The sequence below is a fragment of the Curtobacterium sp. PhB142 genome (assembly GCF_004341255.1).
Lineage (GTDB): Bacteria > Actinomycetota > Actinomycetes > Actinomycetales > Microbacteriaceae > Curtobacterium.
The window spans coordinates 1-56,353 of sequence record NZ_SLUT01000011.1; the positions used below are offsets into that span (position 1 = coordinate 1).

57 protein-coding genes and 1 pseudogene (1 of these 58 cut by a window edge) are annotated in these 56,353 nt (G+C 68.1%); 28 read left to right on the plus strand and 30 right to left on the minus strand.

All coding sequences use genetic code 11. The annotated features are described in order from the left end of the window. Positions 1–1,234: 1,234 nt before the first annotated feature. Both EDF31_RS17575 and EDF31_RS17580 read right to left on the minus strand, forming a co-directional pair. Entirely contained in the window at positions 1,235–1,915 is a 681-nt protein-coding gene (locus EDF31_RS17575; protein ID WP_131847090.1) for a hypothetical protein, read from the minus strand. A gap of 339 nt (positions 1,916–2,254) precedes the next feature. Next, complete coding sequence (locus EDF31_RS17580) at positions 2,255–2,860, minus strand: TetR/AcrR family transcriptional regulator (protein WP_131847092.1); 606 nt, start codon at positions 2,858–2,860, stop codon at positions 2,255–2,257. 80 nt (positions 2,861–2,940) lie between these two features. Here EDF31_RS17580 and EDF31_RS17585 point away from each other — a divergent pair, with 80 nt between their 5' ends. The 3 genes from EDF31_RS17585 to EDF31_RS17595 all read left to right on the plus strand — a co-directional run bounded on the left by EDF31_RS17585 (position 2,941) and on the right by EDF31_RS17595 (position 4,475). Next, positions 2,941–3,882, plus strand: a complete 942-nt coding sequence (locus EDF31_RS17585; protein ID WP_131847094.1) for a 2-dehydropantoate 2-reductase N-terminal domain-containing protein — start codon at positions 2,941–2,943, stop codon at positions 3,880–3,882. A gap of 61 nt (positions 3,883–3,943) precedes the next feature. Beyond that, positions 3,944–4,165: a hypothetical protein gene (locus tag EDF31_RS17590; protein WP_131847096.1), complete on the plus strand. Its 222-nt coding sequence runs from the start codon at positions 3,944–3,946 to the stop codon at positions 4,163–4,165. An 88-nt stretch (positions 4,166–4,253) separates the two neighbouring features. Then, positions 4,254–4,475 carry a hypothetical protein gene (locus EDF31_RS17595; RefSeq protein ID WP_131847098.1) on the plus strand — a complete coding sequence of 74 codons (222 nt, stop codon included), beginning with the start codon at positions 4,254–4,256 and terminating at the stop codon, positions 4,473–4,475. A gap of 128 nt (positions 4,476–4,603) precedes the next feature. On the opposite strand, the gene EDF31_RS17600 is transcribed toward EDF31_RS17595, so the two are convergent. The 3 genes from EDF31_RS17600 to EDF31_RS17615 form a co-directional block, all read right to left on the minus strand. Next, positions 4,604–4,951, minus strand: coding sequence for a hypothetical protein (locus tag EDF31_RS17600; protein WP_131847100.1), 348 nt, complete (start codon positions 4,949–4,951; stop codon positions 4,604–4,606). A gap of 614 nt (positions 4,952–5,565) precedes the next feature. Then, positions 5,566–6,207: a GNAT family N-acetyltransferase gene (locus EDF31_RS17610; RefSeq protein ID WP_131847104.1), complete on the minus strand. Its 642-nt coding sequence runs from the start codon at positions 6,205–6,207 to the stop codon at positions 5,566–5,568. 653 nt (positions 6,208–6,860) lie between these two features. Continuing rightward, complete coding sequence (locus EDF31_RS17615; RefSeq protein WP_131847106.1) at positions 6,861–7,337, minus strand: hypothetical protein; 477 nt, start codon at positions 7,335–7,337, stop codon at positions 6,861–6,863. A gap of 179 nt (positions 7,338–7,516) precedes the next feature. Here EDF31_RS17615 and EDF31_RS17620 point away from each other — a divergent pair, with 179 nt between their 5' ends. Next, a complete protein-coding gene (locus tag EDF31_RS17620; protein WP_131847108.1) occupies positions 7,517–8,386 on the plus strand; it encodes an AraC family transcriptional regulator in 870 nt (289 codons plus the stop codon). A 189-nt stretch (positions 8,387–8,575) separates the two neighbouring features. On the opposite strand, the gene EDF31_RS17625 is transcribed toward EDF31_RS17620, so the two are convergent. The 3 genes from EDF31_RS17625 to EDF31_RS17635 are packed head-to-tail and all read right to left on the minus strand — an operon-like array spanning position 8,576 to position 11,392. Further along, a complete protein-coding gene (locus EDF31_RS17625) occupies positions 8,576–9,631 on the minus strand; it encodes a DUF2891 family protein (RefSeq protein ID WP_243650125.1) in 1,056 nt (351 codons plus the stop codon). Next, entirely contained in the window at positions 9,618–10,688 is a 1,071-nt protein-coding gene (locus tag EDF31_RS17630) for a DUF979 domain-containing protein (protein ID WP_123291729.1), read from the minus strand. The genes EDF31_RS17625 and EDF31_RS17630 overlap by 14 nt, the downstream gene beginning before the upstream one ends. After that, positions 10,685–11,392 carry a DUF969 domain-containing protein gene (locus EDF31_RS17635; protein ID WP_131847110.1) on the minus strand — a complete coding sequence of 236 codons (708 nt, stop codon included), beginning with the start codon at positions 11,390–11,392 and terminating at the stop codon, positions 10,685–10,687. The genes EDF31_RS17630 and EDF31_RS17635 overlap by 4 nt, the downstream gene beginning before the upstream one ends. Before the next feature lie 120 nt (positions 11,393–11,512). Here EDF31_RS17635 and EDF31_RS17640 point away from each other — a divergent pair, with 120 nt between their 5' ends. Next, entirely contained in the window at positions 11,513–12,157 is a 645-nt protein-coding gene (locus EDF31_RS17640; RefSeq protein ID WP_131847112.1) for a GntR family transcriptional regulator, read from the plus strand. 46 nt (positions 12,158–12,203) lie between these two features. On the opposite strand, the gene EDF31_RS17645 is transcribed toward EDF31_RS17640, so the two are convergent. Both EDF31_RS17645 and EDF31_RS17650 read right to left on the minus strand, forming a co-directional pair. After that, positions 12,204–12,425: a hypothetical protein gene (locus EDF31_RS17645; RefSeq protein ID WP_131847114.1), complete on the minus strand. Its 222-nt coding sequence runs from the start codon at positions 12,423–12,425 to the stop codon at positions 12,204–12,206. A gap of 32 nt (positions 12,426–12,457) precedes the next feature. After that, complete coding sequence (locus tag EDF31_RS17650; protein ID WP_131847116.1) at positions 12,458–13,033, minus strand: TetR family transcriptional regulator; 576 nt, start codon at positions 13,031–13,033, stop codon at positions 12,458–12,460. A 182-nt stretch (positions 13,034–13,215) separates the two neighbouring features. Here EDF31_RS17650 and EDF31_RS17655 point away from each other — a divergent pair, with 182 nt between their 5' ends. The 8 genes and pseudogenes from EDF31_RS17655 to EDF31_RS17690 all read left to right on the plus strand — a co-directional run. Further along, complete coding sequence (locus EDF31_RS17655) at positions 13,216–13,737, plus strand: hypothetical protein (protein ID WP_131847118.1); 522 nt, start codon at positions 13,216–13,218, stop codon at positions 13,735–13,737. After that, on the plus strand, positions 13,734–13,991 hold the full coding sequence (locus EDF31_RS17660) for a hypothetical protein (protein ID WP_131847120.1): 258 nt from the start codon (positions 13,734–13,736) through the stop codon (positions 13,989–13,991). Before EDF31_RS17655 ends, EDF31_RS17660 begins: the two co-directional genes overlap by 4 nt. A 256-nt stretch (positions 13,992–14,247) precedes the next feature. Further along, a complete protein-coding gene (locus EDF31_RS17665) occupies positions 14,248–15,729 on the plus strand; it encodes a DUF6421 family protein (protein ID WP_131847122.1) in 1,482 nt (493 codons plus the stop codon). Beyond that, entirely contained in the window at positions 15,726–16,415 is a 690-nt protein-coding gene (locus EDF31_RS17670) for an SDR family NAD(P)-dependent oxidoreductase (protein WP_243650127.1), read from the plus strand. The genes EDF31_RS17665 and EDF31_RS17670 overlap by 4 nt, the downstream gene beginning before the upstream one ends. A 4-nt stretch (positions 16,416–16,419) precedes the next feature. Beyond that, entirely contained in the window at positions 16,420–17,493 is a 1,074-nt protein-coding gene (locus tag EDF31_RS17675; protein ID WP_131847124.1) for a low specificity L-threonine aldolase, read from the plus strand. An 18-nt stretch (positions 17,494–17,511) separates the two neighbouring features. Then, entirely contained in the window at positions 17,512–18,978 is a 1,467-nt protein-coding gene (locus EDF31_RS17680) for an SDR family NAD(P)-dependent oxidoreductase (RefSeq protein ID WP_131847126.1), read from the plus strand. A gap of 83 nt (positions 18,979–19,061) precedes the next feature. Beyond that, the gene (locus EDF31_RS17685) at positions 19,062–19,568 is read left to right on the plus strand and encodes a hypothetical protein (protein WP_131847128.1); all 507 of its coding nucleotides are present in this window, start codon (positions 19,062–19,064) and stop codon (positions 19,566–19,568) included. Between the two features lie 64 nt (positions 19,569–19,632). Next, a pseudogene (locus EDF31_RS17690) lies at positions 19,633–20,058 on the plus strand (alpha/beta hydrolase); the annotation flags it as partial. A gap of 122 nt (positions 20,059–20,180) precedes the next feature. Here EDF31_RS17690 and EDF31_RS17695 read toward each other — a convergent pair. After that, the gene (locus EDF31_RS17695; protein ID WP_131847130.1) at positions 20,181–20,618 is read right to left on the minus strand and encodes a hypothetical protein; all 438 of its coding nucleotides are present in this window, start codon (positions 20,616–20,618) and stop codon (positions 20,181–20,183) included. A gap of 82 nt (positions 20,619–20,700) precedes the next feature. Further along, positions 20,701–21,879 carry an SGNH/GDSL hydrolase family protein gene (locus tag EDF31_RS17700; RefSeq protein WP_165901479.1) on the minus strand — a complete coding sequence of 393 codons (1,179 nt, stop codon included), beginning with the start codon at positions 21,877–21,879 and terminating at the stop codon, positions 20,701–20,703. A 90-nt stretch (positions 21,880–21,969) separates the two neighbouring features. On the opposite strand from EDF31_RS17700, the gene EDF31_RS17705 reads away from it, so the two are divergent. After that, positions 21,970–23,463 (plus strand): family 20 glycosylhydrolase, encoded by a 1,494-nt coding sequence (locus tag EDF31_RS17705; protein ID WP_131847134.1) that lies wholly within the window; start codon positions 21,970–21,972, stop codon positions 23,461–23,463. 74 nt (positions 23,464–23,537) lie between these two features. On the opposite strand, the gene EDF31_RS17710 is transcribed toward EDF31_RS17705, so the two are convergent. Further along, positions 23,538–24,479: a LysR family transcriptional regulator gene (locus EDF31_RS17710; RefSeq protein WP_131847136.1), complete on the minus strand. Its 942-nt coding sequence runs from the start codon at positions 24,477–24,479 to the stop codon at positions 23,538–23,540. Positions 24,480–24,599: 120 nt separating this feature from the next. Between EDF31_RS17710 and EDF31_RS17715 the strand changes: the two genes are divergently transcribed. Both EDF31_RS17715 and EDF31_RS17720 read left to right on the plus strand, forming a co-directional pair. Beyond that, entirely contained in the window at positions 24,600–25,559 is a 960-nt protein-coding gene (locus EDF31_RS17715; RefSeq protein ID WP_131847138.1) for a putative oxygenase MesX, read from the plus strand. Positions 25,560–25,591: 32 nt separating this feature from the next. Beyond that, on the plus strand, positions 25,592–26,641 hold the full coding sequence (locus EDF31_RS17720; RefSeq protein ID WP_131847140.1) for a methionine synthase: 1,050 nt from the start codon (positions 25,592–25,594) through the stop codon (positions 26,639–26,641). Positions 26,642–26,826: 185 nt separating this feature from the next. Here EDF31_RS17720 and EDF31_RS17725 read toward each other — a convergent pair whose 3' ends face one another. The 7 genes from EDF31_RS17725 to EDF31_RS17755 form a co-directional block, all read right to left on the minus strand. Beyond that, the gene (locus EDF31_RS17725) at positions 26,827–27,282 is read right to left on the minus strand and encodes a DUF1648 domain-containing protein (protein ID WP_131847142.1); all 456 of its coding nucleotides are present in this window, start codon (positions 27,280–27,282) and stop codon (positions 26,827–26,829) included. Then, on the minus strand, positions 27,270–28,160 hold the full coding sequence (locus EDF31_RS17730; protein WP_347812753.1) for a serine hydrolase domain-containing protein: 891 nt from the start codon (positions 28,158–28,160) through the stop codon (positions 27,270–27,272). Before EDF31_RS17730 ends, EDF31_RS17725 begins: the two co-directional genes overlap by 13 nt. Beyond that, on the minus strand, positions 28,099–29,070 hold the full coding sequence (locus tag EDF31_RS17735) for an HTTM domain-containing protein (protein ID WP_159572674.1): 972 nt from the start codon (positions 29,068–29,070) through the stop codon (positions 28,099–28,101). Before EDF31_RS17735 ends, EDF31_RS17730 begins: the two co-directional genes overlap by 62 nt. Further along, positions 29,067–29,666, minus strand: coding sequence for a DUF5819 family protein (locus EDF31_RS17740; protein ID WP_131847149.1), 600 nt, complete (start codon positions 29,664–29,666; stop codon positions 29,067–29,069). The genes EDF31_RS17735 and EDF31_RS17740 overlap by 4 nt, the downstream gene beginning before the upstream one ends. A 51-nt stretch (positions 29,667–29,717) precedes the next feature. Beyond that, positions 29,718–30,050, minus strand: coding sequence for a hypothetical protein (locus EDF31_RS17745; RefSeq protein WP_123341225.1), 333 nt, complete (start codon positions 30,048–30,050; stop codon positions 29,718–29,720). Between the two features lie 471 nt (positions 30,051–30,521). Continuing rightward, positions 30,522–31,019: a hypothetical protein gene (locus EDF31_RS17750; RefSeq protein ID WP_123341226.1), complete on the minus strand. Its 498-nt coding sequence runs from the start codon at positions 31,017–31,019 to the stop codon at positions 30,522–30,524. Between the two features lie 46 nt (positions 31,020–31,065). Beyond that, positions 31,066–31,437, minus strand: a complete 372-nt coding sequence (locus EDF31_RS17755; RefSeq protein ID WP_123341227.1) for a hypothetical protein — start codon at positions 31,435–31,437, stop codon at positions 31,066–31,068. 170 nt (positions 31,438–31,607) lie between these two features. On the opposite strand from EDF31_RS17755, the gene EDF31_RS17760 reads away from it, so the two are divergent. The 3 genes from EDF31_RS17760 (at position 31,608) to EDF31_RS17770 (ending at position 34,797) form a co-directional block, all read left to right on the plus strand. Then, positions 31,608–32,033, plus strand: coding sequence for a hypothetical protein (locus tag EDF31_RS17760; RefSeq protein WP_123341228.1), 426 nt, complete (start codon positions 31,608–31,610; stop codon positions 32,031–32,033). 416 nt (positions 32,034–32,449) lie between these two features. Next, positions 32,450–33,685 carry an acyl-CoA dehydrogenase family protein gene (locus tag EDF31_RS17765; protein WP_123341229.1) on the plus strand — a complete coding sequence of 412 codons (1,236 nt, stop codon included), beginning with the start codon at positions 32,450–32,452 and terminating at the stop codon, positions 33,683–33,685. A gap of 224 nt (positions 33,686–33,909) precedes the next feature. After that, positions 33,910–34,797 carry a carboxypeptidase-like regulatory domain-containing protein gene (locus EDF31_RS17770; RefSeq protein WP_159572678.1) on the plus strand — a complete coding sequence of 296 codons (888 nt, stop codon included), beginning with the start codon at positions 33,910–33,912 and terminating at the stop codon, positions 34,795–34,797. Here EDF31_RS17770 and EDF31_RS17775 read toward each other — a convergent pair. The 7 genes from EDF31_RS17775 to nrdH form a co-directional block, all read right to left on the minus strand. Beyond that, positions 34,743–35,267 carry a hypothetical protein gene (locus EDF31_RS17775; RefSeq protein ID WP_123341231.1) on the minus strand — a complete coding sequence of 175 codons (525 nt, stop codon included), beginning with the start codon at positions 35,265–35,267 and terminating at the stop codon, positions 34,743–34,745. The two genes, EDF31_RS17770 and EDF31_RS17775, sit on opposite strands and share 55 nt — an antisense overlap. Before the next feature lie 200 nt (positions 35,268–35,467). Then, entirely contained in the window at positions 35,468–35,905 is a 438-nt protein-coding gene (locus EDF31_RS17780) for a hypothetical protein (protein ID WP_131847151.1), read from the minus strand. Further along, a complete protein-coding gene (locus tag EDF31_RS17785; protein WP_131847153.1) occupies positions 35,902–41,082 on the minus strand; it encodes a DUF6531 domain-containing protein in 5,181 nt (1,726 codons plus the stop codon). Before EDF31_RS17785 ends, EDF31_RS17780 begins: the two co-directional genes overlap by 4 nt. Before the next feature lie 460 nt (positions 41,083–41,542). Continuing rightward, positions 41,543–42,544 carry a class 1b ribonucleoside-diphosphate reductase subunit beta gene (gene nrdF / locus EDF31_RS17790; protein WP_111086559.1) on the minus strand — a complete coding sequence of 334 codons (1,002 nt, stop codon included), beginning with the start codon at positions 42,542–42,544 and terminating at the stop codon, positions 41,543–41,545. Between the two features lie 94 nt (positions 42,545–42,638). Continuing rightward, positions 42,639–44,744, minus strand: a complete 2,106-nt coding sequence (gene nrdE / locus EDF31_RS17795) for a class 1b ribonucleoside-diphosphate reductase subunit alpha (RefSeq protein WP_131847155.1) — start codon at positions 44,742–44,744, stop codon at positions 42,639–42,641. A 17-nt stretch (positions 44,745–44,761) separates the two neighbouring features. Further along, the gene (gene nrdI, locus EDF31_RS17800; RefSeq protein WP_071291227.1) at positions 44,762–45,178 is read right to left on the minus strand and encodes a class Ib ribonucleoside-diphosphate reductase assembly flavoprotein NrdI; all 417 of its coding nucleotides are present in this window, start codon (positions 45,176–45,178) and stop codon (positions 44,762–44,764) included. A gap of 112 nt (positions 45,179–45,290) precedes the next feature. Further along, entirely contained in the window at positions 45,291–45,524 is a 234-nt protein-coding gene (gene nrdH, locus EDF31_RS17805) for a glutaredoxin-like protein NrdH (protein ID WP_017886897.1), read from the minus strand. Between the two features lie 334 nt (positions 45,525–45,858). On the opposite strand from nrdH, the gene EDF31_RS17810 reads away from it, so the two are divergent. From EDF31_RS17810 to EDF31_RS17820, 3 genes are all read left to right on the plus strand, one after another. Beyond that, the gene (locus tag EDF31_RS17810; protein ID WP_131847157.1) at positions 45,859–47,064 is read left to right on the plus strand and encodes an MFS transporter; all 1,206 of its coding nucleotides are present in this window, start codon (positions 45,859–45,861) and stop codon (positions 47,062–47,064) included. A gap of 198 nt (positions 47,065–47,262) precedes the next feature. Continuing rightward, positions 47,263–48,081 carry an aldo/keto reductase gene (locus EDF31_RS17815; protein ID WP_131847159.1) on the plus strand — a complete coding sequence of 273 codons (819 nt, stop codon included), beginning with the start codon at positions 47,263–47,265 and terminating at the stop codon, positions 48,079–48,081. Positions 48,082–48,149: 68 nt separating this feature from the next. After that, positions 48,150–48,722, plus strand: a complete 573-nt coding sequence (locus EDF31_RS17820; RefSeq protein WP_123341236.1) for a hypothetical protein — start codon at positions 48,150–48,152, stop codon at positions 48,720–48,722. Here the strand turns inward: EDF31_RS17820 and EDF31_RS17825 are convergent. Further along, positions 48,719–48,970: a hypothetical protein gene (locus tag EDF31_RS17825; protein ID WP_123341237.1), complete on the minus strand. Its 252-nt coding sequence runs from the start codon at positions 48,968–48,970 to the stop codon at positions 48,719–48,721. The genes EDF31_RS17820 and EDF31_RS17825 overlap by 4 nt on opposite strands. A 105-nt stretch (positions 48,971–49,075) precedes the next feature. Between EDF31_RS17825 and EDF31_RS17830 the strand changes: the two genes are divergently transcribed. The 5 genes from EDF31_RS17830 (at position 49,076) to EDF31_RS17850 (ending at position 52,276) form a co-directional block, all read left to right on the plus strand. Next, positions 49,076–49,906 carry a LysM peptidoglycan-binding domain-containing protein gene (locus tag EDF31_RS17830; protein ID WP_131847161.1) on the plus strand — a complete coding sequence of 277 codons (831 nt, stop codon included), beginning with the start codon at positions 49,076–49,078 and terminating at the stop codon, positions 49,904–49,906. 70 nt (positions 49,907–49,976) lie between these two features. Continuing rightward, positions 49,977–50,498, plus strand: a complete 522-nt coding sequence (locus EDF31_RS17835) for a ribonuclease H (protein ID WP_111086567.1) — start codon at positions 49,977–49,979, stop codon at positions 50,496–50,498. Between the two features lie 86 nt (positions 50,499–50,584). Continuing rightward, positions 50,585–51,646 (plus strand): NAD-dependent epimerase/dehydratase family protein, encoded by a 1,062-nt coding sequence (locus EDF31_RS17840; protein ID WP_131847163.1) that lies wholly within the window; start codon positions 50,585–50,587, stop codon positions 51,644–51,646. Between the two features lie 25 nt (positions 51,647–51,671). Further along, positions 51,672–51,872 (plus strand): type II toxin-antitoxin system VapB family antitoxin, encoded by a 201-nt coding sequence (locus tag EDF31_RS17845; RefSeq protein WP_123314341.1) that lies wholly within the window; start codon positions 51,672–51,674, stop codon positions 51,870–51,872. Continuing rightward, a complete protein-coding gene (locus tag EDF31_RS17850) occupies positions 51,872–52,276 on the plus strand; it encodes a PIN domain-containing protein (RefSeq protein ID WP_131847165.1) in 405 nt (134 codons plus the stop codon). The genes EDF31_RS17845 and EDF31_RS17850 overlap by 1 nt, the downstream gene beginning before the upstream one ends. Before the next feature lie 22 nt (positions 52,277–52,298). Here the strand turns inward: EDF31_RS17850 and EDF31_RS17855 are convergent, their stop codons facing one another. Together EDF31_RS17855 and EDF31_RS17860 are read right to left on the minus strand one after the other, a co-directional pair. Continuing rightward, on the minus strand, positions 52,299–52,811 hold the full coding sequence (locus tag EDF31_RS17855; protein ID WP_131847167.1) for a GNAT family N-acetyltransferase: 513 nt from the start codon (positions 52,809–52,811) through the stop codon (positions 52,299–52,301). Continuing rightward, on the minus strand, positions 52,811–55,420 hold the full coding sequence (locus tag EDF31_RS17860) for a DEAD/DEAH box helicase (protein WP_131847169.1): 2,610 nt from the start codon (positions 55,418–55,420) through the stop codon (positions 52,811–52,813). Before EDF31_RS17860 ends, EDF31_RS17855 begins: the two co-directional genes overlap by 1 nt. A gap of 87 nt (positions 55,421–55,507) precedes the next feature. Between EDF31_RS17860 and EDF31_RS17865 the strand changes: the two genes are divergently transcribed. Then, positions 55,508–56,353: the 5' portion of an LLM class flavin-dependent oxidoreductase gene (locus EDF31_RS17865; protein WP_131847171.1), read on the plus strand. 171 nt of this gene lie beyond the right edge of the window; the window shows 846 of its 1,017 coding nt (coding positions 1–846); it begins with the start codon at positions 55,508–55,510; its stop codon lies beyond the right edge, outside the window.

Genomic DNA, 56,353 nt, shown 5'->3' on the forward strand with positions numbered 1-56,353 from the left:
CGGGGTCGACGCCGAGTGAGTGGAGGCCGTCACGCTGCGCGGCGAGGTCCTGGCCAGAGGTCGAGACGCGGGCGTATCCGACGAGCATGCGACGACTGTAGCGTTTAAGGTACCTTCACCGGGCATTTATGCGGGACAGTCATACGGGAATCGCGGGCCCAGGTAACTGCTGGGTTCTGGCCCTCATCTCAAGGCGTTCAACTCTGCACCGGTGGACGACCGGCTATCGGGACATCGACACGACTGGCTTCGTATGCGTACGATCGGCGCAGCCGGTGCTTCCGTCGGCGCATGGGGAGTGTGTCTCCCGGGTGGGTGGGCTCCGTTTGTGGAGCTCACATGGCTGTCGTCTATCGGCGTCTCCTGGCTGACCGTCCCTTCGCGGCCGGCGTCGGATCGGTCGTCCTCTCAGCCGTCGCGCTCGGGATGATCCCCCTGTCGCTGATCCAGTCCTCCGGCGAGTCCTTACTTCCGGGGCCTTTGCCGCCGGCGTTTTCGCGCTGGCGAACGCGGTGGGCGTCCCGATCCAGGGGACGCTGATGACTCGGATTCCTGCGCGTTGGGTCGTGGGCACCAGCGCGGGTGTCAAGCTGCGTCTTCATGCTCGTGGTCGCAGCGGCGCCGTGGTCGGCGGCGCAGCCGGTCCTCCTTGCTGGAGCCGGGATGTGTTCCGCAGAACCAACCTCCGTCGTGGGTCGGTACAGTCGTCCGTCACCGCCACGGGACCACCGGCATCGTCGAACTGGCAACGCTCGTGCATCAGGACCGCTTCGGCATGCCAGTGCTGCTAGTCCGGCTGATCCTCATGGTGTTCGGCTGCGCCGCGCGGCGACTGGAGCGGCAGCGCGTTCACAATGTGCACGGGCGTTCCGGCGCTCGCTCGCGGTGTGGTGATCGGCGGCCCTGTGTCGGGGTGGATGCCGTGTCGGGATGCGAGGGCGCCTGCTGCTGGTTCGGGTTCCATGCAGACGCCCTCGCGCTACGACGCCGTCGGGTTCGACATTGGAGTCTTAACGATGCCAGCCCGGTAACAGGGTGTCGGGCATCCGCGGCTAGGGTCCGCGGAGTAGCTCCGATGACAGTACGTACCGACGGGACTCTGCACCGACAAGAGCACCGTATAGGGGATAACCCATCCAGCTGCCGGTGTCTCCACGCATGAGCAACGCCCCGTCGCGAGCGACGGGGCGTTGGCCGTTCCGGTCTGCCATGCACAGCCGGAGTACGTGGGGTGTTACTTGATCTGTGCGGTGATGGTGGCGGTGCCGACGAGGAGGCCGCGCTTGACGGCGTCGGTGCCGAAGGTCTTGTTCAGCAGGCCGGCGGCGTCTTCGGAGACGTGGACGGTGGTGCCGGTCAGGATGGCGTTGTCGCCCTCGAGCTGGAGGGGCTTGAGGGAACCGCCCCAGAGCTCGAACAGGAACGCGTTGGACGCGGCGACCTTGCCGTTGACCAGGACGTCACCGTAGAGCTTCGAGGAGCCCGGGTTCACGACGAAGTTCTCGAGCGTGACGGTGGTGTCGCCGGCCTTCAGGGTCAGGCCGGAGTCGTCGTGGTTGAGCAGGCCCTGCACGTAGGGCTTGTAGTTGCCGTCCGGCGACCAGTACGTGACCGACCCGGCGGTGATCGGGAACGACACCGACCCGTCAGCCAGGGTCGCGTCTCCCGAGACGCCGGGGGTGAGCTTGAGGGCGGTGAGGGCGTCGGTGAAGCCGGAGTCGAGCTTCACGGCGGTGGAACCACCCAGGACCTCGGGGACCGAGGCGACCGGTGCGGGGATCTTCGACGACGACGACGAGACCGTGTGGATGGTCGGGGTGGCGGCCTGTGCGGAGGAGATGCCGAACGCGGCACCGCCGAGCACGAGGGCGCCGGTCGTGGCGAGGGTGATGGAGGTCTTCAGGCTCTTGCGCATGGTGATCGTTTCCTTTGCTGAGGTGTCGCGCTCGGCGCGGCTGCTGTGTGCGCGCCGAACACACCCTGGTGCAGGGTGGAGAACCAGCAATGTGCGGCTGGTGAGCGCTCCGGGTGGTTCCCGGTCTGTGCAAGCTATTCGGCGCCCTCCGACGAGGAGATTGGAACCCCGTACCCCGTTACCGCATCGTAATATTTGTTGTGGGAAATGTAACCTGTTCGAGGGTCGTGTATTTGTCGGAGCCCGTCTCGATCCAAGATCGGCTACTGAGACGCTGCTGCGTCTGATTCAGGGCAAGGAGAAGGTGCAATCTGCTCGGCGGCGGCGGCGTGTTCCGCGTCAGTTGGCAACCGTGCCCGTGCCTGGGTCAACGACCTCTCCCGTCCGGTCGACCTGCGCGTGCAAGCCGAGGCCCCGCACGATGAGCCCGACGACAATCCCTGATTCCGTTGCCCACTGCGGACGGTTAATCGCGGACCCGATTCCGTGGAGCACGATGAGGACAGCTCCGGCGGTGACGTCACTGCGGATGGATCCTTCGGCGGCGGCGCTGGCCATCAAGTCCGTGAGCGTGCGTTCCAGTTGGCTCCCACCGTCGGCTTGCGCTGAGGAGTCGACGTCGGCGGCGAGGGCGCGCGCGAGTGCTGCGTGTTCGACGACGTAGTCCACAAACGCGCGGAGGAACACCTCGAGGCGTCGGCCAGGTGGCTGCGTGGAGTCGCTCGCCTGGTCACAGAGCGCGGTGATCTCGTTCCGGTACACCGCCGCGGCCAGCGCGGCGCGATTGGGGAAGTGTCGGTACAGCGTCCCGACCCCCACACCTGCGCGCGCCGCAAAGTCGTCGAAGCGAAGCAACTCGCCCTGATCGAACACTGATCGAGCTGCCGCGATGATGGCAGCCCGGTTGCGGCGTGCGTCAGCTCGCAACGGCTTCTGTTCGGCCATGTGTGCTCCCGTTGACAGGTGGAGACGGTCTCCGTATCGTCTGGAACGGAGATTGTCTCCATTTTAGCAGGGAGTGCGTGATGCGGGTACTGATGTTCGGCCGTGGTGTCATCGCGACGATCTACGGACAGGCGCTTGCGGACGCAGGGCACGACGTCGTGTTCGCTGTCCGGCCGGGCCGGATCGCGGAGTACGGCGGCGAGGTGCACATCGACCTCGTCGACGGGCGGCGATCGGCGTTGGGGCGACGGTCGTTCTCCATGTTCAACACCGAACTGCGCGACGTCTCGGACCCGGGCCAGGGGTTCGATCTCATCGTGGTGAGCGTCGGGCACCACCGTTTGCGCGAAGCTGTTGCGTCCGTTGCCCCGCACGTCGGTGATGCCACTGTGCTGATCTTTGGCAACGTGTGGGACGAACCATTGTCCGCGGTTGCTCCGCTCCCTGAAGACCAGGTTCGGTTCGGGTTCCCCGGTGCTGGCGGCGGTTTCGACAGCGACGGCGTCCTGCACGGTGCTGTCTTCCGCTCGGTCATCCTCGGTGTCGCGGGGACGTCGGCTGACCGACGGGACCGCGTCGTGCAGACGGTCTTCACACAGGCCGGCTTCGTCGTGAAGGAACAATGCGACATGCGTGGTTGGCTCTGGCTGCACTTCGCGATGGACGTCGGAATGTTCTCCCAGGCCCTGCGGAGCAATGGGCTGGCGAACATGATCGGGGACCGGGCCGCACTGCACGAGGCGTTCCGCACGAGCCGCGAATTGCTGCCCGTCCTCCAAGCCCGAGGGGTGGACCTCCGACGTCACCGCGGCGTGATGCTGCCCGCTCGGCTCCCTCGGTTGGCTGCCACCGCTTCGGCAGTGGCCACCGCGCTCGTCCCGATCGCGCGGGTGAGCCTCGCAGCGCACACCGACCCGAACGCAGCCGAGCCCACTGCAGTCATCGCAGACGCACTCGCCACGGCCCGTCAGCTCGACGTCCCCACGCCACGCCTCAACCGGGCGGTGCAGGCGGACCGGTAGGGAATCCCTTGTCGGAACGCCGAGCACTCAGCTTTGGCGGTCATTCGGTACGGTCAGGGACGTGGGTGTCCTCTTCCTTGCGGTTGGTGCGGTGATCTGCATCGCCTGGGGCTGTGCCCTCATGCTTTTCCCAGGCCCGATCGCACGCTCTGCGCGGAAGGTCGAAGGAGAGTTCTGGGGACGCCAGATCACTCCGGAGCTGACGCGGTTCATCGGATGCGGATTCTTCCTCGGAGGCCTCATCGCAGCAGTGACGCTGGTCGTCGGACTCCTCAGACACTGACTCGTCAGGTGCCCGCTCGAGGATCGGCCACCGGACAGCGGCCAACTACGCCTCACTGCCATCAAGTCGACCTGGTTGGGTGGAGTCCATGTGGATCCCCGGACTCATCGCTGGGCCGGCAATCGTTGCAGTAGCGGTCACCGCGTTCGTGTGGCCGGCGCCGATCGCGCAGTACTTCGTCGACGCCCAGCGGAGCGCCCGCGGTCCGCAGAGTGCGATGACTCCGGGGCTCGTCCGCGTGCTCGCGGTAGGGCTGGCACTGATCGGCATCGTCTGGACACTCCTATCCATCTTCGGTCACCCCGAGTGACCAGAGAGTCGCAGGCGCGACCAAATCGAGTCCGGTAGGCGATCCGCTACCGGACGCCGGAACGCATCTGGCTTCGTCGGCCCACCCATGTCGAGGGACCCCAGCATCATGTTGCGCGCTGGTAGGGGCTACGGACCGTATGAACCACTCACCGAAGTGAGCAGCTGCCCGCCGTTCAGGATCAACACGAACGTGATTCCAGTCGCGGAGGCAACAGCGACTGCAACCAGGGCCGCGATCATTCCAGTCCACCGGCGGTACCGCCCGCTGACGGCAACCGCGCCAAGGACGACTAGTCCCAGGACATGGGTGAGCACCAGCGGGATGCCGCCCATGAGCAGCGTCGTGCCAGCCATCGTGGTGCCCGCAGCAACAGCCTTCGGCTGTTCGGTAGCTTCCTCCAACGAGGCAAGACTGAGCCACAACCACGCGCCGGCCATGATGGGCAGCCCGAGCACCGCGAGAACCCAGAACAACACCGCACTTCGTGTCGACTTCCAGCCGCGCTCTACAGACGGACCCTTCAAGGCGCGATCCCCATGGTCAGTACACGCCGTCGGGGTAGGGCTGGTCGCACTGCTCCGCTGTATGACCCGGCCCGGCCATCCGGCGAATAGTGAGCTGTTGACCGACGGCCAGCTCGTGCCCGTATACCTCTGGCTCTTCATTGGCGAGGTAGATGTCGGCAGTACAGAGACTGAAACGCGCAGCGATTCCTGTCACGGCGTCCCCCGATGCCACGGTGTAAACGAAAGACAAGGGACCGCCGGTGACGCTTCCATTCGCCGTCACGGTCCTCCCGTGATCTTCCGGCGGAGCACTCTCGGAGACCGCAGACGTCGAAGCCGACGGCTGACCAGAGGACGGGACCGGAGTGGCGTCGGGTCCGGAACTGTCAGTGCAACCGACAGCGGTGAAAGCAAGAACGGCCATCATGGCAACCGACGCGATCGTGCGCATCGAGACCCCCATCTCGTCGACTTCGGCGTTCGCGCCGACTCTACCGGGGCCGCCGAGCAACGGCGTGTGCTGTCGGATCGTCTACCGATAGCGGATCGGCTACCGGACCGCCGAGCGCTCGCCTGTTGGACTACATCAAGAACTCGGTCGCTGCTTCGACCCCTTCAGTCATCAGGCTCCAGCTCGGCCGGGCGAAGTCCTCCCGTCTCAAGCGCACCCTGACCTCGTCAACGACCTCACCGGCGCGGGTCTGGGCGCGAGTGACACCGTTGAGCTCGTAACCGAGCTTCGCGGACACCCGAAGGGATGGCTCGTTCCAAGCGACTGCGCTCGACTCCGCCCACTCAGCTCCCAAATGGTCGAACGAGAACAGCAGTAGCGCCGCCCGCATTTCGGTCCCGAGCCCGTGGCCCTGATGTTCGAGGGCGAGCCATGAGCCGCTCTCGACGGTCTTGCGGGCGTTGAAGCGGCGAGCGTGCAGCTCTTGGACCCCGACCGGTGTCCCCTGGTGAAGCACGGTGAAGCTCACACCCCACGAGTCACGGCTCACCCCGGACCGGAGCTTCCAGTGGTACTGCGCGAGAGAACGAGCCAACGTTGTCGGTTCTGCGTCCGTCCATGGGACACCGAACGGCATCCGAGCGGGATCGTGGACGCCGGACAGGGCCACGTCGACGAGCCCAGGAAGATCCTCGTCGCGCAGGGGCCGCAGTTCCAGCCGAGGAGTGATGAGGCGCAGCCCAAACAAGGGCCAAACGTGATCGAGATCCATCGCCCAACGATAAGAGCGCGGCGTCGAACGTTACGGGCCAGCGATGTCCCGTTGGCCGATTGACTAACGGACGCGCCCTACCCGGTCCCCATCTGACTCGTCGTCTCGAGTGTCCGCTCTCGGTCGTCGCAGAACCAGCGCTGCGCATCCTGCGGCTAGGCACCCGCAGACGGCTGCCGCCGGCAGGACAAGTTGCCAACCGCCCGCCGTCAACAGCAGACCGCCCAGACTGGCCGCGATCAACGCAAGCACTCCCACCACGACCGATGCACGACGCACCGGATGTGCCGCGGGTGCGTCCTCGGCGCGGTTCCGCACGACTATCCCCACCCGAGTGACGACCGCGGCGACCGCGACTCCCAATGGGACAGCGATCTGTGAAGCGAAAGCCACGGATCGCCAGTCCACGTAGCTGAACCTGATCATCCCGAGGCTGAACATCCCGACCGCGAAGACTGCGCCAGCAGAGACGACTACAGCGGGGAGGGCCGCTCGGCGTAGACAACTCATCGTCCTCGTGTCCCGAGACTGACCCATGTGGACAGGCTAGGACGCACATCGGCATCATGCGACCGAAGGGCGAGCGGACCTCGTTGCAGAAGTTGCTTGACCGACGTCGCGCCCGATGACCGATCCGTCAGCGAGACAGGTTGCTACGCCAGCGGTGGCCGGAGTGCGGCTGCTTCAGCCGCGGCGAGACCTTGCTCGGCTGAGGCGAGAAGAGCGGTGTCGTGTCCGCGTCGGAGCTCGACCGTTTGACGGAAGTCCTCGATTGCTCGGTCCGCGCTGCCGGCGGCGAGCAACGCCTTCGCTCGGTGTTGCCGCATGACGGCCTCGCGGGCTGTTCCAGCGCACTCCGCAACGAGTCGGTCATACTCCCGGACCGCGCTGAGGTGATCACCCAGATCACGTTTGCAGTCTGCGATCAGTGCTCGCACGCGCATGCTCTCTGGGAGTCGTTCGAGGCGCTCGAGGGCGTTCTGCGCGTGACCGGTCCACAACAGTTCAATGACTGCAACCAGCGGGTCACCTGCCATGCCGTCACGGAACTTCGCGAGATCGGTGATCGCTGGCCGAAGGTCAGCGCACCGAATGACCCAGCCAGGTCCGCCCTCGACGTCACTCGTCATTGCAACACCGTAGAACGGATTGCCCGTGATCCCTCATCTGCTCGCCAAGACGACCGCGGCTCGCCCGGTAGTCGACCGGCTAATGGGCACGTTCCGGAGCACAGAGGCGATCCGATCGGACCGCGATAGTAGGGTGCCGACCGTTATGACCCGGAAGTGTGGGTGTCGAAGGAGGCGGCATGATCGCGGAGCTCAACAGACTGGTCGACCTGATCGAAGGTCGCCTGAACGACAACCTCGACGTTGCATCCTTGGCGAGGGAACTCGGCACGACGGAGTACCACCTCCGTCGAATGTTCTCGTCACTCGCTGGGATGCCCCTGTCGGAGTACATCCGGCGTCGCCGAATGTCAGTCGCGGCAGCGGATGTCCTCGGAGACGGAAACCTGTTGAGCATCGCGGTGCGGTACGGCTACGGCTCCACCGAGGCATTCGGTCGAGCGTTCCGATCAGTGCACGGTGTCAGCGTCGGCAGCGTCAAGCGAAATGGCGGCCCCCTTCGAACGCAACCGCAGCTCAGGTTCCGCCTGACCGTAGAAGGGAACATCACCATGGACACCCGCATCACCGATCGACCGGCGTTTCACCTCATCGGCCACGCCATCCGCGTGCCCCTCATCCACGAGGGCATCAACCAGCAGATCCAAGCCCACATCGCCTCACTTCCGGCAGCAGAACACGCACGCCTCAAAGCCCTGAGCGACACCGAACCGGCCGGCCTGCTTCAGGTCAGCGCCGACGTCGACCCGGACTACACCGAGGGGAGCGAACTGACCTACCTGCACGGAGTAGCCGTCACGGAGAAGGCGCCGATGATCGGAGATCTCGACACGATCGAGGTTCCGGCCGGCACGTGGGCCGTGTTCCACACCGAGGGCGAGTATCCGGCTGCGCTGCAAGAGGCATGGGCCGCGACCGCGACCGACTGGTTCCCGTCGAACCCCTGGCGGCTCCGGCCTGGACCGTCCATCGTCGCGGTACTCGACCGCGCTGGCGACTTCAGCACGGCCACCTGCGAGCTCTGGCTCCCTGTCGAGCGCGCTGAGTAGAGAAGGACCTGTCGGCCGTGGGATGCCGGCAGGTCCGCCGCCCGTTGATGGATCCGCTACCGGGACGCGATCACGACACAGAGCGAAGCGAGAAGGACGACACAGAGCGAAGCTGCTCACACCTCAGCGAACGCGGGATCCGGAGGAAGCGGCTCAACTTCCCGTGACGGGACTCAGCTGACGGCAGGGTCAGCGCGCGGCGTGCTCGCGTGCTTCCATGGCGTCCCAGGCGAAGCTCGCGAGCCAGTGCGTGGAGTAGTACTCCTCGCCGACGCTGGCGGCCAGACCCGAGGCCAGCAGCCGGTCCGCCGCCTCGTCGAGCAGGCTCGCGAGCCCGTCGTCGTCGAGCTCACCGGCGCGCAGGGCGTCCGCGATGCGCCGGGCCGATCCCGCTCGCGACAGGTCGAGCCCGAACAGGTGCACCTGCTGCGGGTCGTTCTCGTCGCGGACCACGGTCGACTGCAGGATCGCGTCGCCCGACCGCACCTGGGCGAAGAAACCGTCCGACCACGTCGCGAACTCGGCCGGGGTCAGCACGGCGCGCATCAGGTCGGCCTCGGCCAGTCCGGCGGACAGGAAGTCGTGTCCGCTGCGCTCCCAGGGGAACGGCCACCCGGCGTCCTCGCCGAACCACTCGCGCGCCGCCCGCTCCACCGTCGCGGCGAGCTCGTCGCGGCCGAGCGCCCGTGCGGCGTCGAGCACGAGCAGCAGCCCGAACGCCGAGTTCGAGTGCACCCCGTGCCGCACTGGGTGGGCAGCGCCGTCGACCCAGCGGGTGACGAGGTCCTCGAGCACGTCGACGACGGGCGCGAACCCGGGGGCGAGCTGCCGGATGGCCGGCACCTCGGACGCGGAGACCTCGGCGGCGAGCTTCGCGAGCCAGGCCCACCCGTAGGGGCGCTCGTAGTGCGGCGTCGTGTGGAAGTAGGCGGCTTCCGTCGCCAGGTGATCCGCGCGCAGGTGGGCTTGCAGGATCGTGGTGAGCCGGGCCTCCAGGTCGGCCGGCAGGCCGTGCGCGACCAGACGCGCTGCGAGCCAGTGCATGTGCACGGACGAGTGCCAGTCGTACGACGTGGCGAAGGCGGGGTGCAGCTCGACCGGCAGCGCCCGGTCGTCCGGGCCGGACGTCGTGTGGTGCGCCGCGTACGGGTACTCGCGCGAGGTGTTCTCGGCGGCGACGGCCGCGAAGCGGTCGGCCCACGCGGCCCGGGTCAGGTCGAGCGGGGCAGCATCAGAAAGCGACAAGGTACATGACTCCCATGTTGACGACGAGCAGGATGGCGGCGGTCGGGATCTGCGCCTTGATCGGACCGTACTTGTCCCGCATCTCGAGCAGGGCAGCCGGCACCAGGTTGAAGTTCGCGGCCATCGGCGTGACGAGCGTTCCGCAGAAGCCGGCGAGCATGCCGATGGCGAAGATCGCGGCGGGGTTGCCGTCGAAGCCCTGCACCAGGACGGGCCAGCCGATCGCGGCCGTCATGATCGGGAAGGCGGCGAACGCGTTGCCCATGATGATCGTGAACAGGGCCATGCCGAGGCAGTAGACGACCACCGCGGCGATCAGCGACCCGCCGGGCAGGATCGACTTGATGATCGTGCCGACGGCGTCGCCGACCCCGGCCTGGGTGAACACGATGCCGAGGGTGGAGAGCATCTGCGGCAGCAGCGCCGCCCACCCGATGGCCTGCAGCAGACGACCGCCCTCGCGGATGGGCGTGGCGATCCTCGGCGGGCGCAGGACGAACACCGCGACGACCACGGCCAGCACCGAGCCGATGCCCAGTCCGGTCAGGGTCGCACTGCCCTCGGCGAGCAGCGGCGCACCGCCGATCGAGACGAGCGGACCGAGCGTCGCCACGAGGACGGCGACCACGGGCACGACCAGCGCCGGGATGAAGAGCTTGTTGCCGAACCGGGTGGCGAACGCCGCACGCTCGTCCGGGCTGGTCGTCGCGAGGACGCTCGTGCTGGCGGACGGCTTCGTGGCCGCAGCGGTGGGTTCGGCCGGACCGGTCTCCGCCCCCGTGCCGGCACCCGGGATGCTGGCGACCCGCGTGCGACTGGTGGTCCCGGTGAACCCGAGCCCGGCGAGCGCGACCATCACCAGGACGGCGATGCCGAGCACCCACGACGGCGCGGTCTTCGCGGCGACGAAGGTGCCGTAGAAGAACGAGACCCCGAGGATCCCCCAGAACGCCGCGTTGCCGAGTCGCTTCGCGTGCGAGGTGTCCGTGACGATGAGGACGGCGACCGCGATGAAGAACGCACCGATGAGCCAGTAGAGCCATTCGCTGGTGATCACGCTGCCGCTCCCTGCGTCTGGGCGTCCACGCGTGCGTCGGCGGCCATCTTGTCGAGCGTGCGGTCGAACAGCAGCAGCCGCGTGCCGTGGACCAGGAGCGCGGCGATACCGGTCGGGATCGCCCACAGCGCCAGGTCGATGGGTTCGAGCGACAGACCGTAGGTGGCATCGACGAAGGTCGTGATGAGCAGGATCGAGCCGACGGCGACGAAGACGTCCTCGCCGAAGAAGACCCCGACGGTGTCCGACGACGCCGAGTAGCCCTTGATCTTCTCGCGCATCCGCTCGTCGATCCGACCGTACTTCTTGATCGCCGCCCCTTCGGCCATCGGGTGCACGAGGGGCCGCACGGTCTGCGCCGGCCCGCCGATGCTGGTGAGGCCGACCGCGGCCGTGACCTGCCGGATGGCCAGGTACCCGGCCAGCAGACGACCCGTCGTGAGCTTGTCGAGCTTCGCGATCAGGCGCTTGGCCTGGTCCTGCAGCCCGTAGCGCTCGATCAGGCCGATGACCGGCAGGACGAGCGCGAAGGTCGTGACGGACCGGCTCGACGCGAAGCCGTCGCCGAACGCCGTGAGGATGCCGACGGGACCGATCCCGCCGATGGCCGCGGTGACGATGCCCGCGACGGTCACGACGAGCAGCGCGTTGATGCGCAACGCGAACCCGATGATGACGACGGCGACGCCGATGAGGACGAACATGCGGGACAGTCTGGACCGCATTGTTCAACAATCGCAAGGGGGCGTTCTGCTCTGTAACACGACGGTCACACGGTGCGGGGTTCGCACCTGCGATGCCCGAGGCCGTGTCAGGATCGGGACATGACCCGAACCGTCAGCGGCGCCGACTCGACGGCCGACCGGCTGCGCACCATGATCGCGGCGGGCGAGTTCTCCCCCGGGGCACAGCTGTCGGAGGAACGGTTGAGCGACCAGCTCGGGGTGTCACGGAACACCCTGCGCGAGGCCTTCCGGCTGCTCGCGCGGGACCGGCTGGTCGAGCACGTGTTCAACCGCGGGGTCTTCGTGCGACGCCTCTCCGCCGAGGACGTCACGGACCTGTACTCCGCCCGTCGGGTGCTCGAGGAAGCCGCGGTCCGCGCGTGCTCGCCGACGTCACCCGCGCTCGACGCAGCGGCGGCGGCCGTCACGGCTGCACGGGACGCTGCCGCCGCGGGCGACTGGGGCGCCGTGGGCACCGCGGACATCCGGTTCCACTCCGAGCTCGTGCGCGCGGTCCCGAGCGCGCGCATCCACGGCCTGATGGACGGGCTGCTCGCCGAGATGCGGCTGGCATTCCTGACGACCGACGACCCGGGGTCGTTCCACGCCGAGTTCGTGGACCGGAACGACGCGATCGTCGCGGCGTTGCGCGCCGGCGACCAGGCAAGGGCGTCGGCGCTGTTGGCGGACTACCTCGACGATGCGGAACAGACGCTGCGGGTGGCCGCGGACGCGGCAGCCTGACGGGAGGCCCGGTGCGGGTCCTGCCTGCGCGCTCGGCCCGCCTCGACTAGCGCTGGTACCGGCCGAGGCCGCGCTTCCTGTCGCGGAGTGCGGCGGTGAGCATGCTGCCGCCGAGCACGAGCCACAGGACGGCCATGATCGCGCGGAACGTGCTCGGATCGATGATCGCCAGGACGCTCCAAAGCACACCGACCGCGAGCCACACCACGCCGACCCAGACCAACGGCCGCCCGAAGGTCGCGCGGAGGAACCGGTTGTCGCTGCTCATGGGCCGAACCCTACGCCCGGCCGTGCGACACGTCAGCCCCCGACGAGTGCCTTCACCGCGTCGATGACGATCTGCCGACGCCGCGCAGGTGCGACCGCCGCAACCAAGGAGCCGTACTCGGGAGAGGCCGAGCTCCAGAACGCGGCGAGGTGCATCACCAGGCCCAGCAGCACCGCCGGCCGGTAGCTGCGCGGCAGAACCCCGGCGCGCTGGGCGTGCTCGACGGCGGCGACGGCCTCGGCATTGCTGGCGATGACGGCTTCGAGCGCACCGTCACTCCCCCGCTCGAGGCGGTGCCACGTCGCGAGCCGTTCGACCCAAGGACGCCGGACGTACGAGTCGTGCAGGCGGGCAGCCCACTCGGCGAGGTCGTCGGTGTCGACGGGGACCTCGTCGAACATCTCGGCGACGGTCTGGGCGAGGAGCGCGTCGAAGAGCCCCTCCTTGCTGCCGAAGTAGTGGAAGATCTGCGCCTTGTTGCTCGACGACGCCGCGGCGATCCGCTCGATCTTGGCGCCGACGAGCCCAGCTGCGGCGAACTCGTCGCGTGCTGCGAGCAGGAGTCGTGCGCGCATCGCGTCGGCGGCTGGGGGCGTGAAGCGTGCCATGCAGACAACCGTATCGACCGAGTCGGCACCGCGAAGCCGGACGGCCGCGATGCCGGGCCGGTCAGGCGCGATGCCCTGAAGCACAGCAGCGAACACGACGCGCTGGTGACGTTGAACATTTCACCGGTTACCGGCAGGTTGGTGTTCATTCGGCGAGGGACGCCGATCAGGAGGGAAGACCCATGACGTCGACTACCGCCTCAGCGAGCAAGCTCGCAGTCGTTGGACTACTAGCAGCCGGACTGTGCGCACCGATGCTGGCCGCCCCGCCAGCTCAGGCAGCGACAGGAGTTCCATCGTCATCGGTCGCCTCGATCGTCCAGGATCTCGACCTTCAGGCCGTCGATGTCGAACGGGGATTAGCGCTCATCGAGAGCATTCCGGAAGCTGTACTGCTGAACGGCCAGTCTGCGTACGAGGAATGGGTAGCTGGTAACCCGACGATGCAGCGAGCGGCTCGGGCGAGCATCCTCGAGTGCACGGGCGCGATCGCCCTCATGATTGCATCGACGGCATTCCCAGTCGCCAAGATCTTGAAGATCAAACGTTTGATCAACTCACTCGGCGGTGTCACAAAGGCAGTCCGAATCATGTGGGGCGCTTCGTTCAGCTGGGAGAAGATCCGAGCCCTCGGCGGGGCCGCGGCCGCACTTGGTGCAGAGCTCCTCGGGGTCGCGGCCGTGAAGCGAGGGTGCTTCCGATGAGTCGCTGGACGCCAGCACTGATCGTCCTGGGTGGAATCGCGTTGACCGCCTGCGCATGGCTCACGCTCGACCTGCTCTACTCGTGCATGGCCGCGCTCGCGACGATCACGTACGCCACCTTCGCACCGGGCATCGTGGGAAACACGCCGATCCCGCGAGGGTCAGCGCCTGACCCCAGCCAGGTGAAGAGATGGCGCGAAACGCACCCGGGCTCGACCGTGAGCGAAGCAATCGCAGCCGTCACGAAGCGCTGAGGAGTCGGCTCGGAGGCCTGTCGGGACAGCGCCTCCGAGCCCCTCCCGGTGCCGCTGACTCCGCGCACCATGGCTGCCGGCGCGCGACCAGTGATGCATTCGTGCGCGAGAGAGTCGGTTTGCCGCGCCGAGAATGCCCCCGCGCACGAATCCCCCGCAAATGGGCAAGAATGCGTCCCCCGATCCTCCCTAGGCTCATGACAAGCGCACCACCACGCCGCAGATCCACGGCCGGCCCAATGACGGGAGGTTCGACATGTCACAGTTCGTCCAGGAGTTCACGCAGGGCGCCATCGTCGGAGAACCCGAGGTCGTCGAGGACCGCCCGTCAGTGCGCGAGGTCGCAGAGCATCCCGCGTGGACGCGGCTGAAAGCCGCTGTCGTGTCGTTCCGTGCGCTGCAGACGGCCGACGGCTCGATACCCGACCACGCGGATCACGCGACCGCTTCCGAGCACCTGGCCACGATCCTCCCGGCCATTGCCGAACTGGCCCCGTTCTTTTTGCACGATGCGGCGTACCTCGCTGCACTGCAGCGCGATTTCGCACGCTGGGAACGCGACGGTTTCGGCGTTCCCGACTTCCTCGACGCCCTGAACGCATTCCAGCCGCAACAGCACCGCGTCGACGGACTCGGCCACCTGGTCGTCTTCCCGATGGTGACGCAGAACGGCAGTTCCTCGCGGTTCGTCGAAGCCGTCCTGGTCGAGGTCATCTGGCCGGAGTTCATCGCGAAACTCGAAGCGGGCGACTACAGCAACACGCTCTTCGTCGCGTTGCGGTTCGTCGACTTCACGCCCGGGTACGACACGAATTCTGCGGTGCTGTTCCCCGAGACGGTCGCGATGCGCGAGATCCCGACGTTCACGTGGGGCGCGATCTTCCAGGACCGCGAAGCCGCTCGCTACCGCCGAGTCGTCCGTGCCGCTGCGGAGATCGCCAAACTGGAGTTGCCGGACGACGCTGCAGCAATGCTCGACGACCAGGAGCTGACGGAACAGGTCTTCGTGATGTGGGACATCATCCACGACCGATCGCACATGCGCGGGGACCTGCCGTTCGATCCGTTCATGATCAAGCAGCGGATGCCGTTCTTCCTCTACTCGCTGGAAGAACTCCGCTGCGACCTGACGGCGTTCCGGGAATCCGTACGGCTCGAACGCGCGCTTTCCGCGGTGCCGGACGCGGACCTCGACGAGGCGCAACGCGCAATCCGCGACCACGCCCGCTTGGTGCAGTACGCCGTCGTCTTCGACCGCATCTTCCGGTTCGCGATCACCGGCAGCCGCGTCCGGAACTACGACGGGCTCGGCGGGCAACTGTTGTTCGCGTGGATGCACCAGCACGATGTCCTGCACTGGACCGACACGCAGCTCACCATCGACTGGGATGCCGTTCCCGACGTGATCATCGCGCTCAGTGATCAGATCAACGAGTTGTACCGGCGGTCGATCGATCGGCCGAAATCGGCGCACTGGCTCGCCGCGTACGAGATGCTGACCCGGACGCTCACGCCGCACCCGGCATCGAGATGGGCGCGGGGACTGCCGGAGGAAACGCTCGCCGGAATGCCCAAGGGCTACACCGACGCGGTGCTCGACGACGAATTCCCGCTGTCGATGTTCTACGAGGCACTGAACAAGAAGATGGCTGCGGTCATCGCTTCGACGGCCGGCATCACCGGCTCGTCGTCGGTTGCTCCGTCCGCTGTTCCGTCCGTTCCGGACGTCGCCGCGTGAGCGCTGGCTCCCTGTCCGGTCGCACGGTGCTGGTCGCGGGCGCGACCAGCACCAGCGGCGCGGCGGTCGCGCGCGCACTCACCTCCGCCGGGGCGGCCGTCGTCGCGGTCGGCACCAGACCAGACGCACTGGAGGCCCTTCTCGCTTCCGTCCCGGGCGTCACGACCCACACGTGCGACCTCGCAGACCTCGGCGCGGTCACCGCGCTCGCGGCTGCGGTCCACGAGACGGCGGGTTCGGTCGACGGGCTGGTCCACCTGGTCGGTGGGTGGCGCGGGGGCGGCGGCATCGCCGGCCAGTCGGACGACGACTGGGACTTCTTCGACCGGGCGTTCCGCACCCTGCGGAACACCACACGCGTGTTCTACGACGATCTGGTGGCGTCCCCGGCCGGACGGCTCGCGTTCGTCTCGTCCACCGCCGTCGACTCCCCCACCGCGGGTGCCGCGAACTACGCGGCCGCCAAGGCCGCCTCGGACGCGTGGGTCCGTGCCGTGGCCCAGGGCTTCCGGAAGGACGCACCGGACTCGGCGGCAGCCACCGTGTTCGTCGTCGGCGCCCTCGCCGGTCTCGAGGAGCGGCTCGGCGACGAGGTCGTGCGGCTCTGGACGGCACCACCGGCCGACGTGAACGGCGCCCGTCTCCCGCTCTCGGCCGCTCCAACTGCGGCCTCGAACCTAGGATGAACCAGTGACCCTTCGACTCCACGACCTGGACCTGCGGGGCTTCGCCTCGGACAACTACGCCGGTGTCCACCCCGAGATCCTCGACGCGATCGCCGCGGCCAACGACGGCCACCAGATCGCCTACGGCGAGGACGTCTACACGGCCCGTCTCAACGAGGTGATCGGCGACCACTTCGGCTCGCAGGCGCAGGCGTTCCCGGTGTTCAACGGCACCGGCGCGAACGTCGTCGGGCTGCAGTCGATGCTGCCGCGGTGGGGCGCCGTCGTGTGCACCACGACCGCGCACATCCACACCGACGAAGCAGGCGCTCCCGAGCGCATCGGCGGGATCAAGCTGCTGCCGGTCGAGACCCCCGACGGCAAGCTCACCCCCGAGCTCATCGACAAGGAGGCCTGGGGCTGGGGCGACGAACACCGCGCCCAGCCGCTCGTCGTCTCGATCACGCAGACCACCGAACTCGGTACCGCGTACACGGTCGACGAGATCCGGGCGATCGCGGACCACATCCACCCGCTCGGCATGACGCTGCACATGGACGGCGCACGCATCTCCAACGCCGCTGCGACCCTCGGCCTGCCCCTGCGCAACTTCACCACCGATGCCGGCGTGGACGTGCTGAGCTTCGGCGGCACGAAGAACGGCATGCTCTACGGCGAGGCGATCGTCGTGCTCAACCCCGCGGCATCCGAGGGACTGCACTACCTGCGCAAGATGAACATGCAGCTGTCGTCGAAGATGCGGTTCGTCTCCGCGCAGCTCATCGCGCTGCTGTCCGACGACCTGTACCTGCGCTCCGCCGGGCACGCCAACGCCATGGCCGCTCGACTCCGCGGTGCCCTCGAGGCCCGCATCGCCGACGGAAGCATCCAGGGCGTCGGCTTCAGCCAGGAGACCCAGGCCAACGGGGTGTTCGCGACGCTGCCCGCGGGGGTGGCCGATCGGCTGCGCAAGCACTTCCGGTTCTACGACTGGGACGCCAGCCGCAACGAGGTGCGGTGGATGTGCGCGTACGACACGTCGGAGCAGGACATCGACGACTTCGTGGCGGCGTTGACGCGGGAGCTCGACGCGGCCTGATCCAACGTAGAATCCCGTGTGATCTCCGAGCACCCCGAACCCAGCGGCATCCTCCCCGAGGACCTCGACGCCACGCTCCGGGTGCTCGAGCAGATGAGCGACATCGACGAGACGCACCCCGACTTCGTGCGGGTTCGTCAGGCCACGGCGAAGATGTTCAAGGCCGTGAAGCGTGCGCACCGACTCGAGAAGCGCGCGGTCATCGCCGAGGCCGACCGCCTCGTGATCGCCGCCACCGCGACCGGAGCAGCCGACCGGATCGACGACGAGACCCGCGGGGTCCCGATCAGCACCTCGACGACGGCGTCCACCGCCGGCACCCTGCTGAAGTCCCGCCCCTGCTACATGTGCAAGCAGCAGTACACGGTCGTCGACGCGTTCTACCACCAGCTGTGCCCCTCGTGCGCGGCGATGAGCCACGCGAAGCGTGATGCCCGGACCGACCTGACCGGCAAGCGGGCGCTGCTGACCGGTGGCCGCGCGAAGATCGGCATGTACATCGCGCTCCGCCTGCTGCGCGACGGCGCCCACACGACCATCACGACGCGGTTCCCCCGCGACGCCGTCCGCCGGTTCACGAGCCTGCCCGACTCCGCCGACTGGATCTCGCGCCTCAAGGTCGTCGGCATCGACCTGCGCGACCCGGCCCAGGTCATCGGTCTCGCCGAGGACGTCGCCGCGGCCGGTCCCCTCGACATCCTGATCAACAACGCGACACAGACGGTTCGCCGGTCGCCCGGCGCGTACCAGCCCCTCGTCGACGCCGAACTCGCGCCGCTGCCGGACGGCCCGCTGCCCGAGCTCGTGACCTTCGGGCACACGAACGACCAGCACCCGCAGGCGCTCGCCCGGTCGGTCACGGCGCACCCGATCCTCGCGGCCGCCGCAGCCCGCGCCGACGAACTGACCGAGCAGGCCATGGCTCCGGGGTCGAGCTCGCTCGAGCGCCTGGCCATGGGCACCGCGATCGACGCAGGTGGTCTCGTGCCCGACCTGCACGACGTGAACTCGTGGACGCAGGCCGTCGACGAGGTCGACCCGCTCGAGATGCTCGAGGTCCAACTCGCGAACACCACCGCGCCGTTCATCCTGATCTCGAAGCTCCGTCCCGCGATGGCCGCGAGCGAGGCGCACCGCACCTACGTGGTGAACGTCAGCGCGATGGAAGGTGTGTTCGGCCGCGCCTACAAGGGACCGGGACACCCGCACACGAACATGGCGAAGGCCGCCGTGAACATGCTGACCCGAACGAGTGCGCAGGAGATGTTCGAGACCGATCGCATCCTGATGACGAGCGTCGACACCGGGTGGATCACCGACGAACGACCGCACCCGACGAAGGTCCGGCTGGCGGAGGAGGGCTTCCACGCGCCGCTCGACCTCGTCGACGGGGCTGCACGCGTGTACGACCCGATCGTGCGGGGCGAGGCGGGCGAGGACGTGTTCGGCGTGTTCCTGAAGGACTACAAGCCCAGTTCCTGGTGAGCTCCGTACGGCAGTGACGCTGCGCAGCCCAAAGGAATGACGTGGTACGAGAAGACCGTGATCGATCAGATGCAGGGACAACCGTGACGACGAAGCGCTCCCCGCTCAACAGGTCGATCGCGACCGCGGTGGTCCTTGGATGCTCCACCCTCCTCCTGTCCGGCTGCAGCAACGATCCAGGAGAGCCCACAGTGCAACCGTCAGAAGCGAAGCAGTCCGTTGTCGACTTCGTGGAACAGTCCTCGTCAGCAGCCGGCGGGAGCTGGGAGCACCTGAGCGGTCCGGGAGTTCGGGAGTGCGAGCAGCCGAGTGGTGCGACGGGGACGACGTTCGTGTACGTCATGAAACGAGCGGACACTACGGGCGCCGACGCGAAGACCGACGTTCAGTCGGTGAGCAAGCACTGGCAGGGCCTCGGCATCCAGGTCGAGGAGTACCAGAGCGGAGGCGCGAATCCAGTACCCGGCGTCCGTGGTCGAGGTGGTCCAGTGACCTCGGCAAGCTTCAACGCCTACCCCGGCAATTACCAGATCTCCGCTACCTTCGCATGCTCCGACGGTGTGCCCGACAAGCTCCGGTCGGGAAACTGATCGACGCCCGGAAGCCGCTGCCCAGACGAAGGGGCGCCGGATCGGCACGAGTCGCAGCCGCCGGGAGGGCACGGACATCGCGGTCTTCGACGGGTTCCGCCAGGCACTCGCCGCCAACCGCGCCGAGTTCTTCCAGGCCGTCGCCTCCGGCCCGTTCTACGGCTTCAACCGCGACGGCGTGACGCCGTCCGAGCCGGTCATCGCCAACTGGTGGCGTCAGGGCATGACGGGCAGTGCCGTCGCGCACTACGAGGGCATCAAGGCGTTCTCGGAGACGGACCAGACCGAGGACCTGCGCGCGATCACCGTTCCCGTCCTCGTCCTGCAGGGCGACGACGACGAGGTCGTGCCCTACGCGGACGCCTCGCTGAAGCAGGCAGAATTGCTCAGCGACTCGACCTTGAAGGTCTACGAGGGCTACCCGCACGGCATGCTGACGACGCACGCGGACATCATCAACCCCGACATCCTCGCGTTCATCCGCGGCTGACGTCGCTGACGCTGCGTTCGCAGCGACCCGGACTGGAGGCGCGGTGCGGGTGAGTCGATCGACTCACCGGCACCGCGCCTCCAGTCCGTTGCCCACCGTGCGTCAGCGGCCCGCCCGGCGGTTCAGAACAGGTGGCCGCCGGACGCGACGTCCGTGACGAACTCAGCGACGACGAAGGCCGCCAGGAGGCCGGCGAGCGTGCCCAGAGCGGCGAAGGACCCCGGTTGCCACCGGCGCCGACGGGCGACCACCCAGCACGTCCCGACGACGGCGATGACACCCGAGACGAGCGGATACGCGATGAGGACGACCGAACTCGCGTCGTAGTTGCAGTTCCTAGCGGTGTCCGTGCACCCGACGAAGGCCATCTGGCTGAGCACGACCCAGAACCAGGCGAGGGGCGCGGCGACGTAGGTGACGGCCAGCGTGACAGCGGTCACGACGAGGTCGATCGCGCCGGGCTTCGTCGGGACGTACGGTGTCCGAGGCTGCGCTCGTGCCGGGCGGAGGTACGCGTCCTCATCGGGGCCGAGCCACTGGTGGTTGCGTTGCTCCCCCATGCGCTCACGCTAGTGGATCGTCGCACCACTCCGGGGATGCCTCGGTCCAGGGCTCGACGGCCGCACGGAGCAGCTCCGCCCCTCAGTCGCCCTCGTGCGCAGCCAGGGTGGCGAGCACGAGCTTCGTGATCCGACGCTGCCCCTCGTCGTTGGGGTGGATACCGTCCGTCGAGTAGATCCCCGAGCCCGACGTGTCAGCCTCGGGGAACGTGTCGGCCATGCTGACGTACGCGGCTCCGCCCGTCGCTGCGGCCCGCTTGATCTCGGCGAGGTAGCTCGACCACGGCTCCGCCATGCCGTCCGTCATGCTCGACGCCGGCGTGAACTCGCCGATCACGAGCAGCGAGGGCTTCGAGGGGAGCGCCGCGAGCGTCTCGAGGAACGCCACGTACTGGGCGCCGAGCTCGTCGGGTGTGAGGTTCGCCGCGTCGTTGCCACCCAGCGTGATGGTGATGAGGTCCGGAGCAGCTCGACGCATCGCCGTCAGGAAGCCCTCTTGGTCCTTCGTGAACGTCGCGATCGTCGAGCCCGAGTGCGCGGAGTCGTAGCGGTGGATCCCCTTGTCCCGGTCACCGTCGTAGATCGTGAACCCCAGCAAGGAGAACGGCGCGACGGCGGTGACGGTCACCGTGTGCTCCCCGCTCGACAGTCCGTCCACCGTCGTGGTCGTCCCGGTGCTGGCAGTCCCCGTCGTGGACACGGTCGTCGGTGCCGCTCCGTCGACGCTGTAGGTGAAGTCGCCGGACCCGGGGTAGCGCGCCCACCAGATGTCGAACCCGGTGCCCGTGAAGCCGTAGCTCCGCGAGGCGCCCGCCTGCATGCCGACCGATCGGTAGCCGAGGGCGGGGGTGGTGATGTCGAACTGGCTCTCCCCCGTGCGCGCCGTCGCCCAGTCACCCCAGGTCGAGTCCGGTGCGTACACGGCGAACTGCGCCGGGAGGTACCCGGCCCCTCCGGTGACCCCGTCCGTCGGGTGCTCCGTGCGCAGCTGGTCGAGCGTGAGGTCCATCCACCGGGTGGAGCGGGACGAGGCGCCCTGCCCCTCGGTGATCGAGTCGCCCAGGGCGACCCAGTTCGCGGGCGCCTCGGTCCGGTCGGCCACGGCGGCGTTCCAGGTCGCGAGCGGCTCGGCGACCTCCGGGGCCTTCGCCGCGGAGCACCCCGTCGCGACGATCGACACGAGTGCGACGACCAGGCCGGTGACGAGCCGGCGCGACCTTCGACGCCGACCGCGATCGGTGGTGCGCTCGTGGCTGTTCACCTTGTCTCCCCTGGGTGGGATTTGGTCCGCGACCGGGTGCCGGGTCGGGCAATGCTAACCGCGCAACCCTGGTGAACTACCGTCGTCTCCGTGCCTTCCTCCGCCGGAACCCCGGACCCGACTGCCGGTCCAGCGACCGCGCCGTACTCCGTCAGACGGACCATCGCGGTCGGTCTGGCGATCGCCGTGTCGGCAGCAGCGCTGGTCGGCATCGGTGCGGTCGCCGGATCAGCGGACACCGCAGCGTCGCCGGTGACGGTCACCAGGGTCACCGCGGCGCCCACCGTCACCTCGACCGGCAGCGCCGTCCGGACCACCCTGAAGGTCACGAACACCACCTCGGTGCGGAAGCCGGCTTCGTCCGCCTGGCTCTTCCTGTCCACTGGCACGAAGAAGTACACGCTCGGCCGGGTCGTGGTGAGGCCACTCGCCCCGGGTTCGAGCACGACGGTCAGCGCGGTCCGCACGACGCCTTCCCGTGCCGCGGCCGGGAAGTACTCGGTCCTCGCCTGCGTGGGTGCGTACTCCGGGCAGCACTGCCGCACGTCCGCTTCGACCGTCACCACCAAGCGGACGCCTCGCCCACATCCCCAGACAGGCGTGATGCTCGACGTCGCTCGCGCCTACTACCCCGTGGCACTGATCAAGCGGTACATCGACCTGCTCGCCGACGACGGCGGCCGCTTCCTGCACCTGCACCTCACCGATGACCAGAACGTCGGCATCGAGAGCGCGGTCCTCGGCCAGACCCTGGCGAACGCCGACCTCGATCACGGCGTGTACACGAGCCGGGTCACCCATCGTCCGTTCCTCAGCGCCGCACAGGCACGCACGATCGCCGACTACGCGGCGAAGCGGGGCGTGGCGATCGTGCCCGAGATCGACACTCCCGGCCACATGGCTGCCGCCTTCGCCCTGCTCGAGGCGGAGCACGGCACGAAGTGGGTCGATCGCATCCGTTCGGGCGAGAGCGAGCTCGACCCGTCGGCGCCGGGCAGTCTCGCGCTGGCGACGAAGCTGTACGCCGAGGTGCAGCGGACGTTCCCGTCCAGCCGCACCGTGCACATCGGTGGGGACGAATGGGGCGGCGACGTCACCGCCGCCCGACGCGTCGCGTGGATGAACGCGATGGCGGCCGCGCTCGGCAACCGCGAGGTGTGGGCCTGGAACGACGGGATCGATCGCGCTGCGGTCGGGCGACTGGACCCGCGCATCCACGTCACGTACTGGAGCTTCGACGGTGACACCGAGGACGCAGCCGAGCGCCGCGAACGCCGAGCACGCCGGGCCAGTGCGGTCGACCTGCAGCAGGCCGGGATCGACCTGCTCAACTACAACTCGTACTACCTGTACGAGGTGCCGACCGACCTCGACCCGGCCGACAGCGAGTACACCGTCGCCGACCTCCGCGAGAACTGGTCACTCCGGGCGTGGGACGGCGACTCCGGTTCGCTGCTCGCAGCTCCGATGTCGGGCGCCGCCGTCGCGATCTGGGGCGAGGACCTCGACAGTCCACCCGCTGACGCGCTCCTGCGGTGGAGCGCGCCGCACGTGAAGGCGATGATCGAGACCGCAGTCTCCTGACGGACGCATGTCGCGCCTCCAGGCCGACCGCCGGAACCGCCGGGCCCGCCGGGCCCGCCGGGCCCGCCGCCTGCCTACCCGAGCGGCTCGACGCCGTAACTGGTGACCACCGCGCGCAACTCGTCCAGGTACGTCTGCGCCTGCACGGTGAGGGGAACCGAGGCGTGCGCGATCCAGCCGATCTCGATGCGTTCGTCGACGTCGAGGGGGATGGCGACGATCTCGGGATCGAGGTCGTCGCTGATGAGCCCGGTGGAGATCGTGTACCCGCCGAGGCCGATCATGAGGTTGAAGATCGTCGCCCGGTCCGACACCCGGATCTCCCGCTTGCTCGACATCGTCGACAGGATCTCCTCCGCCAGGTAGAAGGAGTTGTTGGCGCCCTGGTCGAACGTCAGCCGTGGCAGGTCGGCGAGGTCCTCGAGGGTCGCACGCTCCCGTGACGCGATGGGGTTCCGACGGGCCACGAAGATGTGCGGCTGCGCGACGAACAGCGGGGTGAAGACGACGCCGGCGTCCCGCAGCAGCTTGCCGAGCACCTGCGTGTTGAAGTCGTTGCGGTAGAGGATGCCCACTTCGCTGCGCAGCGTGCGGACGTCCTCGATGATGTCCCAGGTGCGGGTCTCACGAAGCGAGAACTCGTACTCGTCCGCAGCGGCCGCTTCGACCATCCGGACGAAGGCCTCCACCGCGAACGAGTAGTGCTGGGCGGACACCCCGAGCAGCCGACGCGACCGCTGGCCGCCGACGTACCGCTGCTCGAGCAGGGAGACCTGCTCGACGACCTGCCGGGCGTACCCGAGGAACTCGACGCCGTCGACGGTGAGTACGACTCCCCGGGCCGATCGGGTGAAGAGCGGGCGCCCGATCCGCGTCTCCAGGTCCTTCATCGCGGCGGACATCGTCGGCTGCGACACGTAGAGCAGGTCGGCCGCGGCGCTGATCGAGCCCTCCGTCGCGACCTCGATGAAGTACCGGAGCTGCTGCAGGGTGATGTCGTTCGAGACACGGGCCATAGGCCGAGGCTATACCGGTGCATAGCGTCTCGGTATTACCTGATGGCTCGCGAATCCGGCCATGATCGATTCATCCTTCCCACCGTGCCCACGGGCCGCTCGACGAACAGATTGCCGACCATGGCGAACGACCTCACCTTCAGCATCACCCGGACCCGGTTCGACGAGGACTACTCCCCCGCCGACAGCTCCCGGCTGACCACGAACTTCGCCAACCTGGCGCGGGGCGAGCACCGTCAGCAGAACCTCCGTGCTGCGCTGGCGATGATCGACGGACGCGCGAACGACCTCTTGGCTGCCGGTGATCGCTACCGCTTGCAGCTCGACATCGTTTCGGCCTCGCTGCAGTTCTTCGACGATGGAGCGGACGCCGAGTTCCCGCTGCTCGAGATGCTCGACGTCACGATCGTCGACCAGCACACCGGCGAGCACCACCACGGCATCCTCGGCAACAACTTCTCGTCGTACCTGCGCGACTACGACTTCTCGGTGCTGCTGCCGTCATCGCCGGGCTTGCCGTCTGACTTCGGGGCGCTGCACGGGGCGCTCTTCCAGCGGTTCCTTTCGTCGCCGGCGTTCCACGACGGGTTCGGTGCCGAGCCCGTCGTCTGCATCAGCGTCTCGACGAGCCAGACCTACCGCCGGACCGGGTACGTCCACCCCGTCCTCGGCGCCGAGTACGAGCACGAGCACTCCTCGCTCACCGACGACTACTTCGGCCGGATGGGCATGCGGGTCCGGTACTTCCAGCCCGCCGGAGCGTCGGCCCCGCTCGCGTTCTACACGCGCGGGGACCTGACCGGGGACTACACGGACCTCCAGCTCATCGGCACGATCGCCACCATGGAGACGTTCCAGAAGATCTACCGCCCGGAGATCTACGCCGCGAACACCCCGGCCGGGAGCACCTACCGCCCCACCCTCGACCACACCGACTTCACGCCCACCCCGGTGACCTACGACCGCGAGGAGCGCAGCCGCCTCGGGATCACCCAGGGCCGGTGGACCGAGGAGCACCTCGTGACGCCGCACCACGCGCTCCTCTCGCGGTTCGCTGCCGACGCCGCCGTATCCCTCTGACCTCGTTCTCTCCTGACAGGAACCGCACCCGCATGACGTCCCTCCTCCCCACCTCGATCGTCGGCAGCCTGCCGAAGCCGTCCTGGCTCGCCGAGCCCGAGAAGCTCTGGTCCCCCTGGCTGCTCGAAGGAGCAGCACTGACCGAGGGCAAGCAGGACGCCCTCCGGTCCGCCGTCCACGAGCAGGAGCACCGCGGCATCGACATCGTCAGCGACGGTGAGCAGACCCGCCAGCACTTCGTCACGACGTTCATCGAGCACCTCGACGGTGTCGACCTGGACCGCAAGGAGACCGTCCGCATCCGTGACCGGTACGACGCGGCCGTCCCGACCGTCGTCGGCGCCGTGAGCCGCCGGGCGCCCGTGTTCGTGGACGACGCTCGCTTCCTGCGCGCCCAGACCGACCGTCCGATCAAGTGGGCGCTCCCCGGCCCGATGACCATGATCGACACGCTCTCCGACCAGCACTACAAGAGCCGCGAGAAGCTGGCGTGGGAGTTCGCCACGATCCTCAACCAAGAGGCACGCGAACTGCAGGACGCCGGCGTCGACATCATCCAGTTCGACGAGCCCGCCTTCACCGTCTTCCACGACGAGGTGCAGGACTGGGGCGTGGCCGCGCTCGAGCGCGCAACCGAGGGCCTGCGCGCCGAGACCGCCGTGCACATCTGTTACGGCTACGGCATCGAGGCGAACAACAAGTGGAAGGAGACCCTCGGGGCCGAGTGGCGGCAGTACGAGCAATCGTTCCCGCTCCTGCAGCAGTCATCCATCGACATCGTCTCGCTGGAGTGCATCCACTCCCACGTGCCGCTCGAGCTCGTCGAGCTGATCCGTGGGAAGAAGGTCATGCTCGGCGCCATCGACGTCGCGACCGAGACCGTGGAGACCCCGGAGGAGGTCGCCGAGGTCCTGCGTCGGGCGCTCGAGTTCGTCGAGGCCGACAAGCTCATCCCGAGCTCGAACTGCGGGATGGCTCCGCTTGCGCGTGGGGCCGCGCTGGACAAGCTCGGTGCGCTGTCCGCTGGGGCGGACATCGTGCGGGCTGAGCTCGTCGGCGCGGCCGTCCCTTCAGGACGCTAGGCGCTGTCAGCCGCACGGCGGCTCTCTTCCAGAAGGAGGAGAGCCGCCGTTCGTGTCGCGCCCGCCTCGTGCGCGGCTCTCGATCCGGTCGGGAGGCGCGGCTGCGGTCTGTCCGACAGGTCGCGTTGGTACTGCCCTCGCCTTTTACTGCCCCTCGACCCGGTCGCTGTCCCAACGACCCGCTTTCAGTCCCTCGCGGCGGAGAGCAGCCAGTACGGAACAACGGCCCACGCGGGTGCCGCCGCGAGAAGCCACCAAGCCGTCGCGCTCAACGCCGAAGACGCCAATCCCACGATGATCAGCCAACTCATCGCGAGCGCCGCGACGAACCCTGCGGTGACCGCACATGAGATGCGACCTCTGCGCCGGTCTCGAACGAAGGCGGACCCGACCGCCGCCACGAGGAACAGCGCCTGTACCGCCGCGATCAGGATCGCGGTTCCCAACGGTGTTCCGTACCCGCTCGCGCTGCCGTCGGGGCCGAACGACGTCGCGATCCGTTCGGGTAGCCGATCCCACCAGGCGCTGGTGAGCACAACCTCGACGACGACGGGGAACGCAGCAGCGACGGCAGCGAAAAGCCCCTCGCGCGTGCGCCGACCGCGGGCGCTGCGCATCGGTGCAATCATCAGCCGTTGCATGTCCCCTGCGCTTCCCGGTCGATGAGCGCCGTGGCGATCGCGTCGGCCGCGCGTGGGGCCTTTGCGAGCGTGTGCACCACCGCGGTGATCCCTGCCGCGTTGGCGATGACCGCTCCTGCCGCTCGCACTTCTCCGTTGATCCAGATCGATGCTCCTTCCCGCTGCCAGCTCACCGTGCGGGATTGCCCTGCTCCGGGTTCGAGCGCCCAATCGGCGTAGCGACAGAGATCGTCGAACGTGGACCAAACGCCGCCTGCCGCCGCGAACGACGACTCCCCGAGCGCCCACGGCTTGATCGCACGACCGAAGAGCTTTGGCACCACCCGGTCTGCTGGAGCTGGAACGAGTGCCGCAGAGCTGATCCCCGCCAGCTCGAGGACGTGCTGGCGCACAGCGGCGAACCAGTCGCCGTGCACCTCGTCGAGCACTGCGCCCAGGAGCGCGTACCCCAGGTTCGAGTACTCGAACTGCCCTCGGGGCGTGACCGGCTCCGCGACTGCATGTTCCAGGGGAACGCCGACGGCCTCTCGGTACGGGTCGCCGAACAGTAGGTCGCGCATCGCGGCCGGAAGCCGTGGCAAACCCGAGGTGTGGTGCACGAGGTCAGCAACGGTCATGTCGGCGTCGGGCACACCGGGGAGGTAGTACGCGACCGGCCGCTCGACCTCGAGTGTGAGCCAAGCCGTCGTGCCCACGAGTCCCTTCGTGATGCTCCCCCACTCCAGCATCGAGGCAGTGGCGTAGGGCCCACGGGGCTCGCGGACGGTTCGCCAGCCGTCAGCTGTGCGAAGACTCGCACGCCAGAGCCCGGAGCTCTCAAGCGGATTCCGCACCAGGTGTCCCTCCTTGAAAGCGGGTCGAGATGCGGGCCAATGCACCGTTCCACAACGACCGAGCTCGGCGGTGAAGACTCACGACGTGGGCATTCACGAAGAGGAGGTCGTACGCGGCCATCACGATGGCGAACGACGTCAGACCCATGAGCAAGGCAATCGCCAGGTGGAATGTGAGCATTGCCGTGACAGCCACAGGCCTCCCCGCGCGGAAGAAGACGAGCACGGGGAAGAACACTGACGTCAGGACAGTGGCGTAGGCGCTGATGACCATCAGCCAGTCCGACTGCACGAGCAACGGCGTGAGCTCTGGGAGAAAGAACTCTGGGACGTTGAGGATGTAGTACAGCGCAGTGCCGTCTTGCCAGAGTTCACCTTGCACCTTGTACAACCCGGCCATGAGATAGACGACAGTCACCTGGGTCACCAGGAGCAGGAGCCCCGTGTTGTTGAGGACGGACGCGATCGGGCCCCCCTCCGGCCTTCGCCGTCCTTTGAGGATGGTGAAGGCCGAATAGCACCTGGTCAGCAAGAGGAAGAGCACTGCTGTCGCGGCTAGGGCGTCACCACCGTCCATGAAAGCCGGGTTCGCCATGTAGAGCGACCAGAGGAGCACGTAGTGGGCCGCGAGGACCGGACGGCCACCCACACCGAGCGTGACAAGCAACGCGACCACCAGGCCGATGTGGAAGATGACCTCGAAGAACACCGCCGAATCCGACGCGGCGTAGAGGCTCCAGGTCCCGATACCGGCCGTGTAATCGCGGATGCCTTCGAGCCCGTAGACACCGTCCGGGCCAAAGAACTCAAGTCGCCCTGCGTACTGCCGGATGTAGAACGCCGTCGACACCACCCCGACGACCGCCCTAAGCAGGCTCAGGGCGGTCGTCGCACGAGGCGCATCCACCATCCAGTCGGCAACGACGCTGACTCGGGAACCGAGCGCGCGGATCACAAGGGAATCCATTCGGAGTCCGTGATGCGAGGCTCTGCGCGTGCTGACCCTTCATCGCGCTTCGACCACGGCGCGAGCGACTGGACGACGTATCGGAGTTGCACAGCGGACGGCCCGTCAGCAACGCCGAGTGCCGATGGGCACGGGATCTGTAGCGCCGCGTAGCGAGCCAGAACCCGCTCCGCCCGTCGCTGCGCGCCGACGTCGGAGGGCGCAAGGTCCTCCTTGCCCCTGGCCTCAAGCCGCTTGCTGATGTCGTCTTGCGCAAAGCGCTCGACGAGCGCATTGCTGACGATCCGGCTCTCGCGATCCGGGAAGAACCTCGACGATTGGGTCCGCGCGATGGCGGACGACGAGATGTCGGTCCAATGCGTCACCTCGTTTTGGCACCGGACGCGAGCAACCACACCGCGCTCATCACTGATGGGATCCGGCGCGAAGAGCTGCCAGTTCTGAGAGAGGTGCGGATTCAGCAGGGACACCACCGGGCCAACATCGAACTTGATCGGCGTGACCGGACCAGCCAGCACGAGTGCGCACGCGCCGAACGTTCCGGCGACTGCCACTCCCGCAGCTGCGAGCAAGGTCTTGTGCATAGTTCTCCCGGAGGGAGGGACCCGCCCACTGGGACGGGCCCCTCCTACTCGTCAGCGATCGAAGTAGGCGGACTCGAGCTGTGCCGAGGGCTGCGGTGTGTCCGCGGCGAAACCGAGGATGCTCGCGAGACGCGCGACGTTCCCCGCCGCCTGCGGTGCGCTGGCCGCCTTGAACCCTGCTGCCAGAGCCTTCGCGACGCCGACCACCCCGCGCTGCTCTGGCTCAGAGGTCATCGACGGGGCCCCCTGGTTCGCGACGACCTCTGCCATCGCACTCGACTTTTCATAGGACGCCTGAGCAGCCTGCGCCGGCGTAGCGAGCAGGAGCGTGCTGCCGACCAGGATGGCTGCGGCCGAACCCGCGAGCTTCGTTTTGAACTTCATCTTCGAACTCCAATCTGTTGTGTGGAGTACCTGTGTACCAGTTTGACCAAGCGATCTAGCTTGCGGGTGCGATGCCATCTGGGCACATTCGGTCAACGTTCCGAAGGGAAGGCCGCCGGGGTCCACATCTTCTAGCTCGACAAGCCCGCCTTCACCGTCTTCCACGACGAGGTTCAGGACTCGGGCGTGGCACCGCTGGCACGGAGACGGCGCTCGGGAAGCTCGGCGCAGGCCCGCGGATACGGACATCGTGCCGGGCGAGCTCGCCAGCGTCGCCGTGCCGGTATCGCGCGAGCGGCCCGGCCGCACAGGACGGCTCGCCTCGGCAACAGGGCGGGCTGCCCTTCGTGTCGCGTCCGGCAGGCGATCAGGTCTCGGTCCGCCCCGGAGGCACGGCTCGGCTCCGGCGGGCAGATCGCGTCGGCGGGGACTCACCCATCGCCTGCCTGACCGTCGGTCAGCCCGAGTTCGTCATTCCTGGCTGTCGAGGCTCATTTTGTCGAAGTCCCCCGCGATGCACTGCGAGCTGCCGTCGATCGTGTACCCGCGGGGATCCGCACGGAAGTCGGAGGAGCTCACCGGACCACCCCTGCCCCGGACGCCGAGGATCGGGTCCTCGCCGCCGGTCTGGTACCGCTCGGTCGTGACCCCGAGCTCCTTCCAGTGCTGTTCCACCGCCTTGACGTCGGCCTTTGGATCAGCGCTGGCAGCGCGGACCTTGGCGTAGACGTACTGGACGCCGCCGGTCCCGAGGCCGAGTCCGCACTTCCCCAGCCGTGGACCGTCGTTGGGTTCCCAACCGTCACCGACAACGTCCGTCGAACCCTCGACGAACGTGACGATCGACTGCTTCGCCCGCTCCGGGGTCTTCCCGAGCCCGGAGCTGCAGCCGGCGAGGACGGCGACCGCGAGCAGTACCGCTCCTACAGACGGGAGGACGATGACGGCTTTCCGTCGAGGTACTTTCATCTGGGAACTCCACTCAGATTGCGCTGTGTCTGCGACGTTCGCACAATCATCTCGTGAGCCGTTCGGGCTGGCCGGTCGTGGCATAGCCCACGTTCTGGAGCGACTGCGTGTCCTCGTCGAGGTAACCGCCGCCGTACCAGGTATGGACTCCATGGTCGTGGACGGGGTTGAGACCCGATGCTCCGTCGGAGCCGAAACTCGTGGCACCAAATCCTGGGGCGGTCGGATCCTGCTTGTGATCCGAACTGAAGTCCCGGCCGACTGCGGCCCATTCGTCGCCGCCCCAGTGTTCGATGAGCGGCTTGGCCACCTCTGCTTGCCCCGCGTCCACCGCATCCGCGTCGATTTCGTCCGCCCCATGGATGCTGTCCGGTATCCCCGCCGATGCCGTTCGTGTCGCGTCCGCCGCGTGCGCCACTCTCGATCCGGCCTGGAGGCACGGCCGCGGTTGCGCCGACGAGGCACGTTGGCACCGGGGTGCCGACCACGACAGTGTGTCTCTCCGTCACCATCGGCGCACGGGTCCTGACCGCCGGCCTGGAGGACGGCGTCTGCGAAGCGTCAGACTCGAGGGCGTTGACTACGTTCATGATCACCAAGGGCGTCATCCACCAGGTCGAGAGTGCGACTGTCCGGGATCGCAACGGCGTGTCAGTCGGCAAGGTCGTGCAGGTGTTCCCCTCCGACGAGGACGGCAGTGCGGCCTACGTCTGTGTCGCAACCGGACTGCTCGGGCGTCACCAGGCGCTCGTCCCCGCCGACGACGCCACGTTCGACGGCACGGACGTGCACGTCGGGTACACGAAGGACGCGATCAAGGGCGCTCCGTCCCTCGGAGCAGGACGCACCTTGTCCCTCGCCGAGGCGAACGCCGTCCGTAAACACTTCGGGCGGTCCCCCACCGGCGCTGCGACCGGAGACATGGGCGACCCACGCGAGAACCTCGACCAGGCCGGGACAGGTCTTGCGGGCGCGGACGACACCGAAGGCGCAGGGACGACCCCGCCGGCCTGAACGTCACCGGAGTGAACGACGCCGAGACCACGGCTTTCGCCCACACCAAGCAAGGCAGCGGCCGGTCCTCTGGCGGGTGCGTGCTCCCTCGTTGATGCGCGCTGCTCTGAGCGTCGCCGACGCGGGTTTCTCGGAAGAGCATGCCCGTCTTCGTCCGACGAGCTCCGCGGCCATCGCACACGCGCAGCACTGCGAAGGCGCTGCTGCGAAGCCCCACCTCGTCGCTGCGCAGTCACGTGTCATGGGAAGTGACCCCCCGACACACATCGACACAACCCTTCTCGCGGGCGTTCGGCGATGCCACAGTCTCGCCATTGCGCACATCTGGTCGGGCTGTCCGCCCACACCAGACGAATCGACACCACACGGCGCCACACCACGCGACAGGCAGCAACCCAGACCACGAAGGAGTCCTCGTGACCATCAGCAACCAGACCGCCGACCGCACGATCGACGAGGGCGCCGACGACGAGCTCCTCGCCCGTTTCCGTCCGATCATCGACCGCATCGCTGCCGGCGCGTCCGAGCGCGAACGCGACCACCGCCTCCCGTTCGAGGAGATCCGCGAACTCGCCGCCGCAGGATTCGGCGCCGTCCGCGTCCCCGTCGCCCACGGCGGAGCCGGGGCGACCCTGCCCCAGCTGTTCCGCCTGCTGACCGAACTCGCCACCGCTGACAGCAACATCCCCCAGGCGCTCCGCGGTCACTTCGCGCTGGTGGAAGACCGGCTGGTCGCACGGACCGGGGAACGCGAGGGGTGGCTGGACCGCTTCGGCCGCGGTGAGATCGCCGGCAACTCGTGGACAGAAGTCGGGTCAGTGCAGGTCGGCGACGTGATCACGAAGGTCACCCCGCAGCAGGACGGGACGTTCCGGATCACCGGGCAGAAGTACTACTCGACCGGCAGCATCTTCGCCGACTGGATCGACACCTACGCCGAACGGACGGACACCGGCGAGCGGGTCATCGCGATCGTCGACGCGCACCAGCCCGGGGTCACTCACACCGACGACTGGGACGGGTTCGGGCAGCGCACCACCGGCTCCGGCACCAGCACCTTCGACGACGCCGTCGTGCAGGCCGACGCGGTGATCCCCTTCGACGAGCGGTTCAAGTACCAGACGGCGTTCTACCAGGGCGTGCTGTTGAGCGTCCTCGCCGGGTCCGTCCTCGCAGGCGAACGGGAGATCGCGCGCGAGGTCCGCAACCGCACCCGCGTCTTCTCACACGGCAACGCCGACACGTTCGCGTCCGACCCGCAGATCCTGCAGGTCGTCGGCGAAGTGTCGGCGGCCGGGTTCGCCGCCACCGCCATCGTCGACCGGGCCGCCGCAGCCCTGCAGGGTGCGTACGAGGGAGCCGGGCTCGACACCGCCGAGGACGAGCGCCGCAACGGCCGCGCCGAACTCGCGACCGCGCAGGCGCAGGTGGCGCTGACCACCCTGGCGACGACGGCGACCTCGCACCTGTTCGACGCGCTCGCGGCGTCCGGGGTGAGCACGACGAAGAACCTCGACCGGCACTGGCGGAACGCTCGCACCGCCGGCAGCCACAACCCGTGGGTGTTCAAGGCACGGATCATCGGTGACCACTCGGTCAACGGTGCCGAACCGCCCCGCGTCTGGGCGATCGGTGCGACCCGCACCTCGTGACGCCCGTCGAAGCCGGGACGGCTTCCGCGTGACCGCTGCTGCGACGTGCCTGCCCCGCCGCCCGGCCGCCGTGCGCGTACAGTCCCTGGCAACGCACGGCTGGCCGACCATCGGGGAACGCGATGCGACTGATCACGGGGACGACACTGGCCGTTGCGCTGGCAGCAGGCGCGCTGATCGGCCTCGCACCACCAGCGACTGCGGCCGGATCCGGAACGATCACCGTGCAGCTCGCAACGCCGGACGGCACCGCGATCCGGCTGGCGGACGTCGAACTCGCAGCGATCGGCACCGACGTCGTCGTCGGGAACGCCACGACCGACGATGACGGCGCCGCGACGTTCACCGGCATCCCCGCACCGGACACCGTCACGGTGACGACGCAGCAACTCCCGCCGCACGGAACCGAGACCTACGCCCCCGGAATCCGCTCGGGCATCGCGGTCCGCGGCGGTTCGACAGTCGCGGTCACCGTGCCGCTCGTGATCGGTGCCACCGTGCAGGGCGGCGTGGTCGGCCCCACGGGACCCGCCGCCGACCGCCTGATGTACGCCTGGAACGAGGACACCTCGCAGGTGTTCACAACAACCTCGGACAGCACAGGCCAGTACCGGTTCGTCGGGTTGAGCACCGGGAAGTACCGCATCGAGGCGTACGCCAGCGGAACGGCGTCGCCCGCCGTCTGGAAGACCCGGGTGTACCAGCAGCGAGGAACGCTCCCGGCTTCCCAAGTCACGTTGTCACGGCACTACGCACACAGCGACTACGACCTTGTCGTCTACGCGGCTTCGGCGTCCCGCACCCCGTCGGCGCAGCTGAGCGGCGCGACCGTCACGGTGACGAACGCGACGACCGGTGCGTCGTTCTCGACCCGGTTCTCGACGCTGCTCGACAGCGAGCAGACCGCGCAGTTCCAGATCCCCTCCGGGCAGTACGTGGTGGAACTCCGGACCGTGGCGACGACCGCAACGACCGCGCAGACGATGTGGCTCGGCCGTCCGGGAGGCGTGTACCGGTACGTGGCAGACCGGGCGCAAGCCGTCCCGGTGAAGGTCGTTTACGGCGGGTTCAACGGTTGGGGTGGCGCGGTACCGGAGACGGTGTCGCGCTGAGTGGTCGGGCGCAGTTGACTGCGCGACTGCACGCGATCACGTGAGAAACGACGGACGGGAGGCGCGGCGCCAGCTGGCACCGCCTCGCTGTACACGCCGAGCGAGTACTGCCCGTTCGGCCGGACGCTCCAGGTCACCCCGGCCCGGACCTCGTGGTCCGTCCCGACCTTCGCGCTGCGCGACCGCCATCCTTCTTCATCGAAGTAGCGCTGCCTCAGTTCGAGGTTCTGCTCCGCGCCGGTCGCGCCGTCCGGTGCCTCGCCGAACGCGGCGTCGCCGGCCGGCAGCGGGCGGACGTCTCCACCGTTCCAGTACCAGGCGCCGTCCGAGATCTGCTGCTGCGCGGCGGCGAGGACCGCCTGCCCGTGCTCGTACCGCTCGCCGGCCGAGTCAAACTCGTCCTTCAACGACAGATTCGCGACCTGTGCCTGCGTCTTGCCGGCCGCGTCTCGCGTGTCCTCTCCGGTCACCGTCGTCTCCTCTGCCGGCGCCGCCCGAGGCGCATCCGGTCGTCGCGAGCTCCACGGCCGCGAGCATGGTCACGACGGCGCCGCGCAGACGTGTGCGAGTCAGGACGGTCATGGCCCCATTTTCCCGTCTGCGACGATCTGCGCGAGCGAGTCGAGTGCTTCGGGACAGTGACCGGACGGGCTGCGTGAGAGGCTTCCGGTCAGTCCGATGACGAACGGACGAAGAGGTAGTCGGGACGCGGCACATCGAGTGATCCGACGTAGAAACCGAGTCCGCCGTTGGTCGAGTAACCCTGGCGCACGAAGCGGTCATCGAAGTAGAACCGAATGCCGGTCGAGTCCCCGTCGGCCACCTTCCAGCGTCCGGAGAAGCTCGCCGAGTCCCCGCCGCCCGCGCAGCCCGGAGGGCTCGTCGCAGCGTTCCTGGTCCGGCACGCGAGGTCGATCGGGATGTTGCGCGCCGTGAACGTTCGATCCGCCGACACGGTGAACTCCGCCGCTCCGTCGCCGTCCGCACCCTCGAGCACCCAAGTGCCGGCGTAGTCCTGCGGCTCGGGCTGTGCCGTGACGGCGCAACCGGTCAACAACATCGCCAGCACCGCGATCGAGGTCGCGACGCCCGCCAGGTGTCTAGTCACAACTTCACCTTCTCCGTCCACGTGAACCGCTCCGTCACCCGCGAGAACGGACCGTGGTCTCCAGCGGCTCGGTTCAACGCGTCGTAGTCGAGCCCGGGAATCCGCAGGGCGGAGCCGAGCGTGGTCTCGTTCGTCGCCGTGTACTCGACCACGGTGGTTCCGTCGTCGCCCTTCGACACGACCTTCGCGTCAACGTCGTACGTCCCGAGGGCCAAGAGCGTGCGATCCCGTTCAGACGCCACCGGCCAGGTGACAACCGTGCGGATGTCCCGGAGGAGGTTCTGGTTCGTCAACGACGCGGGTCCCGCCTGGTAGCCGTACCCGGTCGCGACGCCCGTGTCCTTCAGATCGTCGAGGATGTCCCTGCGCTGGTCACCCGGCAGCTCGTTCCTCACGACCTGCGTCATCTTGCTGTCCGATCCGTAGAGCAACGTCCGAGGTGACGTGCCCGTCGCCCACCCGAAGAGCATCTCACCCTGCCCACTCGTCAGGACGGTCCCGGCGTAGAAGTCCGCTGCCATGCCGACAGGGATACCGACCAGCGGGAGCGGACTGAGCGCGCCGAGGACGACGCCTGGGCCCGGCATGCGTGGGTCGAGGAGCGACATGCCGAGCAGCCATGACAAGGCGTGCGAGGCGTGCAGGTCCCCGTCCATCGAGAAGGCGCCGTTGTTCGACAAGTGGTACGAGATCCCGAGCAAGCCCTGTCGGCCGGCTCCGTACGCCGCGAGTTCCGCGTCCGTGATCGGTCGGAGTCCGGTCGGGTCGGTCTGGTTGACCGGGTCGTTGCCAGAGAAGGCGTACGGGTTGTCGGCCCAGGCCGCACCCGCCACCGGGGGCAGGGGATCTGGGGACAGGAACGACCGTACCGACGGATCGTACGCTCGTGCTCCGCTCAGCTCGAGTCCACCGACCAGGACGGTGCCGGTCGGACTGACCTCGATGCCGTCCGGGAGGCGCGGTGACGTCGCGACGTCGGTCGAGAACCACGGGTCGTGTAGCTGCGCGGAGCGAGAACGACGCCACCCCGAGGTGATCCAGCTCCCGTCGACGCCGAGCATCCCGGGCGCGGTGACGATCGGAACGTCACCGATCGCCAGCAGGGTGGGCACGGGTGCCGTCGGATCCCAGCAAAGCGTCGTGCCGTTGACCTCGGCGAGTTCACCGAGAGCGTTGACCCACAGGTCGGAGCGCTTCACGCCCACCCCGTCTGCACGCACGACTGTGCGGAGCTGACCGAGCTCGTCCCACACGTACGTGGTGGTGCCGTCGTCGGTTGCGGCGAGGACACGCCTGCCTGAGCTGTCGTACTCGAACCGGACGACCGCGGTCCCGTCGCCTCGGCTTTCGGTTTGCAGGAGCGCTCCGGTGGCGTCGTGCAGGTACGAGGTGTTCACGAATGCGTCTCGCTCCTCGACCATCCGGCCGGAGCGATCGTAGGTCCAGGTCGACGCGGTCGTCCCGGTCGCGGCAACCAACTGCGACGCCTCGTCGTACTCGTACGTCACGGTCATCCCGTCCGGATCGCGCACGGCAGCGACGCGCCCTCGGCTGTCGCGCTCGAGCGTGGTCTTCCGCCCGTCTGACACATGCCCGACGACGAAGCCATCGCGGTACTGCCACGACTGACCCACGGACCCGGCGACGACCTCGGTCAGCCGGCCGTCACCGTCGTACCGGAACGAGGCGTCGGGGAAGTCGGGCCGCCTCATGCCGGTCAGGATGCCTGCACGACCACGGTCGTACTCGGTCCTGACGCCGTCCGGCGTGGTTATCGCGCGCTGGTTGCCAGCGGCGTCGTACTCCCATCCGGTCGTCATGCTCCGCCCGGCACGAGTCGTCGTGCGCCCGAGTAGTTCGTGCCGGGCGCCGTACTCCAGCCGGTGCTCGGTCTGCTCGCCGTCGGGGTGAGTCCTGTCGGTGATCGTGATCGATCGGCCGGACTCGTCCCGCGCGACTGCCGCAACGAGTCGGCCGTCCTGACGGACCTCGGTCAGCCGCCCTGCTGGGTCGTGGGTCCACGTGGTCGTGTGGCCATCGGGATTCGTGCGGGCCGTCGGTCGGCCGGCTGCGTCCCGAGTCCACGTCACGGCGCGGCTCATCGGGTCGGTCGTCGACGCCATGTCACCGAGCCCGGTCCAGGTGTTCAGCGTGCGCCCGCCGGAGGGCCCGACCATCTGCGTGACCCGCCCGAGGACGTCCCGGTGGAAGGTCGTGGAGTGCCCGAGCGCGTCGTCGACCGCGACCGCCTGCCCGGCAATGTCCCGGGTGATCGTCCGGCGACCGTTCGGTGAGTCGTCGACAGTGACCAGACGCCCGGCAGGGTCGTGACCGTACCGCGTCGTCCCGATGCCGGGCACTCGTTCCGCAACCAGCCGTGAACAGGCGTCGTATTCGAACGTGGTGACGGCACCCGAGGGCTCGATGCGTTCCACAATCCGCGAGTCCGCATCGTATCCGAGCATCGTCCTGCCACCGTCTGCATCGGTCCACGCCGAGAGCCGACCGCAGACATCGTACTCGATGGTCGTACGGTCACCGAGCGGAGACGTACCGGCGACTACGCGGCCCGCGAGGTCGAGGTCCAAGAACGGTACTGCCGCAGGACGATCTGTCTGCTCGACGACAGAGCGGACGCCTGCGGGATCGATCCGTGCCGTCGGGCGCCCGACGGCGTCATACTCCCGGAGCCATCGCCCACCTGCCGGATCCGTCACCTCGCGCAGTCGCGAGAGCGCGTCGTGGAGCATCTTCCAGTGAGTACCGTCCGGCAGGAGGATCTCGTGCAGGTTGCCCAGATTGTCGTACCGAACGTCGCTCGCCCGTCCGAGCGGATCCGTGGCGCGCGTGACGCTGCCCCCGGTTCCGTACTCGTATGTTGTCTGCCCGCCCACCGGATCGGCGACCGAGATGACACGACCCCCCGCGTCGCGTTCGAACGTCCACACGGAACCGTCTGGGGCTTCACAGGACGTCACGAGGCCGGCGGCGTCACGTTCGAAGCGCGTCCGGTGTCCCAGGGGAGTGGTGGTCGTGATCACTTGACCAACGTGGTCCCGCGTGTACAGGGTCGTCCCGCCCAGCGCGTCCGTGACAGCGACGAGGTCACCCGAAACGTCGTACTCGTACATCAGCACGACGCCCTCAGGGTCCTCGACGCGGACGAGCAGGTCATCGACCCAGTTCATCGTGAAGCGAGCGCCTCGTTCGTCGACGACGAGCGAGGGGTACGTCGCCGAGGGGTCGGCGTACGTGAACGAGACGCTTCGACCGTCGCGCTCGATGCGATGCACGCGGTCGTGATCGTCGTGGGCGACGACCGTGTCGGTCCCGTCCGCTGCGACGGTGCGGGTGAGGCGCCCGCGGTCGTCGTACTCGTGCACCGCGACTGATCCGTCACGAGCGGTCGAGGCCACGAGGTTCCCGTGCTCGTCGTGGCTCAACGACTGTCGTCGACCATCCGCGTCGGTGATTGCGACCACGCGACCGTGGCGATCGGATGTCCACGTGTTCGACTGTGTGCCGTCCTCATCGGCGACGGACGTGACCCGTCCGGGAAGGTACGCGAACCGGATCGTGCGGCCTTGCGGAGTCGTCTGCAGGAGCACACGACCGTGCTGGTCGTAGATGTTCGCACACTCGACGACGCCGTCCGCCGCCGTCACCCGCTCGATGCGACCGCCGTCCTCCCATGTGTACGTCCGCGTTCCGCCGGGACCCGTCACCGACCTGAGTGCACCGTCGTCGGCGTAGTCGTACGTGACCGTGCGTCCGTCGGAGGAGCGCGCCGAACGGACCAGCCCGTCGCGGTGAAGGAAGTCGATGAACCGCCCGCGTCGGTGCTGGAGCCGCACGAGCCTGTCGTCGCCGTCCCGCACGGCCTTGGTGGTCGCCGCGGTCCCGGTACCGGCGGCGATCCACACCCCTCGGGATGTGAACGACCACCAGGAGCCGGCGTTGTCACGGACGACGAGGACCACCTCACGGTCAACCGTCGAACCCGCCGTCGGGTCGGGTTCTGGTGCCAGCCACAGGTTCTCTCCGACGGCACGAACCGCGATGTCGCCCCGGGTCGGGAAAGTGCTCCGTCGGCCGTCATCGTGCACCAACTCAACATGGTCGGCGAGGACCTCGAGGCGCTTGTCGAGGACTGAGGACCACCCGCGACCGAAAGAACCAGCGACGAGGTCGAACGAGTTGTACAACCGCGTGAGCTCGAAGCCCTCAGCGCCTCCGGCGAAGGAGAGGTCACGCTCCAGCTCGACGAAGTTGCCGGTCGCCGTGTTCACGGGGTCGGCTGCGAAGCCACTGGTGGGGACCGCGCCGAGCAACGACGGGGCGCCGAAGTCGAGGTCGGTCCGCGTCCTGCCCACCCCCGCCGCCAGTAGCGCGGCCAGGAGCGAAGTGTCGTTCAGCGAGACGACGTCTCCGCTCGCCCCGGCTGCTTCGAAGGCAGCTGCGATCGTGTTCGCCCAGTCCACGTCGCCTTCATTTGCGGTCGACCAGGCCCGGAAGCCCGCGAGGAGCGTCGACAGGTCAACTCGGCCGAAGTCGCACCCCTGGGTGAAGGCCGCCAGGGCAGCCGCGATCCGCCCCGGGAGCGCCTGCAGGCTGCCGTTCAGTGAGGCGGATCCGGAGGCGAACGCCCGGAGGCGGTCTGGTCGCGCGGACGAGACACTTCCCCCGGTTCCCGGACCGGCACCCGGCGTCGGCGTGCTCCTGGTACGCGCCGTGTAGCTCGTACTCGGGAAGGCCGGAACGTCGACCTTGCCACTGCTCGGCGGGGGTTCTTCACCGAAAATCTGGTCCCAAGTACTGTCGACGAGGTCAGTCCGGCGGGCCATCACGCGGTCGCGCCAGGCCCGGGCCTCGCGCCGGCGGGTGTTCTCCGCCCGCGCGGCATCGCTGAGCGCACGGATGCCGCTCGCGACCTCGCCGAGCTTCGTGGTGAGCTCGCGCGCGTCCTCCTGGGCGATCTGCGCGTTCGACCGGAAGGTCTCCGCGAAACCGCCTGCGAAGTCGGTGCCGGCCAGCGTGACGAGCGCCGCGCGCGACGGCGATTGGAGCTCCACCGTAGTCTTCGCCAGGTCGCACTGTCGTGCGAGGTCGTCGGCCGCGGAGAAGTCGTACGTCAGGTCCGGCAGTGCGTACGCGGTCAGGTCTGTCGTTCCAGTCACCGTTGTGTCCCCCCATGGAAAGCGGTGTTGTCTCAGTCGAACCTAACGCAGGCTCGTCGCCCGTGTCGCTGGTCCCCCACGGAGCCAGCCCGAGCGAGCGAGCGAGCGGACCAAGCATCTCTCTGGCCTGCTACCGCACACACGAATCGGCCCGCTCCGACATCGAATCACCAGGACAGGGCCTGCTCCGCCCAGGCGCATCAGATCTGCGGGCGCAGTCAACGTCGCCTGCGGGCGGGCCCCGGATGACAGCGCCGTCCAATCGCCCCGAGGGGAACTCGGACTCGACCGAGGGTGCATTCGATGGACGACCAGAACGCACGGCCCAAGGAGGTCGCCGCCCTCGTCGAGTCCGCGCCGACCACCGCCACCCGCTGACCGGACACGTCAGTGCGGTCCGGCGAACGACGACGCCCCGCCGGCAGAAGCCAGCGGGGCGTCCCCACGAGTCAGAGCGAGATCAGAAGTCCCAGTCCTCGTCCTCGGTCTTCTCCGCCTTGCCGATGACGTACGACGACCCCGAGCCCGAGAAGAAGTCGTGGTTCTCGTCCGCGTTCGGCGACAGGGCCGACAGGATCGCCGGGTTCACGTCCGTCGTCTCCTTGGGGAACATCGGCTCGTAGCCCAGGTTCATCAGCGCCTTGTTGGCGTTGTAGTGCAGGAACTTCTTGACGTCCTCGGTCAGCCCGACCTGGTCGTAGAGGTCCTGCGTGTACTGCACCTCGTTCTCGTAGAGCTCGAACAGCAGGTTGAACGTGTAGTCCTTGATCTCCTGCTTGCGCTCTTCCGAAGCGCCTTCGAGGCCCTTCTGGAACTTGTACCCGATGTAGTACCCATGGACGGCTTCGTCGCGGATGATCAGGCGGATCAGGTCGGCCGTGTTGGTGAGCTTGGCGCGCGAGGACCAGTACATCGGCAGGTAGAAGCCGGAGTAGAACAGGAACGACTCGAGCAGCGTCGAGGCGACCTTGCGCTTCAGGGGGTCGTCACCGGTGTAGTAGTCGAGGACGATCTGGGCCTTCTTCTGCAGGTTCACGTTCTCGGTGGACCAGCGGAAGGCGTCGTCGATCTCGGGCGTCGAGGCCAGCGTCGAGAAGATCGACGAGTAGCTCTTCGCGTGCACCGACTCCATGAACGCGATGTTCGTGTAGACGGCTTCTTCGTGCGGGGTGATCGCGTCGGGGATCAGGCTGATCGCGCCGACGGTGCCCTGGATGGTGTCGAGCAGCGTCAGGCCGGTGAAGACCCGCATCGTGAGCTGCTGCTCCGCCGGCGTCAGCGTGTTCCACGACTGCACGTCGTTCGACAGCGGCACCTTCTCGGGCAGCCAGAAGTTGTTGACCAGCCGGTTCCAGACCTCGACGTCCTTGTCGTCCTGGATGCGGTTCCAGTTGATGGCACTGACCGAACTGATCAGCGGGATGGACTTGCCCGTGGCGTGGACCGGGTCGGTGAGGGTCATGGGATTGTCTTCCGGATTCGAGATGGTGATCTGATGACGGACTGGAGGCGCGGGGCGGGGCCCGCCCCGCGCCTCCAGGAAGAGAGCAGCAGCTCTACAGCATGCAGCTGACGCAGCCCTCGACCTCTGTGCCCTCGAGGGCGAGCTGGCGCAGACGGATGTAGTAGATCGTCTTGATGCCCTTGCGCCATGCGTAGATCTGGGCCTTGTTGATGTCACGCGTGGTGGCGGTGTCCTTGAAGAACAGCGTCAGGGACAGGCCCTGGTCCACGTGCTGCGTCGCCGCGGCGTACGTGTCGATGATCTTCTCGGCACCGATCTCGTACGCGTCCTGGTAGTAGTCCAGGTTGTCGTTCGTCATGAACGGCGCCGGGTAGTAGACGCGGCCGAGCTTGCCTTCCTTGCGGATCTCGATCTTCGACGCGATCGGGTGGATCGACGACGTCGAGTGGTTGATGTACGAGATCGAACCGGTCGGCGGGACTGCCTGCAGGTTCTGGTTGTAGATGCCGTGCTCCTGGACCGAGGCCTTCAGTGCGGCCCAGTCCTCCTGCGTCGGGATCGTGATGTTCGCGTTGTCGAACAGCGAGGCGACACGAGCGGTCGCGGGGGTCCACGCCTGGTCGGTGTACTTGTCGAAGAACTCACCCGACGCGTACTTCGAGTCGCGGAACCCGTCGAAGGTCTCGCCGGTCTCGATGGCGATGTTGTTCGAGGCGCGCAGGGCGTGGAACAGCACCGTGTAGAAGTAGATGTTCGTGAAGTCGATGCCCTCTTCGGAGCCGTAGTAGACGCGCTCACGAGCGAGGTAGCCGTGCAGGTTCATCTGGCCGAGGCCGATGGCGTGCGACTTGTCGTTGCCGTCCTCGACGGAACGCACCGAGGCGATGTGCGACATCTGCGACACGGACGTCAGGCCACGGATCGCGGTCTCGATGGTCTTGCCGAAGTCCGGCGAGTCCATCGTCAGCGCGATGTTCAGCGACCCGAGGTTGCAGGAGATGTCCTTGCCGATCTCCTTGTAGGACAGGTCCTCGTTGAAGGTCGTCGGGGTGTTGACCTGCAGGATCTCCGAGCACAGGTTGGACATGTTGATCCGACCCTTGATCGGGTTGGCCTTGTTCACCGTGTCCTCGAACACGATGTACGGGTAGCCGGACTCGAACTGGATCTCGGCGATGGTCGTGAAGAAGTCACGCGCCTTGATCTTCGTCTTCTTGATGCGCGAGTCGTCGACCATCGCGCGGTAGTTCTCGGAGATCGGGACGTCGCCGAACGGGACGCCGTAGACCTTCTCGACGTCGTACGGCGAGAACAGGTACATGTCCTCGTTGTTCTTCGCGAGCTCGAACGTGATGTCCGGCACGACGACGCCGAGGGACAGCGTCTTGATGCGGATCTTCTCGTCGGCGTTCTCGCGCTTGGTGTCGAGGAACTTCATGATGTCCGGGTGGTGGGCGCTGAGGTAGACCGCGCCGGCACCCTGACGCGCACCGAGCTGGTTCGCGTAGGAGAAGGAGTCTTCCAGCAGCTTCATCACGGGGATGATGCCCGAGGACTGGTTCTCGATCTGCTTGATCGGGGCGCCGGCCTCGCGGATGTTGGAGAGGAGCAGGGCCACGCCGCCGCCGCGCTTCGAGAGCTGCAGCGAGGAGTTGATTCCGCGCGAGATCGACTCCATGTTGTCCTCGATGCGGAGGAGGAAGCAGGAGACGAGCTCGCCGCGCTGTGCCTTCGCCGTGTTGAGGAACGTGGGGGTCGCGGGCTGGAACCGGCCGGCGACGATCTCTTCGACCAGGTCGATGGCGAGCTGCTCGTTGCCCTGGGCCAGGCCGAGGGCGGTCATGACGACGCGGTCCTCGAAGCGCTCGAGGTAGCGCTTGCCGTCGAACGTCTTGAGCGTGTAGCTCGTGTAGTACTTGAACGCGCCGAGGAACGTCTGGAACCGGAACTTCTTCGAGTACGCCAGGTCGTTGAGTCGCTGGATGAAGTCCAGCGAGTACATGTCGATCGCGGCTTTTTCGTAGTACTCGTTCTCGACCAGGTAGTCGAGCCGCTCCTTCAGGTTGTGGAAGAAGACGGTGTTCTGGTTGACGTGCTGCAGGAAGAACTGCTTGGCGGCCTCACGATCCTTGTCGAACTGGATGTTGCCGTCCGCGTCGTAGAGGTTGAGCATCGCGTTGAGGGAGTGGTAGTCCATCCCCGTCTGCGGCGACGTCAGATCGACGTCTGCAACTGCTGCGTCCAAAATGCATCCAATCCTGAGTTGACCGCCGACACGTCGTCAGGGGTCCCGAAGAGTTCGAATCTGTAGAGAAGGGGGACGTTGCACTTCCGCGCGATGACGTCCCCTGCCAGGCCGTAGGCCTCGCCGAAGTTCGTGTTGCCGCCGACGACCACACCGCGGATAAGCGAGCGGTTGTGCGCGTCGTTGAGGAACTTGATGACCTGCTTGGGGACCGCACCCTCGCCGTTGCCGCCACCGTAGGTGGGCAGGAACAGGACGTAGGGCTCGTCCACGTGGAGGAAGGGTTCGCTCGGGTAGAGCGGGATCCGGTCCGCGTCGCGGCCGAGCTTCTCGACGAAGCGTGCGGTGTACCCGGACACGCTCGAGAAGTAGACCAATCGGCTCATGGTGCGCTCCTGTGGTGAAGGTGCGGAACAGGCGGACCGGAGGGTGTCCTGTGGGCGGTGATCCGGGCCTCCTGAGCGGGTCCGGGGTAACCGTCCACAGGACGGGAGACGACTACGCCAGTTCGGCGCTGAGCGTCGCGATCTTGTCGGGGCGGAAGCCCGACCAGTGGTCGTCGTCCGTGACGACGACGGGGGCCTGCATGTAGCCCAGGCTCTTGACGTGCTCGAGGGCTGCCTCGTCGGTGGAGACGTCGTGCACTTCGTACTCGATGCCCTTGTTGTCGAGGGCCCGGTACGTCGCTGTGCACTGGACGCAGGACGGCTTGGTGTAGACGGTGACGGCCATGTTCTCCCCTGGTTTCTGGGCCTGATTCCAGGTCCGAAGTTCGTGTGCGGTGCTGAGGACGACGCTACTACATGTTGTGCCCGACGGACCCGTCGACCACAAGAGAAAGTGTTACACGCCTGTAGTTTCCACAACCCGATCCACAGACTGTGGATTCCCGGAGGCCCGGTTTTCCGCCACTCTCGCACCGACCACCGACAGTCCTCCACAAGCTGTGGACGGAAGTTCTCGACACCTCCCGTCGGCGTGTCTGAGAACGGTGTCGACGAGGACCTCCTCCACACCTCCCCCGGACGGGTGACACCCCGATCCGTCCGGTCCGTACACTCGTCTCGTGAGCACGTACGGCCCCCTCCTGAAGACCCCCGGCGTGGGTCGTGTCATCGCTGCACAGCTCACTGCGCGCTTCCCGTTCGGGATGCTCTCGCTGGCCTACCTGCTGCACGTCGAGCACGTCTTCCACTCCTACGGCGCCGCCGGCCTGGTGCTCGCGACGACGAGTGTCGGGCAGGCACTGGCGGGGCCGCTCACCAGCCGTTGGATGGGCAGCTGGGGCATGCGTCCCGTCCTCATCCTGACGAGCATCGTCGCGCTCGTGAGCATGGGCGTCATCGGCTTCGTGCTCATGCCGCTCTGGGGCTACGTGGTGGTCGGGTTCCTCGGCGGTCTCGCGGTCCCGCCCGTGCAGCCGGCGGTGCGCACCATCTACCCCAAGATGGTGACCTCGTCGCAGCTCACCCCCTTGTTCTCGCTCGACGCCAGCGCCCAGGAACTCATCTGGGTCGCGGGCCCGGTCATCACCACCTTCGTCGCGACCCAGGTCGGCACGGTCGAGGCGATCGTCGTCGCCATGGTCTTCCTGGTGGTCGGCGGCACGTGGTTCATCGCCTCCCCCGAGCTCGGCCGCGTCCGCATCCCCCGCTCGAAGCGCGCGTTCGGCGTGGTGCTGAAGCGGCCGTCGGTCGTCGTCGCCACTCTGACCGGTCTGCTGCTCATCGGGGCGTGCGCCGCGGTCGAGGCCAGCGTCACCAGCGTCTTCGGCGAGGGCAGCCCGAACGCCGGCATCGTCCTGGCCGTGTTCGCGGTCGGGTCCCTGTTCGGCGGCCTGGCCTTCGGCCACCGTCCGATCTCCCCCAACACCCTGTGGACGCGCATGGCGATCGTCTTCGTCGGTCTCGCGCTCGCCCTGGGCGGCACGAACTTCTGGTGGCTCTGCATCGCCCTCGTGATCGCGGGCATCGGCATCGCGCCGGCACTCGCGGTGATGTTCGGTTCGGTCTCCGCCACCGTCAAGTTCTCCGACACGGCCGAGGCCTACGGCTGGATGGGCACCGGTCAGCTCATCGGTGCCGCCGGCGGGTCCGCCGTCGCCGGCTTCCTGATCGACAGCAGTGGCCCGGTGGGCGGCTTCACGGTCGGTGCGGTCATGGCCGGGGTGGGCGTCGTCGTCGCGCTCGGCGCCAAGCGCTGGCTGCCCGACCTGCGCGGCCGTGACGCCAGCCCCATCCCCGACACCGAGCCGGTGGTCCTGCCGACCTGAGCGGGGCGCGGGCGCGGGCTTTCGGCGTACCTGGTCGAATCGGGCGTACCTGGTCGAAAGTTCTGACCAGGTATGCCCGATTGCGTTTGCGATCGCGGCCGGTATGGGAAGGAACGTGCGTCCGGCACGGGGCTCGCGTTCTCCACAGATGGCCGGGAGGCCCGGCGCGCGCCCGCCACGCACCGGCAGGATGGGTGCATGGTCAGTTCACTTCCCCTGCGTGACGGTGCCGCGATCCCCGCGATCGGGTTCGGCGTCTACAAGGTCGACGACACCGAGGCCGAGACGGCGGTCGGTCTCGCGCTCGACGCCGGCTACCGGCACGTCGACACGGCCGAGATGTACGGCAACGAGACCGGCGTCGGCAAGGCGGTCCGGGCCTCCGGGCTCGACCGTGACGACGTCTTCGTGACGACCAAGGTGTGGAACGACCACCAGGGGCGCGACGCGACCCTGCGTGCGTTCGACGGCAGCCTCGAGCGGCTGGGGCTCGACGCGGTCGACCTGTACCTGATCCACTGGCCGGCCGCGGCGAACGACCGCTACGTCGACACCTGGCGCGCGCTCGTCGAGCTGCGCGACTCCGGCCGGGCACGGAGCATCGGGGTCTCGAACTTCCAGGTGCCGCAACTGCAGCGACTCATCGACGAGACCGGTGAGGTCCCGGCGCTCAACCAGGTCGAGCGGCACCCGTGGCTCCCGCAGCGCGAGCTCATGGAGTTCCACCAGCAGCACGACATCGTCACCGGAGCGTGGTCACCACTCGGTCGCGGTCGACTGATCGACGAACCGGTCCTCACCGGCATCGCGGACGCCCACGGGGTGAGCGTCGCGCAGGTCCTCGTGCGGTGGAACGTGCAGCAGGGGGTCGTGGTGCTGCCGAAGTCGGTGACGCCGTCGCGGATCCGGTCGAACCTCGATGTCGACGGCTTCGTGCTCAGCGACGACGAGCTCGCGGCGATCGCCACGCTCGAGTCCGGGCAGCGGACGGGCTCGCACCCCGACTCGGTGTCGTGACGGGAGCGCCGTCGTGACGGTAGCGCCGTCGTGACGCGGAGCGTGTGTGACGGCGTAGGTTCTTCGGGGTGAACGATCCTCAGCAGACCGCCCGTGAGCACCTAGGACCCGATGAGCACCTCTACTGGGCCGGCTCGAGCGACCCGGCGAAGCTCTTCACGGGGCGGGACGGCTTCCTCATCCCGTTCTCGCTGTTCTGGACCGGCTTCATCCTGTTCGCAGTCCTCGACGTCGTGCGGAACGGATACCTCGGCGTGGGCGCGATCATCCCGATCGTCTTGTCGCTGGTCGGCCTGCACCTCGTGTTCGGGCGCTTCATCGTGAAGGCCCACCGCAAACGCACGACCGTCTACGCCGTCACCGACCGCCGCGCGCTGATCATCAGGCCGAACACCACCCGCGAGGTCCCGGTGGGGCGCACCGATCGCACCATCACCTGGACCGGGGGCCGACGGCACTGTTCGGTGGAGTGGAACACCGGCGATCCGAGCGGAGTGGCGGCGTTCTTCGCCGGCGGAGCGACCGCCAAGATCTACGCGAACACCGGACTCGACGGGCTGTTCGGACCGCAGGTGTTCGCGTTCTGGGACGTCCGCGACGGCGAGGAACTCGTCCGCGAACTGGACCGGGTGTCCCGCTAGCCCCGGCGGTCCTCCTCCGACTGCCACGGCAGGTGCAGGTCGCCCGGCGCAGGCTCCACGTCGCCGGCGTCATCCGCGCCGCCCGTTCCCGGTGCGGCGGTGATCTTGGACGTGTCGATTCCGTCTGCCTCGAGTTCGGCTTCGCTGCGCTGGTCGGTCTGCGACGCCTCGGTCTCCCGCTCGCTCGACGGGCTGTACGCAGTGTCGGTCGAGTCGGGATCCGGCGTCTCCGGGATGCTGTCGCTCATGACCCGGACGGTAGTCCGTGTGCCCCGAGTACCAGTTCGGTCACGGCGGTCGATCGGGCCGGACCCCGGCGGTACGCTCCCTGCCGTGGGGGAACGATGACACGGATGCGGACCGCGGCGAGCGCGGTCATCGGTACGGCAATGGTGGGGCTGCTGCTGACGGGCTGCACGGCGTTCGGCGGAGACGACACCCTGCCGAAGCCGACCCGACAGGCCACCGACCGGACTGCGGAGCCGATCCCCGATCCGACGCTCACGACGGAGCAGGTCAACGGCGAACCTGACGAGGTCGAGCAGGTCCTGCCTACGGGCACGGTCGCGGCGGAGACCGACGTCACGTCCCCGAGCGGTGACACGAGCATCCACGTGCGCATCGTGGCGAACGACGAGGGTACGTTCACCGCGCAGCTGTCCGGCTACCGCACGACCAACCCGCAGCAGATGAGCCTGCAGTTCCGGCACCGGACCGCCAGCCCGCTCGATGGCGGTGACGCCTCGGCGCGGGACACGACCGAGTGGACCGCCGCCTCCGGGCCGCCGAAGACCGTGGTCATGAACGACGCCGGTGCACGACCGGACTACTTGCGCAGCGTCGTCCTCGTGCCTGCCTCAGTGCCGGACGAAGATCCCGCGAAGCGTCCGTGGGTCGGATCGGTGCTGGCCGCCGGCGCCCTGGAGTGGAAGATCCCGAACCCCTACCCGGACCTGCGCATCACCGTGGGCAAGGACCGACCGGGGGCGTACGGCATCGTCACGGACGCCGACGGACGACCGGCCGACTACCTGGTGGCGCACGGCGACGAGCTGACCACGGTCGCGCAGCGGTTCGGCATCACGCCGGCCGAGGTGCAGTGGCTCAACCCGTACATGGAGACCCGCGCCGACGACTGGTTGCTCGAGGGCAGCACGCTGAACCTCGACCCCGCGCGCCGCTGACCTCGGCGCCGACGGCACTCGACCGTCCGTTACGCTCGACGGGCACCAGCCCCGACCAGGAGGTCCCCTCGTGACGATCGTCGCCGCAGCAGACGGCTCAGCCCTCGGCAACCCCGGCCCCGCCGGCTGGGCCTGGTACGTCGACGACGACCGCTGGGCCGCCGGTGGCTGGCCCCGGGCAACGAACAACATCGGCGAACTCACGGCCGTCCTGCAGTTGCTCCGCGCGACGAAGGACACCGGCGAGCCGCTGCACATCCTGTGCGACAGCCAGTACGCCATCAAGGCCTGCACCGAGTGGCTCGCTGGGTGGAAGCGGAAGAACTGGCGCAAGGCCGACGGCAAGCCGGTCATGAACGTCGAGATCATCAAGGAGCTCGACGCCGAACTGCAGGGCCGCAAGGTCACGTTCGAGTGGGTCCGCGGGCACGTCGGCCACGAGATGAACGAAGCCGCCGACGTCCGCGCCCGTGGTGCCGCCACCGCGTACCAGAACCACACCGACGTGCCGCACGGTCCGGGCTGGCCCGGAGTCGAAGTCACCGAGCCGTCCGCACTGCCCGAGGCGACCCCGCCGGCCACACTCTTCTGACCGACGAGCTCGGTCAGCCTGGGTCTCGGAGACCCAGGAACACCGAGGCACTGGTCCGCATCCGACCTCGAGACGATGCTGGGCGCATGGAGAACACCGAACACGTCCTGGTCACCGGCGGCTCCGGCTTCATCGCTGGCCACCTGATCCTGCAGTTGCTCGACGCCGGGCACCGCGTCCGCACCACGATCCGGTCCCTCGACCGTGAACCCGCGGTCCGTGCGGTCCTCGCCGAGGCCGGCCTGACCGCCGACGACCGGCTGGAGTTCGTCGCCGCCGACCTGACGTCCGATGACGGATGGGCTCAGGCGGTCGCGGACATCGACGTCGTGCACCACGTCGCCTCGCCGGTGATGCCCGGCCACGTCGAGGACGAGGACTCCGTGATCCGTCCGGCGGTGGAGGGGACGCTGCGGGTGCTGCGCGCCGCACACGCGGCCGGAGTCGATCGCGTCGTGCTGACCTCGGCCTTCCACGCGGTCAGCTGGGGCCACCCGCACTCCGACCACGTGTTCACCGAGGCCGACTGGACGGTGCTCGACGGGCCCGGGGTCGATGCCTACGGCACGAGCAAGACCCTTGCCGAACGCGCCGCCTGGGACTTCGTCGCGTCCGAGCCCGGTGCGCCGGAGCTCGTCACGACGATGCCGGTCGCGGTGATGGGTCCGGCGATGGGGCACGCGGTGTCCGGTGCGAACCACATCCTGCAGGCCATGCTCTCCGGCGCGATGCCCGCGACACCGCGACTGTTCATCCCCATCGTCGACGTGCGTGACGTCGCCGCGGCGCACGTCACCGCGACGACCGCCCCGGATGCAGCGGGCAAGCGGTTCCTCTTGTCGAACGGCCCGGCGCTCGAGATGGCCGAGATCGCCGCCACCCTGCGCGAGCACCTCGGTGACGACGCCCGGGCAGTCCCGACGCAGACGCTGCCCGACGACGTCGTACGGACCGCGGCCGAGACCCAGCCGCAGTTCCGTGCGATGGTGCCCGACCTCGGCTACGCCAAGCGCACCTCGAACGAGCGAGCCCGCACCGTGCTCGGCTGGAGCCCTCGTGATCCGCACGAGGCGATCGTGGCGGCGGCCCGGAGCCTGGTGGCGAAGGGCCTCGTCGGTCGCTCGGGACCGGCCAGCCAGCGTATATAGTGGTCCATATAAACCGGAGGTGCTCATGGCAGTGACGACGATCGACCTCGATCAGCGCGTTCTCGAGGACGCGAAGCAGCTCACCGGAGCACGCTCGAACAGAGAAGTCGTCCAGCGCGCGCTCGAGACACTCATCGCCGTGCGACGACAGCCTGCGGCGGTCGAGCGGATCATCGCCCGGGACTTCGCCGCAGACCCGACGGCCGCGGACGAACTGCACCCCTGATGGCGACGTACATCGTCGACAACTCGGTCTGGTGGAAAGCGCATCGTTCCCCGGCGATCGCTCGGCGCCTGCGGGAGGTCGCGACTCAGGACCTCATCCTGACATGCCCTCCGCAGGTGCTCGAGTACTGCCATTCGGCGCGGTCCAGCTCCGACCACGACGGCCATTGCGACGACATGGCCGCCTTTCTCGAAGCGTCGAGCCATCCCGATGTGACGGCGGTGACGAGTATCCAGAACGCACTGTGGCGCAACGGACACGTTCGCGGAGCCGGGCCGGTCGACGTCCACATCGCCGCGTACGCCGTCTGCAACGGAGCGACGGTTCTGAGCTCGGACCGTGACTACGAACACATCGCATCGGCCGTCGCTGAGTTCCGGCACGAATACCTACCGGAGCATTGAACGCACCCCTGACCCAAGAGGATCAGACCGCCCGCTCCCAGAGCGCCACCGTGCTCTCGAGCCCGTCGTACCGGTACGGCTTCCGCTCCCCTGTCGGTGCGTACCCGAGCGCCCGCCAGAACGGCTCGGCACCGGCCGCGTTCGTCGCCACGATCCCCAGTCGTAGTCGGTCGGCGCGGGCGTGAGCTGCCAGGGAAACGACGGCCTCGTGCAGGACCCGTCCGAGGCCCGAACCCTGCCGATCGCCTCGGACGACGAGCAGTCCGATGTACGCCGTGGTCGGCGCTGGGTAGCCGAGCAGCACGTCCGCGAACGCCACGAGCGAGTCGCCGTCCCACAGCCCGATCCCGTGCTTGCCCGCCGGGTCGAAGCCGTCCGGCACCGACACGAGTGCGCTCAGCCCGTCGGACGGTCCCGGCGGGTACCCGGTGATCCGCTCGGCGTAGTCCGGCACGGTCTCGAGCAGCCCCTGCAGCGCGTCGACGTCGTCCGCGCCGAGCGCACGCACGACGAACGAACCAGCGCCGGCCGGCATCAGTCCACGTCCACGTCGGCCCACCCGTCGAACCGACCGATCTCGGTGACCCGGACCACGGCCTCGCCGGCTTCGTCCGAGGCGTCGAGGTCGATCGTCGCCGAGAACCCGAAGTCCTTGTCGCCTGACGGGTCCGCGAAGATCTGCCGGGCACGCCACACACGCGCCGAGCCTGCACCCCCAGAGCCGGACGCCCCCACACCCGTCGCCCCGGCCTGGTCGAGGACCAGGTACGACATGGACCGCGCCTCGGCATCGGTGCCGATGGTGTCGTGCTCCTCGTAGTACTCCTCGAGCACCGCGTCCCACGCGTCGCCGTCGAACCCGGCTGCTGCGTCGAGCGCCCCGAGTCCGTCGACGTCGTCGCGCGCGGCGAGCAGCACCCGCTGGAACAGTGCGTTCCGCACGAGCACGGTGAAGGCCCGCACGTTGCCGGTGAGCCGTGCCGGCTGCGGCGGCGCGATCTCCTGCTCTTCGGCGAGGGCGAGCAGCACGTCGCCGTTGAGCAGCGCTTCCCACTCGTCGACGAGCGAGGAGTCGGTCTGCCGGACGACCTCGCCGAGCCACTCGATCAGGTCGTCGAGCTCCTGGTTCCGCTGTTCCTCGGTGATGGTCTGCCGCATGGTCCGGTAGGCGTCGGACAGGTACCGGAGCACGAGCCCCTCGGACCGGGTGAGCTGGTAGAACCGCACGAAGTCGCCGAAGGTCATCGCGCGCTCGTACATGTCACGGACGACGGCCTTGGGCGAGAGCTGGAAGTCGAGGACCCAGGGCTGTTCCGCCGCGTACGCCTCGTACGCCGCCTCCAACAGCTCGGACAGCGGGCGAGGCCAGGTGACCTCCTCGAGCAGCTCCATCCGCTCCTCGTACTCGATGCCCTCGCGCTTCATGCGGGCGACCTCTTCGCCGCGCTCCTTGAACTGCTGCTGCGACAGGATCGCCCGCGGGTCGTCCAGTGTCGCCTCGACGATCGACACCATGTCCAGGGCGTACGTCGGCGAAGAGGGATCGAGCAGCTCGAACGCGGCGAGCGCGAACGGGGACAGGGGCTGGTTGAGGGCGAAGTTCGACTGCAGGTCGACGGTGAGCCGGTAGGAGACCGGAGGCCCCGGCACCCGCTCGATGACCTGCGCGTTGATGAGCGTCCGGGCGATGACGAGGGCACGCCGGGCCATCGCGAGCTGGCGGGAGCGCGGTTCGTGGTTGTCGAACACCAGCGACCGGACCTCGTCGAACGCGGAACCCCCGCGGGCCACCACCGACAGCACCATCGCGTGCGTGATCCGCATCCGCGACACCATCGGTTCCGGTTCGGCGCCGATGAGCCGGTCGAACGATGCCTGCCGCCAGGACACGAACCCCTCCGGTGCCTTCTTCCGCTTGATCTTGCTCTTCTTCTTCTGGTCGTCGCCAGCCTTGGCGACGGCGCGGGCGTTCTCGATGTCGTGCTCGGGGGCCTCGGCGACGACGTCACCCTCGGTGTCGTACCCGGCACGTCCGGCACGGCCGGCGATCTGGTGGAACTCGCGCGCGGACAGCTGCCGCATCTTGGTGCCGTCGAACTTCGTCAGCCCGGTGAACAGCACGGAGCGGATCGGCACGTTGATGCCGACGCCCAGGGTGTCGGTGCCGCAGATGACGGGCAGCAGTCCGCGCTGTGCGAGCTGCTCGACGAGCCGTCGGTACTTGGGCAGCATGCCGGCGTGGTGCACGCCGATGCCGGCGCGGATCAGGCGCGAGAGGGTCTGTCCGAAGCCGGCGCTGAAGCGGAAGCCCGCGATCGCCTCCGCGATCTGGTCTCGACGCGCCCGATCAGCGACCTTCGCCGACATGAGCGACTGCGCCCGCTCGAGCGCCGCGGCCTGCGCGAAGTGCACGATGTAGATCGGTGCCTTGCCCTCCTCCAGCAGCCGTTCGACGGTCTCCTGCACGGGCGTCATCACGTACTCGTACTCGAGCGGCACCGGTCGGCTGACCCCGGTCACGCGCGCGGTGGGTCGGCCGGTGCGTCGGGACAGGTCGTCGGCGATGGTGGTGACGTCGCCGAGGGTGGCGGACATCAGCAGGAACTGCGCGCGTTCGAGCACGAGCAGCGGCACCTGCCAGGCCCAGCCGCGGTCGGGGTCGCCGTAGAAGTGGAACTCGTCCATCACCACGACGTCGACGTCGGCGTCGGGTCCTTCGCGCAGGGCCAGGTTCGCCAGGATCTCGGCGGTGCAGCAGACGATGGGGGCGTCGCCGTTCACACTGGAGTCGCCGGTGACCATGCCGACGTTCTGCGCGCCGAACAGCTCGACGAGCTGGAAGAACTTCTCGGAGACGAGCGCCTTGATCGGTGCCGTGTAGTAGCTCCGCTTGCCCTCGGCGAGCGCGGCGAAGTGCGCGCCGGCCGCGACGAGCGACTTGCCGGTGCCGGTCGGGGTGCTCAGCACGACGTTCGCGCCGGAGACGAGCTCGATGACCGCTTCGTCCTGTGCCGGGTACAGCGGCCGGCCGCCCTCCTCGGCCCAGGCCGCGAAGGCCTCGTAGACCTCGTCGGCGTCGACGACGCCGTCCACCGCCGCCGGGATCGCGGCGACGAGCGGGGGAACGGTGGTGACGTCGGTCATGGCCCCATCCTCCCAGGCTGCGGTGACGAGGTGGTCGGTACGGACGACCGGGAGGCCCGGCTCCATACGCGCGCATAGACTCGCGTCATGCACGAACTCGGCTTCCTCACCTTCGTCCCGAACCACGGCGGCACTGCGGGTGCGGCGAGCGCCCTGCAGGACGGTCTGCGGCTGTTCGAGACGGCCGAGACCCTCGGCTACGGCACGGGCTGGGTCCGCGGTCGCCACTTCGAGCCCTTCCTGACGAGCCCGATGACGTTCTTCGCCGCCGCGGCCCAGCGCACGAGCACCATCGCGTTCGGCACCGCGGTGCTCGGCATGCGCTACGAGGACCCGGTGCGCCTCGCCGAGGACGCCAGCACGGTCGACCTGCTGAGCGGTGGGCGCGTGCAGCTCGGCATCAGCACGGGCATCGCCGGGTACGGGCCGATCCTCGACCCGGTGTTCGGCGCCGTCGACCGCTCGTTCCGCGACGAGGCCGAGGCCCGGGCTGCCCGACTGCTCGAGGTGCTCGACGGCGACGCACTCGGCAGCGCCGGCTCTGGCTACGAGAGCATCCCGGCCGGTGCGGACCTGACCCTGCAGCCGCTCAGCGCCGGCCTGCGCGACCGCGTCTGGTGGGGCGGCGGCAGCATGGGCACGGCGGTGCGCACGGCCGAGAAGGGGCTGCTCCTGCACTGCTCGACCCTGAACACCGAGGACACCGGTGCACCCTTCGCCCAGGCGCAGGCCGACCAGATCGCGGCGTACCGGGAGCGGTTCACCGAGCTGCACGGCGGCACCGGCCGCACGTCGAAGGTCGCGGTGGGTCGCATCGTCGTGCCGTTGCTCGACGACCACGACCGCGCGGTCCACGAGGAGTTCCTGACCGGGTACGCCTCGGGCATGGACGACGAGGGCCGGCCGTTCTCCGGCCCGCCGTTCCGGTTCAGC

Excerpts from the sequence above, each read along its gene's own strand:
- EDF31_RS17825 (WP_123341237.1), bottom strand. The coding sequence starts at position 48,970 with ATGAGCGACAGCATCCCGGAGACGCCGGATCCCGACTCGACCGACACT.
- EDF31_RS17860 (WP_131847169.1), bottom strand. The coding sequence starts at position 55,420 with ATGACCGACGTCACCACCGTTCCCCCGCTCGTCGCCGCGATCCCGGCG.
- EDF31_RS17695 (WP_131847130.1), bottom strand. The coding sequence starts at position 20,618 with ATGGGGGAGCAACGCAACCACCAGTGGCTCGGCCCCGATGAGGACGCG.
- EDF31_RS17575 (WP_131847090.1), bottom strand. The coding sequence starts at position 1,915 with ATGCGCAAGAGCCTGAAGACCTCCATCACCCTCGCCACGACCGGCGCC.
- nrdH (WP_017886897.1), bottom strand. The coding sequence starts at position 45,524 with ATGGCCGTCACCGTCTACACCAAGCCGTCCTGCGTCCAGTGCACAGCG.
- EDF31_RS17745 (WP_123341225.1), bottom strand. The coding sequence starts at position 30,050 with ATGAAGTTCAAAACGAAGCTCGCGGGTTCGGCCGCAGCCATCCTGGTC.
- EDF31_RS17830 (WP_131847161.1), top strand. The coding sequence starts at position 49,076 with ATGCGGACCGCGGCGAGCGCGGTCATCGGTACGGCAATGGTGGGGCTG.
- EDF31_RS17715 (WP_131847138.1), top strand. The coding sequence starts at position 24,600 with ATGGCGAACGACCTCACCTTCAGCATCACCCGGACCCGGTTCGACGAG.
- EDF31_RS17580 (WP_131847092.1), bottom strand. The coding sequence starts at position 2,860 with ATGGCCGAACAGAAGCCGTTGCGAGCTGACGCACGCCGCAACCGGGCT.
- EDF31_RS17645 (WP_131847114.1), bottom strand. The coding sequence starts at position 12,425 with ATGAGCAGCGACAACCGGTTCCTCCGCGCGACCTTCGGGCGGCCGTTG.
- EDF31_RS17635 (WP_131847110.1), bottom strand. The coding sequence starts at position 11,392 with ATGTTCGTCCTCATCGGCGTCGCCGTCGTCATCATCGGGTTCGCGTTG.
- EDF31_RS17845 (WP_123314341.1), top strand. The coding sequence starts at position 51,672 with ATGGCAGTGACGACGATCGACCTCGATCAGCGCGTTCTCGAGGACGCG.
- EDF31_RS17855 (WP_131847167.1), bottom strand. The coding sequence starts at position 52,811 with ATGCCGGCCGGCGCTGGTTCGTTCGTCGTGCGTGCGCTCGGCGCGGAC.
- EDF31_RS17740 (WP_131847149.1), bottom strand. The coding sequence starts at position 29,666 with ATGCACAAGACCTTGCTCGCAGCTGCGGGAGTGGCAGTCGCCGGAACG.
- EDF31_RS17595 (WP_131847098.1), top strand. The coding sequence starts at position 4,254 with ATGTGGATCCCCGGACTCATCGCTGGGCCGGCAATCGTTGCAGTAGCG.
- EDF31_RS17665 (WP_131847122.1), top strand. The coding sequence starts at position 14,248 with ATGTCACAGTTCGTCCAGGAGTTCACGCAGGGCGCCATCGTCGGAGAA.
- EDF31_RS17650 (WP_131847116.1), bottom strand. The coding sequence starts at position 13,033 with ATGGCACGCTTCACGCCCCCAGCCGCCGACGCGATGCGCGCACGACTC.
- EDF31_RS17615 (WP_131847106.1), bottom strand. The coding sequence starts at position 7,337 with ATGACGAGTGACGTCGAGGGCGGACCTGGCTGGGTCATTCGGTGCGCT.
- EDF31_RS17660 (WP_131847120.1), top strand. The coding sequence starts at position 13,734 with ATGAGTCGCTGGACGCCAGCACTGATCGTCCTGGGTGGAATCGCGTTG.
- EDF31_RS17710 (WP_131847136.1), bottom strand. The coding sequence starts at position 24,479 with ATGGCCCGTGTCTCGAACGACATCACCCTGCAGCAGCTCCGGTACTTC.
- EDF31_RS17725 (WP_131847142.1), bottom strand. The coding sequence starts at position 27,282 with ATGCAACGGCTGATGATTGCACCGATGCGCAGCGCCCGCGGTCGGCGC.
- nrdI (WP_071291227.1), bottom strand. The coding sequence starts at position 45,178 with ATGAGCCGATTGGTCTACTTCTCGAGCGTGTCCGGGTACACCGCACGC.
- EDF31_RS17585 (WP_131847094.1), top strand. The coding sequence starts at position 2,941 with ATGCGGGTACTGATGTTCGGCCGTGGTGTCATCGCGACGATCTACGGA.
- EDF31_RS17815 (WP_131847159.1), top strand. The coding sequence starts at position 47,263 with ATGGTCAGTTCACTTCCCCTGCGTGACGGTGCCGCGATCCCCGCGATC.
- EDF31_RS17750 (WP_123341226.1), bottom strand. The coding sequence starts at position 31,019 with ATGAAAGTACCTCGACGGAAAGCCGTCATCGTCCTCCCGTCTGTAGGA.
- EDF31_RS17610 (WP_131847104.1), bottom strand. The coding sequence starts at position 6,207 with ATGGATCTCGATCACGTTTGGCCCTTGTTTGGGCTGCGCCTCATCACT.
- nrdF (WP_111086559.1), bottom strand. The coding sequence starts at position 42,544 with ATGACCCTCACCGACCCGGTCCACGCCACGGGCAAGTCCATCCCGCTG.
- EDF31_RS17655 (WP_131847118.1), top strand. The coding sequence starts at position 13,216 with ATGACGTCGACTACCGCCTCAGCGAGCAAGCTCGCAGTCGTTGGACTA.
- EDF31_RS17620 (WP_131847108.1), top strand. The coding sequence starts at position 7,517 with ATGATCGCGGAGCTCAACAGACTGGTCGACCTGATCGAAGGTCGCCTG.
- EDF31_RS17640 (WP_131847112.1), top strand. The coding sequence starts at position 11,513 with ATGACCCGAACCGTCAGCGGCGCCGACTCGACGGCCGACCGGCTGCGC.
- EDF31_RS17760 (WP_123341228.1), top strand. The coding sequence starts at position 31,608 with ATGATCACCAAGGGCGTCATCCACCAGGTCGAGAGTGCGACTGTCCGG.
- nrdE (WP_131847155.1), bottom strand. The coding sequence starts at position 44,744 with ATGGACTACCACTCCCTCAACGCGATGCTCAACCTCTACGACGCGGAC.
- EDF31_RS17720 (WP_131847140.1), top strand. The coding sequence starts at position 25,592 with ATGACGTCCCTCCTCCCCACCTCGATCGTCGGCAGCCTGCCGAAGCCG.
- EDF31_RS17840 (WP_131847163.1), top strand. The coding sequence starts at position 50,585 with ATGGAGAACACCGAACACGTCCTGGTCACCGGCGGCTCCGGCTTCATC.
- EDF31_RS17850 (WP_131847165.1), top strand. The coding sequence starts at position 51,872 with ATGGCGACGTACATCGTCGACAACTCGGTCTGGTGGAAAGCGCATCGT.